The 57,513-nt window shown below is 69.1% G+C and carries 51 protein-coding genes and 1 tRNA gene (2 of these 52 only partly in view); 39 read left to right on the forward strand and 13 right to left on the reverse strand.

Annotated features, from left to right (window positions below):
- The 3 genes from ybaK to D457_RS0106415 all read right to left on the reverse strand — a co-directional run.
- Positions 1-348 carry the 5' portion of a Cys-tRNA(Pro) deacylase gene (gene ybaK / locus D457_RS0106405; RefSeq protein ID WP_193374450.1) on the reverse strand. It extends 135 nt beyond the left edge of the window, so only the first 348 of its 483 coding nucleotides appear in the window; its start codon is at positions 346-348; the stop codon falls past the left edge of the window.
- Positions 349-494: 146 nt separating this feature from the next.
- Positions 495-1,277 (reverse strand): LON peptidase substrate-binding domain-containing protein, encoded by a 783-nt coding sequence (locus D457_RS0106410; RefSeq protein WP_017579820.1) that lies wholly within the window; start codon positions 1,275-1,277, stop codon positions 495-497.
- 137 nt (positions 1,278-1,414) lie between these two features.
- Positions 1,415-1,975, reverse strand: a complete 561-nt coding sequence (locus D457_RS0106415) for a ferritin (protein WP_017579821.1) — start codon at positions 1,973-1,975, stop codon at positions 1,415-1,417.
- A 261-nt stretch (positions 1,976-2,236) separates the two neighbouring features.
- On the opposite strand from D457_RS0106415, the gene hisD reads away from it, so the two are divergent.
- The 9 genes from hisD to D457_RS0106460 all read left to right on the forward strand — a co-directional run bounded on the left by hisD (position 2,237) and on the right by D457_RS0106460 (position 12,206).
- The gene (hisD, locus tag D457_RS0106420) at positions 2,237-3,544 is read left to right on the forward strand and encodes a histidinol dehydrogenase (RefSeq protein WP_152514151.1); all 1,308 of its coding nucleotides are present in this window, start codon (positions 2,237-2,239) and stop codon (positions 3,542-3,544) included.
- A gap of 124 nt (positions 3,545-3,668) precedes the next feature.
- The gene (locus D457_RS0106425; protein ID WP_017579823.1) at positions 3,669-4,751 is read left to right on the forward strand and encodes a histidinol-phosphate transaminase; all 1,083 of its coding nucleotides are present in this window, start codon (positions 3,669-3,671) and stop codon (positions 4,749-4,751) included.
- An 85-nt stretch (positions 4,752-4,836) separates the two neighbouring features.
- Positions 4,837-5,430, forward strand: coding sequence for an imidazoleglycerol-phosphate dehydratase HisB (hisB, locus tag D457_RS0106430; RefSeq protein ID WP_017579824.1), 594 nt, complete (start codon positions 4,837-4,839; stop codon positions 5,428-5,430).
- Positions 5,431-5,592: a hypothetical protein gene (locus D457_RS36375; protein ID WP_017579825.1), complete on the forward strand. Its 162-nt coding sequence runs from the start codon at positions 5,431-5,433 to the stop codon at positions 5,590-5,592. It begins immediately after the preceding gene.
- Positions 5,593-5,668: 76 nt separating this feature from the next.
- Entirely contained in the window at positions 5,669-6,319 is a 651-nt protein-coding gene (hisH, locus tag D457_RS0106440; protein WP_017579826.1) for an imidazole glycerol phosphate synthase subunit HisH, read from the forward strand.
- 72 nt (positions 6,320-6,391) lie between these two features.
- Positions 6,392-7,150 (forward strand): bifunctional 1-(5-phosphoribosyl)-5-((5-phosphoribosylamino)methylideneamino)imidazole-4-carboxamide isomerase/phosphoribosylanthranilate isomerase PriA, encoded by a 759-nt coding sequence (gene priA, locus D457_RS0106445; protein ID WP_017579827.1) that lies wholly within the window; start codon positions 6,392-6,394, stop codon positions 7,148-7,150.
- Positions 7,147-7,920, forward strand: a complete 774-nt coding sequence (hisF, locus tag D457_RS0106450; RefSeq protein ID WP_017579828.1) for an imidazole glycerol phosphate synthase subunit HisF — start codon at positions 7,147-7,149, stop codon at positions 7,918-7,920. Before priA ends, hisF begins: the two co-directional genes overlap by 4 nt.
- 402 nt (positions 7,921-8,322) lie before the next feature.
- Entirely contained in the window at positions 8,323-10,359 is a 2,037-nt protein-coding gene (locus D457_RS0106455) for an ABC transporter ATP-binding protein (protein ID WP_017579829.1), read from the forward strand.
- Complete coding sequence (locus tag D457_RS0106460) at positions 10,356-12,206, forward strand: ABC transporter ATP-binding protein (RefSeq protein ID WP_017579830.1); 1,851 nt, start codon at positions 10,356-10,358, stop codon at positions 12,204-12,206. The genes D457_RS0106455 and D457_RS0106460 overlap by 4 nt, the downstream gene beginning before the upstream one ends.
- Before the next feature lie 138 nt (positions 12,207-12,344).
- Here the strand turns inward: D457_RS0106460 and D457_RS0106465 are convergent, their stop codons facing one another.
- Positions 12,345-13,343, reverse strand: coding sequence for a hypothetical protein (locus tag D457_RS0106465; RefSeq protein WP_017579831.1), 999 nt, complete (start codon positions 13,341-13,343; stop codon positions 12,345-12,347).
- A gap of 118 nt (positions 13,344-13,461) precedes the next feature.
- On the opposite strand from D457_RS0106465, the gene hisI reads away from it, so the two are divergent.
- The 15 genes from hisI to D457_RS0106540 all read left to right on the forward strand — a co-directional run bounded on the left by hisI (position 13,462) and on the right by D457_RS0106540 (position 26,504).
- Complete coding sequence (gene hisI / locus D457_RS0106470) at positions 13,462-13,806, forward strand: phosphoribosyl-AMP cyclohydrolase (RefSeq protein WP_017579832.1); 345 nt, start codon at positions 13,462-13,464, stop codon at positions 13,804-13,806.
- Positions 13,807-13,928: 122 nt separating this feature from the next.
- Positions 13,929-14,597: a Trp biosynthesis-associated membrane protein gene (locus tag D457_RS0106475; protein ID WP_051072878.1), complete on the forward strand. Its 669-nt coding sequence runs from the start codon at positions 13,929-13,931 to the stop codon at positions 14,595-14,597.
- The gene (locus D457_RS0106480; RefSeq protein ID WP_017579834.1) at positions 14,597-14,884 is read left to right on the forward strand and encodes an HGxxPAAW family protein; all 288 of its coding nucleotides are present in this window, start codon (positions 14,597-14,599) and stop codon (positions 14,882-14,884) included. The genes D457_RS0106475 and D457_RS0106480 overlap by 1 nt, the downstream gene beginning before the upstream one ends.
- A 266-nt stretch (positions 14,885-15,150) precedes the next feature.
- Positions 15,151-15,549, forward strand: a complete 399-nt coding sequence (locus D457_RS0106485) for a CD225/dispanin family protein (protein ID WP_017579835.1) — start codon at positions 15,151-15,153, stop codon at positions 15,547-15,549.
- 149 nt (positions 15,550-15,698) lie between these two features.
- On the forward strand, positions 15,699-16,172 hold the full coding sequence (locus tag D457_RS0106490; RefSeq protein ID WP_152514159.1) for a DUF2752 domain-containing protein: 474 nt from the start codon (positions 15,699-15,701) through the stop codon (positions 16,170-16,172).
- 151 nt (positions 16,173-16,323) lie between these two features.
- Positions 16,324-16,848, forward strand: coding sequence for a CD225/dispanin family protein (locus tag D457_RS0106495; protein WP_017579837.1), 525 nt, complete (start codon positions 16,324-16,326; stop codon positions 16,846-16,848).
- A gap of 80 nt (positions 16,849-16,928) precedes the next feature.
- Positions 16,929-17,510 carry a DUF2752 domain-containing protein gene (locus D457_RS0106500; protein ID WP_017579838.1) on the forward strand — a complete coding sequence of 194 codons (582 nt, stop codon included), beginning with the start codon at positions 16,929-16,931 and terminating at the stop codon, positions 17,508-17,510.
- A gap of 199 nt (positions 17,511-17,709) precedes the next feature.
- Positions 17,710-18,516 carry an indole-3-glycerol phosphate synthase TrpC gene (gene trpC, locus D457_RS0106505; protein WP_017579839.1) on the forward strand — a complete coding sequence of 269 codons (807 nt, stop codon included), beginning with the start codon at positions 17,710-17,712 and terminating at the stop codon, positions 18,514-18,516.
- 262 nt (positions 18,517-18,778) lie between these two features.
- Positions 18,779-19,996 (forward strand): tryptophan synthase subunit beta, encoded by a 1,218-nt coding sequence (gene trpB, locus D457_RS0106510; RefSeq protein ID WP_017579840.1) that lies wholly within the window; start codon positions 18,779-18,781, stop codon positions 19,994-19,996.
- Positions 19,996-20,808 carry a tryptophan synthase subunit alpha gene (gene trpA / locus D457_RS0106515; protein WP_017579841.1) on the forward strand — a complete coding sequence of 271 codons (813 nt, stop codon included), beginning with the start codon at positions 19,996-19,998 and terminating at the stop codon, positions 20,806-20,808. Before trpB ends, trpA begins: the two co-directional genes overlap by 1 nt.
- 371 nt (positions 20,809-21,179) lie before the next feature.
- On the forward strand, positions 21,180-21,689 hold the full coding sequence (locus D457_RS0106520) for a MauE/DoxX family redox-associated membrane protein (RefSeq protein ID WP_017579842.1): 510 nt from the start codon (positions 21,180-21,182) through the stop codon (positions 21,687-21,689).
- Between the two features lie 77 nt (positions 21,690-21,766).
- Positions 21,767-22,750: a DsbA family protein gene (locus D457_RS0106525; RefSeq protein WP_017579843.1), complete on the forward strand. Its 984-nt coding sequence runs from the start codon at positions 21,767-21,769 to the stop codon at positions 22,748-22,750.
- Positions 22,751-22,805: 55 nt separating this feature from the next.
- On the forward strand, positions 22,806-23,924 hold the full coding sequence (gene lgt, locus D457_RS0106530; protein ID WP_017579844.1) for a prolipoprotein diacylglyceryl transferase: 1,119 nt from the start codon (positions 22,806-22,808) through the stop codon (positions 23,922-23,924).
- Between the two features lie 105 nt (positions 23,925-24,029).
- Entirely contained in the window at positions 24,030-25,214 is a 1,185-nt protein-coding gene (locus tag D457_RS0106535) for a hypothetical protein (RefSeq protein ID WP_020480259.1), read from the forward strand.
- Between the two features lie 447 nt (positions 25,215-25,661).
- Positions 25,662-26,504, forward strand: coding sequence for a hypothetical protein (locus tag D457_RS0106540; RefSeq protein WP_017579845.1), 843 nt, complete (start codon positions 25,662-25,664; stop codon positions 26,502-26,504).
- Positions 26,505-26,652: 148 nt separating this feature from the next.
- Here D457_RS0106540 and D457_RS0106545 read toward each other — a convergent pair whose 3' ends face one another.
- Complete coding sequence (locus D457_RS0106545) at positions 26,653-28,521, reverse strand: bis-aminopropyl spermidine synthase family protein (protein ID WP_017579846.1); 1,869 nt, start codon at positions 28,519-28,521, stop codon at positions 26,653-26,655.
- Positions 28,522-29,110: 589 nt separating this feature from the next.
- Between D457_RS0106545 and gltB the strand changes: the two genes are divergently transcribed.
- The 4 genes from gltB (at position 29,111) to D457_RS0106565 (ending at position 36,596) form a co-directional block, all read left to right on the forward strand.
- Complete coding sequence (gltB, locus tag D457_RS0106550; protein WP_039831005.1) at positions 29,111-33,667, forward strand: glutamate synthase large subunit; 4,557 nt, start codon at positions 29,111-29,113, stop codon at positions 33,665-33,667.
- 27 nt (positions 33,668-33,694) lie between these two features.
- Complete coding sequence (locus D457_RS0106555) at positions 33,695-35,149, forward strand: glutamate synthase subunit beta (protein WP_017579848.1); 1,455 nt, start codon at positions 33,695-33,697, stop codon at positions 35,147-35,149.
- A gap of 103 nt (positions 35,150-35,252) precedes the next feature.
- Entirely contained in the window at positions 35,253-35,630 is a 378-nt protein-coding gene (locus D457_RS0106560; RefSeq protein WP_017579849.1) for a DUF2784 domain-containing protein, read from the forward strand.
- Positions 35,631-35,702: 72 nt separating this feature from the next.
- Positions 35,703-36,596 (forward strand): hypothetical protein, encoded by an 894-nt coding sequence (locus D457_RS0106565; RefSeq protein WP_017579850.1) that lies wholly within the window; start codon positions 35,703-35,705, stop codon positions 36,594-36,596.
- 113 nt (positions 36,597-36,709) lie between these two features.
- Here D457_RS0106565 and D457_RS0106570 read toward each other — a convergent pair whose 3' ends face one another.
- A complete protein-coding gene (locus tag D457_RS0106570; RefSeq protein ID WP_017579851.1) occupies positions 36,710-37,465 on the reverse strand; it encodes a maleylpyruvate isomerase family mycothiol-dependent enzyme in 756 nt (251 codons plus the stop codon).
- Positions 37,466-37,576: 111 nt separating this feature from the next.
- On the opposite strand from D457_RS0106570, the gene pyk reads away from it, so the two are divergent.
- Positions 37,577-39,010, forward strand: coding sequence for a pyruvate kinase (pyk, locus tag D457_RS0106575; RefSeq protein ID WP_026116399.1), 1,434 nt, complete (start codon positions 37,577-37,579; stop codon positions 39,008-39,010).
- Positions 39,011-39,281: 271 nt separating this feature from the next.
- Here pyk and D457_RS0106580 read toward each other — a convergent pair whose 3' ends face one another.
- Positions 39,282-40,253, reverse strand: coding sequence for a DUF1266 domain-containing protein (locus tag D457_RS0106580; RefSeq protein WP_026116400.1), 972 nt, complete (start codon positions 40,251-40,253; stop codon positions 39,282-39,284).
- 257 nt (positions 40,254-40,510) lie between these two features.
- Positions 40,511-41,419, reverse strand: a complete 909-nt coding sequence (gene bla / locus D457_RS0106585; RefSeq protein ID WP_026116401.1) for a class A beta-lactamase — start codon at positions 41,417-41,419, stop codon at positions 40,511-40,513.
- 126 nt (positions 41,420-41,545) lie between these two features.
- On the opposite strand from bla, the gene D457_RS0106590 reads away from it, so the two are divergent.
- Both D457_RS0106590 and D457_RS0106595 read left to right on the forward strand, forming a co-directional pair.
- Complete coding sequence (locus D457_RS0106590) at positions 41,546-42,412, forward strand: LysR family transcriptional regulator (protein WP_017579855.1); 867 nt, start codon at positions 41,546-41,548, stop codon at positions 42,410-42,412.
- Positions 42,409-43,296: a serine hydrolase gene (locus tag D457_RS0106595; protein ID WP_017579856.1), complete on the forward strand. Its 888-nt coding sequence runs from the start codon at positions 42,409-42,411 to the stop codon at positions 43,294-43,296. The genes D457_RS0106590 and D457_RS0106595 overlap by 4 nt, the downstream gene beginning before the upstream one ends.
- 1 nt (position 43,297) lies before the next feature.
- Here the strand turns inward: D457_RS0106595 and D457_RS0106600 are convergent, their stop codons facing one another.
- Together D457_RS0106600 and D457_RS0106605 are read right to left on the reverse strand one after the other, a co-directional pair.
- Positions 43,298-44,098, reverse strand: coding sequence for an LAGLIDADG family homing endonuclease (locus tag D457_RS0106600; RefSeq protein WP_017579857.1), 801 nt, complete (start codon positions 44,096-44,098; stop codon positions 43,298-43,300).
- 83 nt (positions 44,099-44,181) lie between these two features.
- Positions 44,182-44,257, reverse strand: a tRNA-Leu gene (locus D457_RS0106605).
- A 153-nt stretch (positions 44,258-44,410) separates the two neighbouring features.
- On the opposite strand from D457_RS0106605, the gene D457_RS0106610 reads away from it, so the two are divergent.
- The 5 genes from D457_RS0106610 to D457_RS0106630 all read left to right on the forward strand — a co-directional run bounded on the left by D457_RS0106610 (position 44,411) and on the right by D457_RS0106630 (position 49,593).
- Positions 44,411-44,980: an ANTAR domain-containing response regulator gene (locus D457_RS0106610; protein WP_017579858.1), complete on the forward strand. Its 570-nt coding sequence runs from the start codon at positions 44,411-44,413 to the stop codon at positions 44,978-44,980.
- Between the two features lie 327 nt (positions 44,981-45,307).
- Positions 45,308-46,864 (forward strand): branched-chain amino acid ABC transporter permease, encoded by a 1,557-nt coding sequence (locus tag D457_RS0106615; protein WP_017579859.1) that lies wholly within the window; start codon positions 45,308-45,310, stop codon positions 46,862-46,864.
- Between the two features lie 12 nt (positions 46,865-46,876).
- Positions 46,877-47,869 (forward strand): branched-chain amino acid ABC transporter permease, encoded by a 993-nt coding sequence (locus D457_RS0106620; protein ID WP_017579860.1) that lies wholly within the window; start codon positions 46,877-46,879, stop codon positions 47,867-47,869.
- Positions 47,859-48,740 (forward strand): ABC transporter ATP-binding protein, encoded by an 882-nt coding sequence (locus D457_RS0106625; protein WP_017579861.1) that lies wholly within the window; start codon positions 47,859-47,861, stop codon positions 48,738-48,740. Before D457_RS0106620 ends, D457_RS0106625 begins: the two co-directional genes overlap by 11 nt.
- On the forward strand, positions 48,733-49,593 hold the full coding sequence (locus tag D457_RS0106630) for an ABC transporter ATP-binding protein (protein ID WP_026116402.1): 861 nt from the start codon (positions 48,733-48,735) through the stop codon (positions 49,591-49,593). The genes D457_RS0106625 and D457_RS0106630 overlap by 8 nt, the downstream gene beginning before the upstream one ends.
- Positions 49,594-49,689: 96 nt before the next feature.
- Here the strand turns inward: D457_RS0106630 and D457_RS0106635 are convergent, their stop codons facing one another.
- The 3 genes from D457_RS0106635 to D457_RS0106645 all read right to left on the reverse strand — a co-directional run bounded on the left by D457_RS0106635 (position 49,690) and on the right by D457_RS0106645 (position 53,340).
- On the reverse strand, positions 49,690-50,922 hold the full coding sequence (locus D457_RS0106635) for an ABC transporter substrate-binding protein (RefSeq protein ID WP_017579863.1): 1,233 nt from the start codon (positions 50,920-50,922) through the stop codon (positions 49,690-49,692).
- Positions 50,923-51,209: 287 nt separating this feature from the next.
- A complete protein-coding gene (locus tag D457_RS0106640) occupies positions 51,210-52,463 on the reverse strand; it encodes an ABC transporter substrate-binding protein (RefSeq protein ID WP_039831035.1) in 1,254 nt (417 codons plus the stop codon).
- Positions 52,464-52,914: 451 nt separating this feature from the next.
- Positions 52,915-53,340, reverse strand: coding sequence for a PaaI family thioesterase (locus D457_RS0106645; protein WP_017579865.1), 426 nt, complete (start codon positions 53,338-53,340; stop codon positions 52,915-52,917).
- A 118-nt stretch (positions 53,341-53,458) separates the two neighbouring features.
- On the opposite strand from D457_RS0106645, the gene polA reads away from it, so the two are divergent.
- The 3 genes from polA to rpsA all read left to right on the forward strand — a co-directional run.
- A complete protein-coding gene (gene polA / locus D457_RS0106650; RefSeq protein WP_026116403.1) occupies positions 53,459-56,221 on the forward strand; it encodes a DNA polymerase I in 2,763 nt (920 codons plus the stop codon).
- A 48-nt stretch (positions 56,222-56,269) separates the two neighbouring features.
- Positions 56,270-56,713 (forward strand): alternative ribosome rescue aminoacyl-tRNA hydrolase ArfB, encoded by a 444-nt coding sequence (gene arfB / locus D457_RS0106655; protein ID WP_026116404.1) that lies wholly within the window; start codon positions 56,270-56,272, stop codon positions 56,711-56,713.
- Positions 56,714-57,301: 588 nt separating this feature from the next.
- Positions 57,302-57,513, forward strand: the 5' portion of a protein-coding gene (gene rpsA / locus D457_RS0106660) for a 30S ribosomal protein S1 (protein ID WP_017579868.1). Its footprint extends 1,291 nt past the window's final position; 212 of the gene's 1,503 nt are visible here — the first part of the coding sequence; the start codon lies at positions 57,302-57,304; the stop codon falls past the right edge of the window.

Below are 57,513 nucleotides of genomic sequence, written 5' to 3' on the forward strand. Positions count from 1 at the left end.
TGTCCGCAGTCGCTTGCGCTGCCCCAGCGGACTGATGCCGCCGCGCACGTAACCGGTGATCTTCTCGGCCCGCGCCGGGTCGGCCATGACCGCGCGCTTGCCGCCGACCGCCGCCGCCAGCGCCTTGAGGTCGAGTGAGGTGCTGACCGGGACCACCCCGACGGTGAACACGCCGTCCACCTCGGCCACCAGGGTCTTGAACACCTGCTCGTGGGCGACCCCGATGGCGTCGGCGGCGTCGGTCCCGTAGGAGTGGCCGTCACCGCTGTCCAGCTCGTAGGGGTGCAGGGTGTAGGTGGTCTTGGTCCGGCCGGCGGCCACGGTCGCCGGCGTGGCTTTTCCACTCATGGATTCCTGGGCTTTCCGCTTCGGGGTCTGTCGATCCTCCGGGCAGGCTACTCCTCCTGCCGGGGCGGAGGCCCCCAGGTGAGGCGACACGCCCTGCTCCTGAACCCTCGCCCGCGGAGCCGTGCCCCGCCGTCCGCACGAGCGCCCTAGTTGAAGGACACCCCGTTGTTGAGGAAGGGCCCTGCCGGCAGGTTGGGCAGGTCAGGGGCGGCCACGATGCGGTTCTCCCGGCGCAGGAAGCGCGCGGCCACCGCAAGCCGGGTCGCGGCGTTCTCGGCCTCCAGCAGCCGTTGCTTCTCCGCCGAGTCCAGTACGACCGAGACCGACACCGAGTACGACAGGGCGATCGGGTCGCGGGGCAGGTCGGCCGAGACCTCGGATGCCATCCCGATCGAGGCCAGCCGCTGCTGGTACACCTCGTAAAGATCGCGCACCCGCTCGGCGTGTTCCTTGGCGTCGGGGCCCATTGGCTCCGGCAACAGGGCCACCGAGGCGGTGGAGTAGTCGTCGGGGGAGGAGCGGTCGACATCGTCCAGGTCGGTGATGGTGAACCGGGTCCCGCCCTCGATCACCAGGTCGTAGCGGCCGTCCTCGTAGGTGCGCACGTCACGCACGACAGCTGTGCAGCCGACGGCGCTGACCAGGGGCAGTGAGGGGTGGGAGCTCGAACCCGCGGTGTTGGGCACCCCGGTGTCCGCACCGCCCGCGCCCTGCCCGGACTCACTGGCCACCTCGTGGCCCAGTTCGATCCACACGACGCCGAACCGGGCGGGGCCGCGTTCCCGGCTGCCCGCCTCGCCTCCGGCCAGGGTCGGCCCGAGCAGTTCCGAGACCAGCCGACGGTACCTCTGCTCGAAGACGTGGAGAGGGATCGTCATGCCGGGGAACAACACGGTGTTGAGCGGGAAGATCGGCAGTGCCTCTGGCATGGTTCCAGTATGCCCGCCGCGCCCGGGAGCTCGCTCGTCGGAGCTCCCGGGCGCGGCGGATGAAGCGTTCGGACGGTCGGCTGGGAGACCGTCGGGGTGTCAGGACGCGTTAGGCGGCGTCAGGACTACCGAAGGCGTCAGGACACCGGGGGGCCAGCGGTGCCGGGCGCGCCCTGGCTGCCGTTGTCCTCGCTGGGCATGTCGCGGGCCACGAAGGTCTCCACGTCGAACAGGTTGCCGTTGGAGCGGTCCACGACGTTGAGCAGGGTCGACATCTTGGCGACCTCCTCCACCTGCTCCTGGATGAACCACTGGAGGAACTGCTCACCGGTGTAGTCGTCCTCGTCACGGGCGACCTTGGCCAGACGCAGGAACTGATCGCTTACCTGTCGCTCCTGGCGCAGGGCCAGGGCGACCAGGTCGCGGGCGACGGCGAAATCGGTCTCGATCTCGTCCACGCCCGGAAGAGCGAACGTCACGTCCATGTCGAGCAGGTAGCGCACGATCATCATCGCGTGGTCGCGCTCCTCGAGCGACTGCTCGTAGAAGACTCGGGCCAGCTGCGGCAGGTCCTGGTCGTCGAACCAGGCCGCGATCGCCACGTACTGGTGCGAGGCCGTGAACTCGTGCCGCACCTGGTCAACCAGGAGGCGGTGGAACTTGGAAAGGCTGCTATCGCTGGTCTTGTTCGAAGTCATGTCACTACAATAACGTATTCAAAAGCGTTATGCGAATCCCGAGAAAAGGCATCTGAATTTGTTAGGCAAGCCTTTCTTTGGCTGGATTAGGTTAGGTGTCCCAAACTTAGGTGAAGCTAATTTCGCGCATTTGCGGGGGAGTGTTCGCGCATGTCCACCGAAGCGGGGTTCGCGCCGGTCGCGCGGGTCCCGAGCGGGTGTGGTGTCCATCATCCGGACACCGCCACCCATGGATTGGGCCACGCCCCCTAGACTGGGGCCGTGATCAGTCGAATCGACCTCCGAGGCTCCTCAGGCGACCCGCGCGACGCCCTTCCGCGCGCCGAAATCGATGTGGCGGACGCCACTGAACGCGTCCGACCCATCTGCGATGACGTGCGCCATCGCGGAACCGAGGCTTTGGTCGAACTCACTGAGCGCTTCGACGGCGTGCGGCTCACCGACATCCGCGTTCCGAAGAACGCCATCGACTCCGCGCTCGCCGAACTCGACCCTGCCGTGCGCGCCGCGCTGGAGGAGTCCATCCGCCGCGCCCGCAAGGTCCACCACGAGCAGCGCCGCCAGACCCACACCACCCAGGTCGTACCCGGCGGAACCGTCACCGAGAAGTGGATCCCGGTCAACCGCGTCGGCCTCTACGTGCCGGGCGGCCGCGCCGTCTACCCCTCCAGCGTGATCATGAACGTCGTCCCCGCCCAGGAAGCGGGTGTGTCCTCCCTCGCGGTCACCTCACCGCCTCAGAAGGACTTCGGCGGCCTGCCCCACCCGACCATCCTCGCCGCCTGCGCCCTGCTCGGCGTCGACGAGGTGTACGCGGTTGGCGGAGCCCAGGCCGTGGCGATGTTCGCCTACGGCACGGCCGACTGCGAGCGCGCGGACATGGTCACCGGCCCCGGCAACATCTGGGTGGCCGCCGCCAAACGCCTGCTTAAGGGCGTCATCGGCATCGACGCCGAGGCCGGACCCACCGAGATCGCGGTCCTGGCCGACGCCACCGCCAACCCCGACTACGTCGCCGCCGACCTCATCAGCCAGGCCGAGCACGACGTTGTCGCCGCCTCCGTCCTGGTCACCCCGGACGAGGCGCTGGCCGAGGCGGTCACCGAACGCCTCGCCGCGCGCGTGGCCGCCACCAAGCACAGCGAACGCGTCCGCGAGGCGCTGTCCGGCCCGCAGTCCGGCATCGTCCTGGTCGACGACCTCGAACAGGGCCTGGCCGTCGTCGACGCCTACGCGGCCGAACACCTGGAGATCATGACGGCGGACGCCCCGGCCTGGGCCGCGCGCGTGCGCAACGCCGGAGCGATCTTCGTCGGCGACCACTCCCCGGTCTCCCTTGGCGACTACGCCGCCGGGTCCAACCACGTGCTGCCCACCGGCGGCTGCGCCTGCCACACCGGTGGCCTGAGCGTGCAGACCTTCCTGCGCGGGGTGCACATCGTCGAGTACGACCGTGACGCGCTGGCCGACGTCGCCCATCACGTCATCACCCTGGCCGAGGCCGAGGACCTGCCCGCGCACGGCGAGGCCGTCGCCGCCCGCACGGGCCATCGCTCCGACCGGGACTAGAAACCAGTCCAGGACCGAACGCGACCACGACGACGGGAGCGGGCGGGCCCGGGGACGGTGTGACCACCGCCGGTCACACCGGACCCACCCGCCCCTCCCACGACTGACCACGAGTGTGAAACCAGTGAGCTTCACCCTGAACGACCTGCCGCTCCGCGACGACCTGCGCGGACGCTCGCCCTACGGCGCTCCGCAGCTGGACGTGCCGGTGGTCCTCAACACCAACGAGAACCCGCACGCTCCCTCCCCGCGCCTGGCCAAGGCGCTGGCCGAGGCGGTCGCCGACACCGCCCTGGGGCTGAACCGCTACCCCGACCGGGACGCGGTACACCTGCGCGAGGGTCTGGCCGCCTACCTCGGCCACGGCCTGACCGCCGCCAACGTCTGGGCAGCCAACGGCTCCAACGAGATCCTCCAGCAGCTACTCCAGGCCTTCGGTGGCCCGGGCCGCACCGCGATGGGCTTCGAGCCGTCCTACTCCATGCACCCGATCATCTCCCGGGGCACCGGGACGGGCTGGGTGGCCGTGCCGCGCGACGCCGACTTCCGCATCGACGTGGACGCCGCCCTGGCCGCCATCGCCGAGCACCGGCCCAGCGTCATCTTCCTGACCTCGCCTAACAACCCCACCGGCACCGCCCTGGAGATCGCCGACATCGAGCGCATCGCCCAGGCCGCCCCCGGCGTGGTGGTCGTGGACGAGGCCTACGCCGAGTTCCGCCGCGCAGGCAAACCCAGCGCTCTGTCACTGCTTCCGGACCACCCGCGGCTGATCGTTTCGCGCACCATGTCCAAGGCCTTTGCCCTGGCCGGGGCCCGCGTGGGCTACCTCGCCGCGCACCCGGCCGTGGTCGAGGCCCTCCAGTTGGTCCGTCTGCCCTACCACCTGTCCGCCGTCACCCAGGTGGTCGCCGTCACCGCCCTGGACCACGCCGACGAACTCCTCGGGGCCGTCGACGACCTGCGCACCGAACGCGACACTCTCGTCGAGTGGCTGCGCGCCCAGGGCTTCTCCGTCGCCGACTCCGACGCCAACTTCGTCCTGTTCGGTGAGTTCGAGGACCGCACCCGCGTCTGGCAGGACCTGCTCGACCAGCAGGTCCTTATCCGCGAGACCGGCCCGCCCGGCTGGCTGCGCGTCACCGTCGGCACCGCCGAGGAGATGGCCGCCTTCCGTACGGCCTTGCTGAAGGCAACCGGCCGCTGACCCACCCTGGTCGGTAGCCCACCGGTAGCCCGCAGGCAACCCACCACAGAACCTCACCACCGCACCACCGAGAAGGACTGGCACCATGAGCCGCACCGGGCGCATCGAACGCGCAACCAAGGAAACCAAGGTCCTGGTCGAGGTCGACCTGGACGGCACCGGCGTCGCCGACGTCTCCACCGGTGTCGGCTTCTTCGACCACATGCTCGACCAGCTCGCCAAGCACGGCCTGTTCGACCTCACCGTGCGCACCGAGGGCGACCTGCACATCGACTCGCACCACACCATGGAGGACACCGCCCTGGCCCTGGGCGCCGCCTTCCGTGAGGCGCTCGGCGACCGGGCGGGTATCCGCCGCTTCGCCGACGCCAAGGTGCCCCTGGACGAGGCTCTGGCCGAGGTGACCGTCGATGTCTCTGGCCGCCCCTACCTGGTGCACAGCGAGCCCGAGGGCATGGCCCCGATCATCGGCCGCGACTACGACACCACCATGACCCGGCACATCTTCGAGTCCTTCGTGGCCCAGGCGCGCGTGGCCCTGCACATCCACGTGCCCTACGGCCGCAACGCCCACCACATCGTGGAGGCCCAGTTCAAGGCGTTCGCCCGTGCCCTGCGCTTCGCCACCGAGAGCGACCCGCGCGTCACCTGGGTGCCCTCCACCAAGGGCGTCCTGTAGATGGACACCGACCTCTGGGGTCTGTTTTTCCTGGTCCTGGCCGGTTTTCTCGCGGGCGGCGTCTACGCGATGTGGGACAAGAGCCGGGTGCTCGCGATCGCCCTGGGCGGCTGCGTCGCCCTCGCCGCGGTCTCCGGCGTGCTGCGGCTCGGCTACTTCTAGGCCGGTGGCCCTCACACCGTCACAGCCCCGCTCCGCAAAGCCCGCTTTCCTCACCAACCGAAGGGCACGCACTCGAATGTCACGTGTGGTCGTCTTTGACTACGGGTCGGGCAACCTCCGCTCGGCCCAGCGCGCCATGGAGCGCACCGGCGCCGATGTCACCGTCACCTCGGACCCGCACGCCGCGCTCGACGCCGACGGGCTCGTGGTCCCCGGCGTGGGCGCCTTCAGCGCCTGCATGTCCAGCCTCAAGGCCGCGGGCGGCGACCGGATCATCGGCCGCCGTATCGCCGGAGGCCGTCCGGTCCTGGGGATCTGCGTGGGGATGCAGGTCCTCTTCGACCACGGTGTCGAGCAGGCCGACGTCCGGGCCGAGGACCGAGTCACCGAAGGCTGCGGCGAGTGGCCGGGCGCCGTCGAACACCTCCAGGCGCCCGTCGTCCCCCACATGGGCTGGAACACCGTCACCCCGCCCGAGGGCTCACGCCTGTTCGAGGGCATCGGCCCGCAGGACCGCTTCTACTTCGTGCACTCCTACGCGGTCCGCCGCTGGGAGTTCGTCAGCCACAGCGACCGCGTCCGCCCGCCCCAGGTGACCTGGGCCGAGCACGGTGAGCCGTTCGTGGCCGCGGTGGAGAACGGTCCGCTCAGCGCCACCCAGTTCCACCCGGAGAAGTCCGGGGACACCGGGGCCCGCGTCCTGGCCAACTGGGTCGACACCCTCTAGAGCCCCTCGCGGGACGTGCGTCCCCGCGTTCCCACACCAGAACCCGTACCAACCGAGCACGAGAAGGCATCCATGACCGGCGAGCACACCCCGTCGACCCCCGCACTCGAACTGCTTCCCGCCGTGGACGTGGCGGGCGGGCAGGCCGTCCAGCTCGTCCAGGGCAAGGCGGGCTCTGGCGGGCAGTACGGCGACCCCTTCGAAGCCGCCACCGCCTGGCAGAACGCCGGGGCCGAGTGGATCCACCTGGTGGACCTGGACGCCGCCTTCGGCCGTGGCCACAACCGTGACCTGCTGAGCGGCATCGTCGGCCGCCTCGACGTCAAGGTCGAGATGTCCGGCGGCATCCGCGACGACGAGTCGCTGGCCGCCGCCCTGGCCACCGGCTGCACCCGCGTCAACATCGGCACCGCTGCCCTGGAGAACCCGGAGTGGTGCGCCAAGATCATCGCCGAGCACGGCGACAAGATCGCCATCGGCCTGGACGTGCGCGGCACCACCCTGGCCGCCCGCGGCTGGACCCGGGACGGCGGTGACCTGTTCCAGACCCTGGAGCGCCTGGAGGCCGAGGGCTGCGCCCGCTACGTCGTCACCGACGTCAACAAGGACGGCACCCTCAAGGGCCCCAACCTGGACCTGCTGCGCACCGTGTGCGAGCGCACCGACAAGCCGGTGGTCGCCAGCGGCGGCGTGTCCAGCCTCGCCGACCTGGAGGCCATCGCCACCCTGGTCCCGCTGGGTGTGGAGGGCGCCATCATGGGCACCGCCCTGTACGAAGGCGCCTTCACCCTGGAGGACGCCCTGGCCACGGTGCGGGGTGCGGACCGGTGAGCCTGGCCATCCGAGTCATCCCCTGCCTGGACGTGGACGCCGGGCGGGTCGTCAAGGGCGTCAACTTCGAGAACCTGCGAGACGCCGGTGACCCCGTCGAGCTCGCGGGCACCTACGACGGCGGCGGCGCCGACGAACTCACCTTCCTGGACGTGACCGCCTCCAGCGGTGACCGGGAGACCACCTACGACGTGGTGCGCCGCACTGCGGACCAGGTGTTCATCCCGCTGACCGTCGGGGGAGGGGTCCGCGCCCCCGAGGACGTGGACCGGCTGCTGCGCGCGGGCGCCGACAAGGTCGGGGTGAACACCGCCGCGATTGCCCGCCCCGAGCTGATCGCGGAGATCGCCGAACGCTTCGGCCGCCAGGTCCTGGTGCTCTCCGCGGACGTGCGCCGGGTGCGTGAGGGCGGTGAGCCCACCCCGAGTGGTTTCGAGGTCACCACCCACGGCGGACGCCGGAGCACCGGTATCGATGCCCTGGAGTGGTGCGAGCGCGCCGCCGAGCTGGGCGCCGGTGAGATCCTGCTCAACTCCATGGACGCCGACGGCACCAAGGCCGGGTTCGACCTGGAGCTGATCCGGGCGGTGCGTGCCCGGGTGGACGTCCCGCTGATCGCCTCGGGCGGCGCGGGCGCGGTGGAGCACTTCGTCCCGGCGGTGGAGGCGGGGGCGGACGCGGTACTGGCCGCGACCGTCTTCCACTTCGGTGAGTTCACCATCGCCGACGTCAAGAAGAGCCTGAGCGAGGCCGGATACCCGGTTCGGTAACGGCTGGTGGCAAGAACGGGCGGCATCGAAAGGCCGCCCTCCAGTACTTCCCGAACCACCTCGGATGCATCGAGAACCCGGGCCGTGAGTTCGCCGGGGAGCTGGACGGACAGCGCCGCTCCTCACCCCGCCCGCCCCACCGTCCCCCCACACATTGCGGGCCCGGCACACCGACCACGGTGTTCCGGGCCCGACGTGTGCACACCCAGCCAACCCGGGGAAGTTCCAGTTGGACGGAATAGGACGGATGCGTCCCGTGCTGAAACAATCCGGTGGAAGCTGTCGGTGCCGCTGGATAGGTTGGCCCGACACGCGCCCCGTGGCCTTCGGCATGCCCGAGGCCGGTCGGGGCGTTGCTTGCTGAGGCCGGAGCGAGCCGGTCGAGAACGGAAGCGGGGGCGTATGGCGCAGGGCACCACGACGGCGAACGGGGAGAGCCGGGAGGAGGCCTCACCCGGCGGCCCGGCGGACGAAGGAACCTCCAGACCGATCGCGGACCCCCAGCACAAGGGGGTCTTCACCCGCGGGATGCGCGTCCTGGGTGTCGCCGCCCGCACCGAACCGTGGATCTTCCTCGCAGCCGTCACCGGAGCCATGCTGCACGCCGCCGTCAACGTCGGCTCCGCGTTCGTCCTCGGCTACCTCACCGACAACACCATCCTCCCGGCCTTCACCGCCGGGGAGACCACCGCGGCCGCCCTGATCACCGCGGCCGCGCTGCTCATGGCCGTCGGCATCGGCAAGGCCGTCGGCCTGGCCATCCGGCGCCTGCTCGCCGGACTCATGCAGTTCCGCATGCAGGCCCGCTACCGCCGCGCCGTCGCCCGCAAGTACCTCGAACTCCCCCTGTCCTGGCACCACCGCCACCCCACCGGCCAGCTCCTGTCCAACGCCAACGCCGACGTCGAGGCCGCCTGGCAGCCCCTGGCCCCGCTGCCCATGGTTGTGGGCAGCGTGTTCATGCTGCTCATCGCCGCTGTCGCCATGGTCGTCACCGACCCGGTCCTGGCCCTGGTCGCCTTCGTCGTCTTCCCGGTCCTGGCCGCCGCCAACGTCATCTTCCAGCGCCGCGTCTCCCCGATGGCCTCCCGCGCCCAGGCCCTGCGCGCCGAGGTCAGCGGGGTCGCCCACGAGTCCTTCGACGGCGCCCTGGTCGTCAAGACCCTCGGCCGCGAGGACACCGAGACCGAGCGCTTCACCGAGTCCGCCCACCGCCTGCGCGACGCCCTCATCCAGGTCGGCCGCATGCGCTCCATGTTCGACCCCTTCACCGAGGCCCTGCCCAACTTCGGTGTCCTGGCCGTCCTCCTCCTGGGCATGTGGCGCCTGTCCACCGGGGCCATCGAACCCGGCGAACTCGTCCAGATCGCCTTCCTCTTCACCCTCCTGGCCCTGCCCCTCCGCTCCTTCGGCTGGCTCCTGGGCGACCTGCCCCGCAGCGTCGTCGGCTGGGACCGCGTCCAGTCCGTACTGCGCGCGGACGGCACCATGGAGTACGGCAAGCGGACCCTGGACGGCTCCGCCCGCGGCATCGCCCTGAGCGCCCGCGGCGTCACCTTCACCTACGCCGACGCCTACGACGCCGAGGGCGGCGGCCGTGACCTCATGGACACCGGCGCCGACCAGGCCCGCACCACCGTGCTCAACGGCGTCGACCTCGATATCGAACCGGGCCGCACCGTCGCACTCGTCGGCCCCACCGGATCGGGCAAGTCCACCCTCACCACCGTCCTGATGCGTCTGGTCGACCCCGACACCGGCACCGTCTCCTACGACGGCGCGGACCTGCGCGACCTCGCCCGCGACCAGGTGCCCAACCACGCGGCGCTCGTACCCCAGGGCACCTTCGTCTTCGAGGACTCCGTCCGCGACAACATCACCCTGGGCACCGCCGGAATCGACGACGACCAGGTCTGGGCCGCCCTGCGCCTGGCCCGCGCCGACGGGTTCATCGCCGAACTCGACGGCGGACTCGACGCCCGGCTCGGCGAGAAGGGCACCACCCTGTCCGGCGGCCAACGCCAGCGCCTGGCCCTGGCCCGCGCCATCGTCCGCCGCCCCCGGCTGCTGATCATGGACGACGCCACCTCGGCCGTGGACCCGCAGATCGAGGCGCAGATCCTGGCCGGGCTGCGCGAACGCGACGACGCCGCGACCGTGGTCGTGGTTGCCTACCGCCGCGCCACCATCGAACTCGCCGACGAGGTCCTCTACATGGAGGGCGGGCGCGTCCTGGCCCGCGGCACTCACACCGAGCTCCTGGAAACCTCCATCGGCTACAACAAGCTCGTCACCGCCTACGAACGCGCCTCGGCCGAGAACGAGGCCGAGCGTGAACCCGTCCCGGAGGAGCCCGGACCCACGGAACCACACCGCCGCACCACCGGAGGACCCAGAACCGGACACGGAACCGACGGCACCGAGGAGAGCAGCCGATGAGCGCACCAACCCAGGCCCGCCCCGACGACAGATCGGAAAAAGCGGCCGACGGTCGGCGCACCGAACGCGACCCCATCCTCTCCCTGCACCGCAACGAGGACTCCGCACTCGGCACCATCAAGCGCGGCCTCCAACTCTCCCCGGAGTTCGCCAAGGGTCTCTGGATCACCCTGCTCTTCGCCGTGGTCGCCACCGGGGGCAAGGTCATCGTCCCGGTCGCCGTCCAGCAGATCATCGACAACGGACTCTCCGGGACCAGCGGCCCCGACCTGGTCTTCGTCACCCGCATGGTGTCGGTCTGCGCCGGGCTGCTCGTGGTCACCATGGTGTGCTCGTACCTGATGAACCTGCGCCTGTACCGGGCCACCGAGTCCGGTCTGGCGACCCTGCGCCGCAAGGCCTTCCGGCACGTGCACGACCTGTCCGTGCTCACCCAGAACAGCGAACGCAAGGGCGCCCTGGTCTCACGCGTCACCGGCGACGTCGACCAGATCAGCACCTTCATGCAGTGGGGCGGCCTGCTCCTGCTGGTCAGCACCGGCCAGCTCCTGGTCGCCACTACCCTCATGGCGGTCTACTCCTGGCAGCTCACCATCGTGGTGTGGGTCTGCATCCTGCCGCTGCTCTTCGGCGTGCGCTGGCTCCAGAAGCTTCTGTCCAAGGCCTACCTCAAGGTCCGCGAGCGCACCGGCGACATGCTCGGCGCCATCGGCGAGACTGTCATGGGCGCCGCCGTCATCCGCGCCCACGGCACCGAGGAGCGCACCGCCGGACGGATCGACACCACCGTCCTGGCCACCCGTAAGGCCCAGGTGCACGCCCAACGCCTGTCCATGGCTGTCTCGCCCTTCGCCGAGATCGTCGCGGCCGTCGGCAACGTCGCCGTGGTCCTGGTCGGCGTGTGGCTGGGCATCGGCGGCGACCTCACCGCGGGCCAGCTCATCGCCTTCCTGTTCCTGATGACCCTGTTCATCCAGCCGATGATGATGGCCACCGAGATCTTCAACGAGGCCCAGAACGCCATCGCGGGCTGGCGGCGCGTGCTCGGGGTCCTGGACACCGTCCCCGACATCGCCGACCCCGGCGAGGCCGGGCGCGTCCTGCCGCGCGGGCCGGTCCGGGTCGGCTTCGACAGGGTCACCTACTCCTACCCGGAGGGCCCGGTCGTCCTGGACGACGTGGACGTGGAGATCACCCCGGGCACCCGGGTCGCGGTCGTCGGTGAGACCGGGTCGGGCAAGACCACCTTCGTCAAGCTCCTCACTCGGCTGATGGACCCCGCCGCCGGAACCGTCCGCCTGGACGGGGTGGACCTGCGCGAGGTCGCCTTCTCCTCCCTGCGCAGCCGGGTCGTCATGGTCCCCCAGGAGGGGTTCCTCTTCGACAGCTCCCTGGGTGACAACATCCGCTTCGCCCGCCCGGAAAGCACCGACGCCGAACTCGAGGCCGCCATCACCGAGCTGGGCCTGTCCGACTGGCTGGGCAGTCTCGCCCACGGCCTGGACACCCCGGTCGGCCAGCGTGGCGAGTCCCTGTCCGCGGGGGAGCGCCAGCTCGTGGCGCTCGTGCGCGCCTACATCGCCGACCCTGACCTACTGGTCCTGGACGAGGCCACCTCGGCCGTGGACCCGCACACCGAGGTCCGCATCCAGCGGGCCCTGGACCGGCTGACCCGCGGCCGCACGTCGGTGGCGATCGCCCACCGCCTCTCCACCGCCGAGGCCGCCGACCGCATCCTGGTCTTCGACGACGGCCGGATCACCCAGAGCGGCACCCACAGCGAACTCGTGGACCAGCCGGGTGTCTACGCCGACCTGTACGCCTCCTGGGTACGCTCCTCGGCCTGACCGCTCAACGGCTGGTTCGGGCGCCGAAAGTTCCTGCCTTGCTTGTGGCGCCCGAACACGCGCCAAAGTCAGGAGCTGGACTGCGCCGTAGGCGTCCGTTGAGGGTGGTGGCGGGCGACGGGTGGGCGGAGGCGCAAATCAAACACAGTCCTTCCACCAGTGGGCGGCTAGCAGCTCCGCCACCAGCGGTTCGGTCAGCAGGCTGACGTCCGGGTCGCTGTCACCCGGGTAGCGCACGCTCAGCGCCACCCCCGGCACGCGTTCGCGTCCGGGGGTGGGTCCCACCGCCACGAACGCCCCGCGCAGCTGCCCCAGGTGCTCGGCGAAGCGCTGATCGTAGGTGGAACCGGCGAACAGCAGCGCACGGTAGTCCGTCACCGCGGCGAGGTGGCGGTCCGTGTGCGACCACTCGCCGGTCTCGGCGGAATGCGCGACCCGGATCGGCCCCCGGCGCAACACCTGAACCCCCTGCTGGGCCGAGGCCAGCCGTTCGGCCGGGGCCACCAGGTGCACGCCGTCGGGGGAGTCCAGCACCTTCGCCGCCTCGGGCACCCACCCCGGGGCGCTCTCCAGCAGGACCCGCGAGGCGTTGGCCACACGCTGCACCAGACCGGGGAAGTTGGCGCTGCCCCCTGAGGAGGGTGCGCCCAGCCTGTGGCCGAGCAGCAACAGCAGCGCCAGGGCGTGCTGGTAGGCGCGACAGCCCAGGCCAGAGCCCTCCTCGCCGGCCCGCAGCGGTACCAGCAGGTCCGCGTACCGGCCCACCACCGTGTCCTGGTCGGGCGCTAGCACGATCACCGGGGAACGTCCCACGTACCGGTCCAGGACCGCGTGCAGCTCACGCTGGCCCCCGCCCAGACTCACTGCCACCACGAGCGTCTCCGGACCGGCGGGCGGCTCCTCGGTCGAGGTGGAGAAATCGGTGTGGGCCGCGATGCCTCCGCGCCGCAGCCGCGCCGCCGCCACCTCGCAGGCGTACCGGGCCGCCCCCAGACCGAGGAAGCGCACCGACGCGGGTTCGTCCTCCAGCAGCGCGGGCAGCGCGGCGTAGGGGTCCCAGCGCGGGAAGCGCTGGGCGAGCTCGGTCAACGCGGCGGGTTTCCCCGCCAGGTCGGCGGCCAGGTACTCGGCGGTCACGAAAGCTCCCAAGCTGGCAGAACCGTTGAAACGGCGACGTCACGGACGCACGAACTCTAACCTTCCGCAAGCCGAACCCGGTGAGCATCGCCCGTGCATCGGCCATAACCTGGAGAGCATGAGCGTCACCAACCTCGACCCGGCCATCGCCGCACGTCTGAAGCGCACCGCGGACGGCCTCGTCCCCGCTGTCGTACAACAGCACGACACCGGGGAGGTGCTCATGCTGGCCTGGATGGACGACGAGGCCCTGCACCGCACCCTCACCACCCGCGATGCCACCTACTGGTCGCGCAGCCGCGGCGAGTACTGGGTCAAGGGCGCCACCTCCGGACACACCCAGAGTGTGGTTTCCGTCGCACTCGACTGTGACGGCGACACCCTGCTGGTCCGAGTCGACCAGACCGGCGCCGCCTGCCACACCGGCGACCGCACGTGCTTCGACGCCGGACGGCTGCTGTGACCCCGCAAAAGCCAGAGACCGCCGCGGCCGCCTCCGAGTCTGCCGCCGAGACCGTCGAGACCGTCGAGAAGGCCGCCGAGAAGGCCGCCGTCTCGCGGGTCCGCCGCGAGTACGGGGTGAGCATGCTCGCCCTGGCCGCGGGCGCCGCGCTCATGTTGGCCGCTTCCGGCCGAGTCTGGGCCACCGGCGAGCTCAGCTCGCCCGGGCCGGTGGCCGCCGTGCCCGTGGACATCACCGGAACCGACCTGACCGGTGCCCTCAGCGGCCTCGGCTGGGCCGGACTCGCCGGGATCGCGGGCCTGTACGCCGCCCGCTCCTGGCTGCGCCGCGTCGTCGGCCTACTGATCGCGGTGTGCGGTGTGTTCGCGCTCACGTCGCTGTGGTCGGCCACCCGCCCCGGGGTCCTCACCGACGCCGTCCTGGCACTGGCCACCGACACCGCCGGCGCCGCCCAGAGCGCGGGCGCACCCGAACTCCACGCCCTGGGCCCCGCCATGGGAGCAGCCGGTGCTGTCCTGCTGATCCTGACCGGCCTGATCGCGGTAGTGCGTGCCCCTGCCTGGCCCGGCATGGGAAACCGGTACGATCGGGACGCCGCACCGCGTCCGCGCCAGGCGCAGACACCTGCCGACCTGTGGAAATCGCTGGACGCCGGTGAGGACCCCACACTTGGCGCCCCGGACGACGGCACGCCCGCCGCCACCGCACCGGCGGCCCGTACCGAAACCGGTGACGACACCGAACCCGCACCGCTGGCCGAGGGGCCAGCCCAACCCAAGGAGAGCCACTGATGGCCGACGAGCACCACGAAGAACACGACGACCACGGCAACACCGTTTCCGCCTGGTTCCTGACCCTCTCCTGGATTGTCGCCTGGACCGTGGCCGCCGTCGCCATCATCTTCGGTGGTGACCTGGTGGTCTGGACCGTCATCGCCCTGGTCGCCAGCGTCGCCCTCGCGGCCGTCGCCGGTGTGATGAAGAAGGTCGGCCTGGGCCGCAAGGAGCCCCGCCCGATCCCGCCGACCCGCGAGGAGTGGGAAGCGGACCGTAAGTCCGCCACCGCGGGCGGTAAGTAGCCGAAACCCGGGCCCAGGCACGGAACTCGCAGCTCACAACGGGTGAGTAACGGGAAATGGACGAAGGTCCCATAAGGCGGGTACATTCTCCACACCGGTCCAGTTGCCGCTTTGAGCCTGTTCGGCGCTGTCTCGTCGTTCCGGAGTCATTCTCATCCGGCCGCCGTTAGGCCCGGTTCGATCTCACCCTGCCCCCGCCGGGCATGCGTGCCCTTCGGTCGTGCCGGGCCAAACCCCTTGTCCTCTTCTGGAAAGACTCTCCACTCATGAGCTATGGTCCCCCGCCTCCCGGCAACCCTGGCCAGCCCCCCGGCGGCACCGGCGGCTACGGCCCTCCCCCCGGCGGTCCCGGCGGTTACGGTCCGCCCACCGGCGGCCAGCCCGGTTACGGCGGGCAGCCCGGCGGAACCCCGCCCGACAACGGCCTCACCTGGGCCATCGTCGCCGTCTTCTGCTGCTGGCCGTTCGCGATCCCCGCGATCGTCAACGCCGCCAAGGTGAACGACCTGTGGAACCGCGGTGACCAGGGCGGCGCCCTCGAGGCCCAGACCCAGGCCAAGAAGTGGACGAAGATCGCGTTCATCCTCGGCTCCATCGGGTGGGTGCTGGCCATCGTCTTCTACGGGTTTCTCGCCGTGGTAGCGGTCAGTACCAGCACGTACTAACCACCGCTGGAGCGGTCAGCCGACGCTCTGTCCCCCGCGCATCGTGAAGGTGCGCGGGGGCATCTCCGTTTCCGGCGCCTATGCTGGTCCCTGTGCACTCCAACGACGGTTCGGCCGCTCAGTCGCGTCCGACGACGACCGACCCCCACATGACGGCCACGCCCCCGCAGAAGGGCACCGAGCGCCTGGACCGGCTGCTGCGGTCGCTGCATCCCGCCGTGTGGCCGGTGGGTCTCGGCGTCCTGGGGCTGGCGGGCGCCACGCTCCTGCACTTCGTTGACCCCAACGAGCCGGGCAACTACCCCACCTGTCCCTGGCTGCTGCTCACCGGAACCTTCTGCCCCGGCTGCGGCAGCATGCGCGCCATCGCGCTCACCACCCACGGTGACGTCCTCGGCGCGATCAGCATGAACCCCCTCCTGGTGCTGCTGGTCCCCTACATCGCGGTGACCTACGCCCTCTGGCTCGCCCGTTCGGTCAAGCCGCCCAAACGCAGGCCCAAACTCACCCCCGGGTGGTTCCTCTGGGCCATGACCATCGTCATCACCGCGTACTGGCTCGTGCGCAACCTGCCCTGGTTCTCCTTCCTGGCCCCGGGCACCCCGCTCTTCCCCGGCTGGTGACCAGACCGCCACAAGGCGACCCGATGGACGCGGGTCCCCCGCCAGGGGTACGTTCACCTCAAAGCCTCGGTCACCGTCGGCGAGCGGGCAGGCACCGCCGCCGACCGACCAGCATCGACCCCTTCGCTCCCTCCCGGAAAGACAGACGCTCATGAGTTACGGCCCTCCGCCCTCCGGCGACCACGGAGGCCCGCCGCCCGGCGAGGGCTACGGCCAGCCCAGCGGCGGCTACGGTCAGCCCACCGGAGGTTACGGCCCGCCCGCCCCGGAACACGGCTACCCCACCGGTGGCTACGGTCCTACCGCCCCGGGCTACGGCCCTCCGCCCCCGGAGCTCCACGCCCAGATGCCCGGCCCCTACGGCCAGCCGCCGGCCCCCGCGCCCTACGGCCCGCCCGGTGTCTACGGTGTGCAGCCGCCCGTGGGCGAGCCGCCCAAGAACTACATGGTGATCAACATCCTGGGCATCCTGGGCTGCCTCAGCGTGCTCGGGATCATCGGCCTGATCTTCTCCCTCCAGGTCAACACCAAGTGGCAGTTCGGCGACTACGCGGGCGCCGAGTCCGCCGCCAGCACTGCCAAGGTCCTCGGCATCATCAGCATGGTCGGCTTCGTGCTCGTCGCCCTCTACGTGCTCATGTTCATCTTCGGGGGCATGTTCGCGATCTTCGCGTAGGAGCCGGGCACCGGACCAGTGACCGGCCGTCGGCCCCGCCCCCCGGACGCGGGGGCGGGGCCCGGAAGTAGGCTGACAGCGTGCAGCAGGATGATCACCCCTCGAACCCCCAGCCGGGTCCGGCTCGGGGATCACAGCCCGAGCCGCCCTCAGGCCCACAGCGGCGGCCGCGCACGATCCAGGACGGGCCCGCCCCGCTCCCCAGGAGCCGGCTCGAAGCCCGGATCGACCGCATCGCCGAGCGCGCCCACCCCGCCACCTGGCCGCTCAGCCTGGCCGCCGTTGCCCTGGCCGGGGCCGTCCTCCTGCACGTCGTGGACCCCAATGAGCCCGGAAACTACCCCACCTGCCCCTGGTTGCTGCTCACCGGGACCTTCTGCCCCGGCTGCGGAACCATGCGTGCCGTCGCGCTCCTGACCCACCTGGACGTCCTCGGCGCGCTCGGTATGAACCCGCTGCTCGTCCTCCTGCTGCCCTTCCTCGCCTACACCTACCTCCGCTGGCTGATCCGCGCCCTGCGCCCGCGCGCACGGCCGCCCGAACCCGGCTCCACCTGGATCGTCTGGGCGATCCTGGTGTCCTTCGTCGTCTTCTGGATCGCCCGCAACCTGCCCTGGTTCTCCTTCCTGGCACCCGGAACCCCGCTTCTGCCCACCTGGTGACCCACATCCGCCCGGCGTGGTGACATGGGGGCGGCGACCCCCCAGCCCCCAAGGGTGGATACGATGACCAGCACACGGTGTGACAGCTGAGCGCCCGAGTCCGCCCAGCCCGCCGCGTCCGCACCCGGACCACCGCGTCCGGGGCCGGACCCGGACCGACCACCGTGAACCGAACCCATGGACGAGGGAGCTAGAACTGGTGAGCGTGCTCGACGAGATCCTCGACGGAGTACGCGCTGACCTGGCGCAGCGACAGGCGGAACTCCCCCTGGACCGCCTCAAGGCGCAAGCCGAGTCGGTGCCCGTCCCCAAGGACGCCGAAGCCGCCCTGCGCCGCCCCGGCGTCCACGTCATCGCCGAGGTCAAGCGGGCCAGCCCCTCCAAGGGCCCGCTGGCCTCCATCAGCGACCCCGCGGCCCTGGCTCGCGACTACGAGGCCGGCGGCGCCACCCTGATCAGCGTGCTCACCGAGCAGCGCCGGTTCAACGGCAGCCTGGACGACCTGCGCGCCGTCCACGCCGCGGTGGAGACCCCGCTGCTGCGCAAGGACTTCGTCGTGAGCTCCTACCAGCTGTGGGAAGCCCGCGTCTTCGGCGCCTCCGCGATCCTGCTCATCGTCGCCGCCCTCACCCAGGAGGCCCTGGTCTCCCTGGTCGAGCGCGCCCGTTCGCTGGACCTGACCCCGCTGGTCGAGGTCCACGACGAGGAGGAGGTCGCCCGCGCCCTGGACGCCGGAGCGACCGTCATCGGCGTCAACGCGCGCAACCTCAAGACCCTGGAGGTCGACCGGGACACCTTCGCCCGGCTCGCCCCCCTCATCCCGGCCGACCGCGTCAGGATCGCCGAATCCGGCATCCGTGGCCCGCACGACCTGCTGGCCTACGCCGGAGCCGGAGCCGGAGCCGTCCTGGTGGGCGAGAGCCTCGTCCGCGGACGCAACCCGCGCGAGGCCGTCGCCGACCTGGTGACCGCCGGTGCCCACCCCGCACTGCGCGACCGGAACTGACGGGGAAAACACGATGGGAACGACGAAGACGCACACGGAGCGGGCGCGGACAGCCACCGCGCACCCGCTTTGGCGTCGATGGCGATGGCTCTAGGGAGCCCGTAGGCACAGCCCGCGGGTTCCCGTCGCCGCGTTGACCCGAACCAACTCGCGCCGCCGGAGCCAGGCGGCGCACAGCCTTGGTCGGCGCGCGGCCCCCCGCGGCGCGACGCCTCGGGGGGACCTTCCGCGGTCGGCCTCCTCTTTCCCAGGAGAACTTCCCATGAGCCACGCCCAACCGGTGCCCGACGACCGCGGGCACTACGGCCGCTTCGGTGGCCGGTTCGCCCCCGAAGCCCTCATCGCCGCCCTCGACGAGGTCGAGGCCGAATGGGCCAAGGCCAAGGACGACCCGGCCTTCCACACCGAGTTCGACGAGCTCCTCAAGAGCTACGCGGGACGCCCGAGCCTGCTCACCGAGGCCCGCAACTTCTCGAAGCACGCCGGTGGCGCCCGCATCCTGCTCAAGCGCGAGGACCTCAACCACACCGGCTCGCACAAGATCAACAATGTGCTGGGCCAGGCGTTGCTCGCCAAGCGCATGGGCAAGACCCGCGTCATCGCCGAGACCGGTGCCGGCCAGCACGGCGTGGCCACCGCCACCGCCTGCGCCCTGATGAGCCTGGACTGCCGCATCTACATGGGCGAAGAGGACACCCGACGCCAGGCGCTCAACGTCGCCCGCATGCGCATGCTCGGCGCCGAGGTCGTCCCGGTCACCATCGGCAGCCGCACCCTCAAGGACGCGATCAACGAGACCTTCCGCGACTGGGTGGCCAACGTCGACCACACCCACTACCTCTTCGGGACCGCGGCCGGACCGCACCCCTTCCCCAAGCTCGTGCGCGACCTGCACTTCACCGTGGGCGCCGAGGCCCGCGAACAGGTCCTCGAACTCACCGGGAAGCTGCCCGACGCGGTCGCCGCCTGTGTCGGCGGCGGCTCCAACGCCATCGCGATCTTCGCCGCCTTCATCCCCGACGAGAGCGTGGCCCTGTACGGCTTCGAGGCCGGGGGAGCGGGAGCCGACACCGAGCAGACCGCCGCCTCCATCACCGCGGGCAGCCCCGGCGTCTTCCACGGGGCCCGCACCTTCGTCCTCCAGGACGAATACGGTCAGACCCTGCCCAGCCACTCCATCTCCGCCGGACTCGACTACCCGGCGGTGGGCCCCGAACACGCCCACCTCGCCGACACCGGCCGGGCGACCTACGAGCCCATCACGGACAGCGAGGCCATGGAGGCCTTCCAGCTGCTCTGCCGCACCGAGGGCATCATCCCCGCGATCGAGAGCGCCCACGCGCTGGCCGGAGCGCTCAAGCTCGGCCGGCGCCTGGGACCCGACGCCGTCATCCTGGTGAACCTCTCCGGGCGCGGCGACAAGGACGTCAACACAGCGGCCGCCTACTTCGGCCTCGTCGACTCGGAGGGACAGGCGTAATGGCCGCGACCACACTCCAGACCAAGCTCGCCCAGGCCCGCGAGGCCGACCGCGCCGCACTCGTCGGCTACCTGCCCGCCGGGTTCCCCGACGTCGACTCCTCGATCCGGGTCATCCAGGCCATGGTCGAGGGCGGCTGCGACGTCATCGAGGTCGGCCTGCCCTACTCCGACCCCATGATGGACGGCCCCACCATCCAGCGCGCCGCCGACCAGGCGCTGGCCTCGGGTACCACCACCGACGACGTCTTCCGGGTGGTGGAGGCCACCGCCGCCACCGGGGCCGCCGCCCTAGTCATGTCCTACTGGAACCCGATCGAGCGCTACGGGGTGGACCGCTTCGCCACCGAACTGGCCAAGGCGGGCGGGGCCGGGGTCATCACCCCCGACCTCATCCCCGAGGAGGCCGACGAGTGGTTCGCCGCCTCCGACGCCGCCGGGCTGGACCGCATCTTCCTGGTCGCGCCCTCCTCCACGGACCGGCGCCTGGAGCTCACCACCCGCGCCTCCAGCGGGTTCGTGTACGCGGCCTCGCTGATGGGCGTCACCGGCACCCGCACCCAGGTCGCCGACACCGCCGAAACCTTGGTGCGCCGCACCCGCGAGGTCACCAAGGACTCCGGTCTGCCGATCTGCGTGGGCCTGGGCATCTCCACGGCCGCCCAGGCCGCCGAGGTCGCCGCCTACGCCGACGGCGTCATCGTGGGCGCCGGGTTCTGCCAGCGCATCCTGGACGCCCCGGACCTGGAGACCGGACTCATCGCTGTCCGCTCCTTCGCCGAGGACCTCGCCGGGGGCGTCCGGTCCCGGTAGACGAGCCCTCCGGTCCCGCTTCGGAGACCTTTGACACCGGCGGTGGGCCGCCCCTTTCTGGGGCGACCCACCGCCCTTTCTGTTTCCCGGACAAGTGCAGTCGCGCCTGGTCAAGCACAAGGTTAAAAGCGTGAGAATCGGGTGAGAGCGACCCCCGAAACCGTCCGAAACAGCCACCCGGCAAGCGATTCGGTGGTGTGATGGCGGTGTCCCCGCCGCCCCGGGACCTCTGGCCCCGCACCGGAGCCCACCGCCCCGTGTCGCAGGGTCACTACACACAGTAGGCTTGGCTTCGATACTCAGAGCGACAAAAAGCACACCCAAAGCCATGGTTCGCGTGCGACCGACCCCCTCTCCCGAAGGCCTGAAAGATGACGGACACCAACGACGACGCCCTCACCACCCAGCAGCCCACCCGCTGGGAGACCGTCCAGCCCTGGCTCACCCTCGCCTGCCGGATCGGCCTCGCCGCCGTCCTCATCACCGCCGCCGTCACCAAGTTCCCGCCCGCCCTGTCCGCGCAGGCGGTCGAGGCCTACGACCTCTTCCCCACCGAGGTCGCCCAGCTCATCGGCTACACCCTCCCCCTCTTCGAACTCGCCCTCGCCCTGTTGCTCCTGATCGGCCTGGCCACCCGCTACGTCGGCGCCGTCAGCGCCCTGCTCATGGTCGTCTTCATCGCCGGAATCCTCTCCGCGATGGCCCGCGGCCTGAACATCGACTGCGGCTGCTTCGGCGGCGGCGGGCAGGTCGAACCGGGCGAGACCACCTACGGGATCTCCATCGCACGCGACATCGCCTTCTTCGCCATGGGCACGGTCATCGCGATCTGGCCCCGTTCCCCCTTCGCCCTCGACCGCGTCCTCGGGCTCTTCCGGTGACCCCGGAACACGTGCCCACCGGATCATCCGAAACGACGGTCGACCACTCCAAGTAGAACCAGAAACAGAGGAAGACCATGGGGAGTGAAGCGCGCAAGCGCTCCCGCGAGAAACTCAGGGAACAGCGGGAGAAGGAGAAGCGGGCCGCCAAACGCAACCGGACCCTGATCGTCGTCGGCGCCGCCGTGGCAGTCGTCGTGCTCATCGTCGGTATCGGCTTCGCCATCCTCAACTCCGACCGCTCCAATGGCTACGACGGACCGCTGGCCGCCCAGACCCTCCAGGACGACGGCAGCGTCGTGATGGGTGAGGAAGGCGCCTCCGCCCCCGTGGTCGAGGTCTACGCCGACTACCAGTGCCCGGCCTGCCGCCAGTTCGAACTCCTCAACGGCGACGTCCTCAAGCAACAGGCCGCCGAAGGCAACGCCATCGTGCACTACCGCACGGTCAGCATCTTCGCCCAGCAGCCCGTTCCCACCAGCTCCAACTCACTCCGCGCCGCCGCCGCGGGCCGGGCCGCCGCCGACCACGGCGTCTTCGTCGAGTACAACGACCTCCTCTTCGAGAACCAGCCCAACGCCGAGAACGAGGGCTACACGGTCAGCAACCTCAAGGAGTGGTTCCGCGAGACCGACGCCACCGAGGAGCAGGCCGCGGAGTTCGACGAACGCCTCGACGCCGAAGCCGCCGTCGTCACCGAGTTCACCGAGGATTTCCTGCCCGATCTCACCGTCGACGCCACCGAACAGATCGGCGAGGAGAACATCGGCCCCATGGTCCTGACCGACCTCATCAGCTGGGGAGCGGACAACGGCCACGACCCCTCCTTCCTGGAGGGCACCTACACGGGCGAGATCATCGACGCCACCGGGACGGCCTACACTCGCTACAGCGGAGAGAACGAGTTCCGCGGCACCCCCTCCGTCTACATCAACGGCGAGTTGCTCGACAACAACACCGCCATGACCGCCCGGGGCCTGAAAGAGGCGATCGCCTCCGCCGGAGACGGCGAAGTCGACACCCGGCCCATGGGCGAGGACGACGGGGGCGACACGGAGTAGAACCCCTGAACAGACCCCCCGCACGCGGGGCGAACCCGAGAGCAGAGCAGTGACATTGTCGTCGACAGCTTCCGAGGGCGCGGCCGAGTTCGGCCGCGCCCTCGCGGCCATTCCCAGCCCGGAGATCAACTCGATCCCCATCGGTCCGTTCCAGATCCACTTCTACGCCCTGTGCATCCTCGCCGGGGTCATCGTCGCGGTCTTCTGGAGCGAACGCCGTTGGAAGGCGATGGGGGGCGAGCCCGGAACCATCATGGACATGGCCGTGTGGGCCGTGATCCTCGGTCTGATCGGCGGCCGCCTCTACCACGTCATCAGTGACGCGCACCTGTACTTCGGTCCGGACCGCGAAGCCATCCGCGCCCTCTACGTTTGGGAGGGCGGCCTCGGCATCTGGGGCGCCGTCCCCCTCGGAGCCGTCGGCGTCTGGCTGGTCGCCCGCAAGCGCGGACTGTCGATGTCCAAGCTCGCCTTCGCGATCGCTCCCACGATCCCCCTCGCCCAGGCCATCGGCCGCTGGGGCAACTACTTCAACCAGGAACTCTTCGGCCGCCCCACCGACCTGCCCTGGGCCCTGGAGATCTACCCCACCCCCGAAGGCCACATGCGCGCCGGCATGGAGGTCGGCGTCACCACCTACCACCCCACCTTCCTCTACGAATCCCTGTGGTGCCTGGTCCTGGCCGTCCTCCTGGCCTACCTCGGACGCCGCTTCGAGGGCTCCCTCCAGGGCGGACGCCTCTTCGCCGTCTACGTCATGGGCTACTGCGTCGGTCGGTTCTGGATCGAGTACCTGCGCGTGGACCCGGCCAACGACTTCTTCGGCATGCGCCTGAACAACTGGACCTCCATCGTCGTCTTCCTCGGCGCCCTCGCCTACTTCGTCTGGGCCGGCCGCCGCCTCGACTCCTTCTCCACCGCCGTCGTCCCGCACGGCCACGACGCCGGGACCCAGGTGTTCGGGGACACAACCGACAGTGAGAAGGCTGACGAAGGCACCGTCTACAGCGCCGTGGACACCGATGATTCGGTGTTCGACCAGGACACGGGCTCTTCCGAGGGAGCCGGAACGGAATACCACCCGAGCCCTGAGCGATCTAGTAGCGAGGGCTCCACGGAGGACGACGCCAGCGCGGACGGCGACGAGAAAAACTCCGGGTCGAAGCCCGAATAGAGCGGGAGAACACCGAAGCCCGGCGCACAGGCCCGTGGCCGACCGCGCCGTACGGCGTTTCCCGCACCAGTCGAGCAGACCACGGGTTGACGATTGAGAAAGACCGTGAGCAGAGCCGAGTCCGGTCCCGGACGCAGACGTCGGCGCGGCGGATCACGCCGCGCCGACAGCGCCCGCACCGAGGAGTACGTCGAGGACTACGGCACCGAGGACGGATACGAGGAGCAGTACGACCCGGAGGAGGACTTCTCCGCCGAGTACGGCCACACCTCGTCCAGGTCCGGTGCCGAGCACGACGGCTATGACGACGATCCCGACGCCGGATACGAGGACGACTACGAAGAGGAGGACCGGGCCGAGCAGTCCGGTCGTTCCGGAGGCCGCCAGAGCCGGCGCAAGGACAGGGGCAAGGACAAGAAGGGCGTGGGACGCGTCTCCGCCTTCTCGGCGTCCGCGATCAAGAAGGTGTCGGTCCTGGGGGAGCGACCCAACCAGATCGTCTACACCCTGGCCGAACAGAGCAAGCGCAAGCGCGGTACCGCCGTGCTCGGCGTGCTGCTCGGCGCCTTCAGCATCGCGCTGGTCGCCCTCCTCGGTGTGCTGAGCTTCCAGCTCCTCACCGGGGCCGGCGGCAACACCGACCGCGGTGAGGACAGCATCGTCGCCCCGCCCGACGGGCACAGCACCATCACACCGGATTCGTACCTGTTCGAACCGGACAACCCCGAGGTCTTCGGCCCCATCGAGCACCGGGCCGAAGACGCCGAGCCCATGACCCAGGAGTCGGTCTTCGGCTCGGTCGATGAGCTCGACATGGCCGGGATGGACCTTCAGCTGCGCGACTCCGAGGTCACCGACTCCTGCACATCCCTGGTCTGGGGGGAGCAGCTCGGCCAGAGCCTGTTGGACGCCAACTGCCTCAACGCGGCCTCCGGTGTCTACACCGACGGCGACGGGGACTACATCGCCCAGGTGACCCTGTTCGACCTCTCCGACAGCGAAGGCGCCACCGACGTGGCCGCCGCACTGGACCCGACCAACGCCGAGACCGGTACGGGGTTCCTGCTGACCCGCGAGGCCGAGGGCGTCGAGGGGCTCCGGGACGGCTACAGCCAGGCCAGCACCCAGGTCATGGGCCACTACCTGGCCGTGTACTGGGTCGCGGCCACCGACGGCTCTCCGCCCGGGGACGACCCCGGTATCGCCACCGCGAGCGTGGTCTCCCAGAGCGCCTTCGGCTTCGTCTACGACGAGGTCGTGGCGAACCGGCCCGCGGAAGAGGAGGAGTAGGCGCGAGCAGTGACAGGGGAGCCCCGCGCAGCGGTGGCGACAGAACTGTTCGGCCCTGTCGGACGCCCCGATAGGATCTCGGACAGATCGACCCACTCCCGCTAGGACGTGTTCCGCGGACGCCGGTTCCGCGGATGCCGAGGAACACGGCCGAGGGTCGTGACGAGGGGGAGTGATCCCCCTCCACATCCCGAGCGCAACCGGGCCGGTCACTTCGCGTGACCGGCCCGCATCCACGGAAAGGTCCTTTGGGTGTCCCCTTCTGAACCGCCGACGCCTGGCAGGCCGGGCCGCCGGAGGAAAAACAGCGAGCCCGCCGAGCTTCCGGCCGCGGCAGACCAGTCCGCCCAGTCCACCCAGGGCCGGGCGGAGAACAGTGCGGACCGTGCGGGCGGTCGCCGCAAGGGCGGCGGCCGACGCAAGAAGGAACCCCGCCGCTTCGGCCGCATGCTGACCCTGCTGGTCGGCGCGCTGGTCGTGGCGCTCGTCGCGTTGGGCACGGTGCTCTTCTTCGACCTGACCGGCGGCGACGACGAACAGCAGGCCGCCCAGGAGACCCGCCCGGCCCTGTACCGGATCCAGGACTCACGGGACAGCAACATGAACGTGGTGCTGTCCTCGCGCGAGGACGACACCCGCCCGCTCAACGAGGGCGAGCTGTTCGAACGGCACAACTCCGAGATCTCGGGCCAGAGCCTGGACTTCACCCTGCGCGACTCGGACCTGACCGAGGACTGCTCGGCCGCGGTCTGGGGCGACGGGCTCCAGCAGGCCCTGACCGATGCGGACTGCACCCAGGCGGGCCGCGCCACCTACGTCTCCGATGACGACATCTTCGGTGTGGTCACGGTGTTCAACCTGGCTGACATCGAGGACAGCCGCGCCGTGGCCCAGGCCATGGAACTGCCCGAAACCGAGGAGGACGAGGAACCGGTCGACCCCGGGTTCGTCCTGCCGCCCTCGGGCAACGACCCCTTCGACCGCCTCGGCGCCGGCTACAGTGCTGCCGACGCGATCATCACCGGTCACTACCTCGTGGTGGTCTGGGTCCAGCCCGCCGACTCCGAATCGGTGGAGGAGCGCGTCAGCCTGGTGGCGCCGCTGGTGACCCTGGCCAACTTCCGCAACCCCTTCTTCCGGCGCATCGGCGAGGTCGGCGGCGGTGAGGGGACCGGTACCGAGGAAGGCGCCGGGGACGGCACCGAGGAGGAACTGGTCGAGGACCCGCCCCTGGAGGAGGAGCTCCCGATCGAGGAGCAGGTCGAGCAGCCGGTCGACCCCGGCGAGTAGCCGCGGGCGGCGACCGACGCACAACCGAAGCACACACGGGGGCGGGGCCCGGCGGAAGTCACCTTCCACCGGGCCCCGCCCCCGTCATGTCACCGCTGACCGCGTGCTGGCGCTGACCGCATGCCCGGGGCTGACCGCGTGTTCCCGCTCAGCCCTTGGCCTGCTGGAGCTCCTCCACCCGGGCCACCAGCTCCGAGGCCAGCACCCGCAGTTCCGAGAACCGGTGCTCGGGCAGGTCCAGCAGGCTGTGCCCGCTCAGCCAGCCCGGAGCCGAGGCCACCGCGTGCCGGGCCGTGCGCTTGTTGATCGGCCGCCCCCGCCAGGCCGCCACCTCCACCAGCCCGGTCCGCATCGTGGTGGTCAGCGTCCCGTGTGCGCGCCCCTGCACGTGGGCCAGCAGCCGCCCGGTGCTCCCGCCCGGCTCGGGGTTGCGCCTCAACCGGATCGCCGTCAGGTCCGGGGCGCCCAGCCCCCGCAGGAACCGCACCCGCGATCCGGGCTCGACCAGGGCGCGGAACTCGCGCTGGCCCGCCTCGTCGCGCACCCACCGCGAGGAGGAGGGCACCAGTACGAAGGTCTCGTCCGTGGTCGCGGCCAGCGCCACCCGGGGAGCCAACCGCTCCCACCCGCCGGTCAGGTTGACCACCGAGCACGCCCCGACGGCGGTGGGGGAGTCCATCCAGGTGGACAGGCGCACCCGGACGTCCTTGGTGACCTCGCGGGGCCAGTCACCGACCAGGGCGGGCGCGGCCGCGCCCGCGGCGGTGTCGGCCTGGTCAGCCTTCTCGTCCTTCTCGGCGCCGTCCGCGTTCGCCGGGTCCTCCGTGCTCTCCACGGCCTCGGCGCTCTCACCCTTGAGCAGCCCGGACACCCGTTCCAGCACCGCGGCGGCCCGTTCCAGGGTCAGCCCGCCCTTGGCCTCCTTGGCGTTGGATCCCTGGCTGTACACCCGGGAGGCGTCCCCGCCCGCGAAGAGCAGGGTGCGCGAGAGCGGCCGCAGCACGTACAGGTCGCTGGCGGCACCGATCGACTCCGCGCCCAGGTACCGGTTGAAATCCGGCCACACCGCCTCCATGAGCAGCCCCGAACGCACCATGCGCGCCTGGGTGGCGGCGGCCAGCTTCGGGGTGGTCTCACTGGCCCCGTAGGCCACCAGCACCCTGCCCCGCTTGGGGTCGGACAGCCCCTCCACCCCGCGCCGCACGAACAGCTCCACCCCGTCGGGGGTGTAGGGCGGGTCGGTGAAGACCAGGTCGGCGCTCTCCCGCAGCGTCGCGGGCAACCCCAGCCGCAGGTCCGCGCTGTAGGTACGCACCGGCAGCCCCAGCCGCTCGGCCACCGCGTCGATGTGCGCCAGCACTCGCTCGTCCAGGTCCACCACCGACACCCGCACCCCCGGCTGCACCAGGGCCAGCGCCAGGGAGGTCAGGTCGTGGTCGCCCACGCACAGCAGCGTGCGCTGGCTCAGGTCGAACCGGGTGGCTAGGAACAGCGCCCGTCGCAGGGCGGTCTCGGCGGTCGCCGACACATGGTCCAGGTCGAGGTCGGAGGAGGGTCCCTCATGGACTGCGCGCACCAGTTCGGCGGCGGCCCGCGGGTGCTCCGAGAGCAGGTGGGCCACCGGGTCGGCCAGGATCGGGGCGTTCGCGCCGTTGTAGTGGGCGGGTCGCCGCAGCCGGCACCGGTCACGCTCGGGCTCGCGCACCAGCTCCCCGGCCTCCTCCAAGGACTTGAGCAGGGAGGAGACCACGGCGTAGGCGACACCGCTGGCGCGCACGAGGTCGTTGGCGCTCCACCAACGGCCGTCGGAGAGCAGCGCCAGGATCATCCTGGGCCGAGGGGCGTCGGTGCCGTGCTCGCGCAGGAAGTTCTGTGCGGCCTCGGGGAGGGGCGGATGCTGGTTGGGCCGGGGGGCTGCGGGTGTTGCCAGAACCGGGATCCCTGGTACGCGGGTGGTCTTGTCAGCGGTGGTGGCGCCGGTCTCGTCCGGGCCGGGGGAAATCGGGTGTCCTGCCATCTGCCGATCCTCCCATGTCACGCGGGCTCCACCGGTGGCTCAGCGGTGACTCGGCCCGGGGTGGTTCATGCCGGATGAGGGAGATATCACTTCCCTGGTCACTTCCTCCCCCCTTGGGCCCGGCGTTAACGCCGAGGTAATGTGGGCTTGCGGCGCGCTGTGTTCGTGTGCCTCGGGTGAAGAATCGGCCCCCGGTCGGCGTTTTACCCACTTTGGGAGGTTTAGCGGGGTTCCCTGGTGGAAAAACCGGCTAGGCCAGCCTTCACCGGATGCGAATCCGGGAGGGACACGTGTCACCTTCCACGGATCGGGCACGCACTGACCGACGGCGCACCGCGGCGCCACCTGGTCTAGACCTACGATTCGCATCGTGGCTGGACCAGCATGTATAAGAGAACCTGCCCGCAGCGGGCAGCCCGACCAGCACCGGCGACACGAGGACGTGTACGCGAGACGGTGAACCGGCCGGGCACCCGCACAGCCGGGCCCCGCCCCACCGGGCGGACACAACAGCATCACGTACGCAGCAGGGCCAATGTCGTCCCGGATGCGCTTTTCACGAAGCCGATCTAAGACGACAGGAGGGTAGATGCCTGCTGGAAACGTGCGGCGTTCGTCCGTCCGAACGAACGCAACCGCCACACCCCAGGGCCTGTACGACCCCACCTTCGAGCACGACGCCTGCGGTGTGGGCTTCGTGGCCGACCTCACTGGACGTCGCAGTCACGACATCGTGCAGAAGGCGCTCACCGTACTGCGCAACCTGGACCACCGCGGCGCCTCCGGCGCCGACCCCGACGACGGCGACGGCGCGGGCATCCTCACCCAGGTTCCGCACGAGCTCTACACCGAGGTCTGCGACTTCCCGCTCCCCGAAGCCGGCACCTACGCCACCGGCATCGGCTTCCTCCCCTCCGACGCCGCCGAGCGCGCCGCCGCCGTGGAGAAGATCAACACCATCGTCACCGACGAGGGCCTGACCCTCCTCGGCTGGCGCGAGGTACCCTTCGAGCCCCAGTACAGCGGCCCCGCCGCCCGCGAGGTCATGCCCTACTTCGGGCAGATCTTCATCACCGGTACCGAGGGCACCCCCACCGAGGGCCTCGCCGGAATCGACCTCGAGCGCCACGCCTACTGCGTCCGCAAGCGCGCCGAGCACGAGACCGACGTCTACTTCCCGAGCCTGTCCCCGCGCACCATCGCCTACAAGGGCATGCTCACCACCCCGCAGCTGGAGCCGTTCTTCCCGGACCTGTCCGACCGCCGCTACGCCTCCGGTCTGGCCCTGGTCCACTCCCGGTTCTCCACCAACACCTTCCCGTCCTGGCCGCTCGCCCACCCGTTCCGCTTCGTGGCGCACAACGGCGAGATCAACACGGTCAAGGGCAACCGGAACATGATGCGCTCGCGCGAGGCCAAGCTCGCCAGCGACCTCATCCCCGGCGACCTGAACCGCATCTTCCCCATCGTCGACCCCGACGACTCCGACACCGCGTCCTTCGACGACGCCCTGGAACTCCTCCACCTCGGCGGCCGCTCCCTGCCGCACGCGGTCCTGATGATGATCCCGGAGCCCTGGGAGAACCACACCGAGATGGACCCGGCCGTCCGGGCCTTCTACGAGTACCACTCCACGCTCATGGAGCCCTGGGACGGCCCCGCCTCGGTGTCCTTCACCGACGGCACCCTCGTCGGCTCCGTCCTGGACCGCAACGGCCTGCGCCCCGGCCGCTACTGGGTCACCGACGACGGCCTCGTCGTCCTGGCCTCCGAAGCCGGCGTCCTGGACATCGACCCCGCCACCGTCGTGCGCAAGGGCCGCCTGCAGCCCGGCCGTATCTTCGTCGTCGACACCGCCCAGGGGCGGATCATCGAGGACGAGGAGATCAAGGCCGAACTCGCCGCCGAACACCCCTACCAGGAGTGGATCGACTCCGGCGTCCTGCGCCTGAACGACCTCCCCGAGGCCGAGCCCACCCCGGTCACCGAACTCAACCTCGCCCAGCAGGTCTTCGGCTACACCGAGGAAGAGCTCCGCATCCTCCTCACCCCGATGGCCCGCACCGGCGCCGAGCCGATCGGCTCCATGGGCACCGACACCCCGGTGGCCGCCCTGTCCGACCGCTCGCGCCAGCTCTTCGACTACTTCTCGCAGAACTTCGCGCAGGTCACCAACCCGCCGCTGGACGCCATCCGCGAGGAAATGGTCACCAGCCTCTCCACGCTCCTGGGCGCCGAGCACAACATCCTGGACGCAGCTCCCGGCGACACCCAGCGGCTCGTGCTGCCCACCCCGGTCGTCGACCAGGCCCAGCTCGCCGCCATCGTCGCCGCCGGACAGACCAACCCCGCCCTGAAGACCTTCACCGTCGACGGCACCTACCCCGTCGACGGCGGCGGCGACGCCCTGTCCGACCGCCTGGACGAGATCAACACCGAGGTCTCCGCGGCCATCGCCGACGGCGCCCACATCCTCGTCCTCAGCGACCGCGCCGCCGACTCCGGCCGCGCCCCCGTCCCGTCACTGCTGCTCACCGGATCGGTCCACCACCACCTGGTCCGCGAGAAGGCCCGCACCGAAGTCGGCCTGCTCGTCGAGGCCGGCGACGTGCGCGAAGCCCACCACGTCGCCCTCCTTGTCGGCTACGGCGCCTCCGCGGTCAACCCGTACCTGGCCCTGGAGACCGTCCGCGACCTCGTCGAGCGCGGTGTCATCGGCGGCATCGAAGCCGACCAGGCCGTCGCCAACGTCGTCAAGGCGTTCGGCAAGAGCGTCCTGAAGATCATGTCCAAGATCGGCGTGTCCACGGTCAGCTCCTACACCGGCGCCCAGATCTTCGAGGCCCTTGGCCTGGGCCAGGACGTCATCGACCGCTGCTTCACCGGCACCACCTCCCGCCTGGGCGGCGTCGGCTTCGACGTCCTCGCCGAAGAGGTCGCCATCCGCCACCGCCGCGCCCACACCGCCACCCCCAACGCCCACCGGCGCCTCGAGGTCGGCGGCGAGTACCAGTGGCGCCGCGAGGGCGAACCGCACCTGTTCAACCCCGAGACGGTCTTCAAGCTCCAGCACTCCACCCGGAGCCGCAAGTACGAGATCTTCAAGGAGTACACGAGCAAGGTCGACGACCAGGCCGAGAAGCTCATGACCCTGCGCGGACTCTTCCGCCTCAAGGAGGGCGTGCGCGAGCCCGTCCCCATCGACGAGGTCGAACCCGTCTCGGAGATCGTCAAGCGCTTCTCCACCGGCGCCATGTCCTACGGCTCCATCTCCGCCGAGGCCCACGAGACCCTCGCCATCGCGATGAACCGCCTCGGCGGTAAGTCCAACACCGGCGAGGGCGGCGAGGACCCCGCACGCTTCACCCCCGACGCCAACGGCGACCTGCGCCGCAGCGCCATCAAGCAGGTGGCCTCCGGCCGCTTCGGCGTCACCTCGCACTACCTCAGCAACGCCGACGACATCCAGATCAAGATGGCCCAGGGCGCCAAGCCCGGCGAGGGCGGCCAGCTGCCCGGCCACAAGGTCTACCCGTGGGTGGCGCAGACCCGCCACTCCACCCCCGGCGTCGGCCTCATCTCGCCGCCGCCCCACCACGACATCTACTCCATCGAGGACCTCGCCCAGCTCATCCACGACCTCAAGAACGCGAACCCCGCCGCACGGGTCCACGTCAAGCTGGTCTCCGAAGCGGGCGTGGGCACCGTCGCCACCGGTGTGTCCAAGGCGCACGCCGACGTCGTCCTCATCTCCGGCCACGACGGGGGCACCGGCGCCTCGCCGCTCAACTCGCTCAAGCACGCGGGCACCCCCTGGGAGCTCGGCCTCGCCGAAACCCAGCAGACCCTCCTGCTCAACGGCCTGCGCGACCGCATCGTCGTCCAGGCCGACGGCCAGATGAAGACCGGCCGCGACGTCCTCGTCGCCGCGCTGCTCGGCGCCGAAGAGTTCGGTTTCGCCACCGCACCCCTCGTCGTCTCCGGCTGCGTCATGATGCGCGTCTGCCACCTCGACACCTGCCCCGTGGGTGTGGCCACCCAGAACCCCGCCCTCCGGGAGCGGTTCTCCGGCAAGGCCGAGTACGTCGTCAACTTCTTCGAGTTCATCGCTCAGGAAGTCCGCGAGTACCTCGCCCAGCTCGGCTTCCGCAGCCTCGACGAGGCCATCGGCTCCGTCGACCTGCTCGACACCGCCGACGCCGTCGACCACTGGAAGGCCCAAGGCCTAGACCTGTCGCCCATCCTGCACGAGGTCGAACCCATCGCCGGCGACCACCGCGCCCACCGCCGCGGCCAGGAACACGGCCTCGAAAAGGCCCTGGACAACACCCTCATCCAGCTCAGCGAGGGCGCACTCGACTTCGGCCAGCCGGTCAAGCTCGAACTCCCGGTCCGCAACGTCAACCGCACCGTCGGCACCATGCTCGGCCACGAGGTCACCAAGCGCTACGGCGCCACCGGCCTGCCCGACGACACCATCGACGTATCCTTCACCGGATCCGCGGGACAGTCCTTCGGCGCCTTCGTACCCAAGGGCATCACCCTGCGCCTGTCCGGCGACGCCAACGACTACGTCGGCAAGGGCCTCTCCGGCGGCCGCGTCATCGTCCGCCCCGCCGAAAGCTCCACCCTGGTCGCCGAGGACCACATCATCGCCGGAAACGTCATCGGCTACGGCGCCACCTCCGGAGAGATCTTCCTCCGCGGCATCGTCGGCGAACGCTTCTGCGTCCGCAACTCCGGCGCCCTCGCCGTCGTCGAAGGCATCGGCGACCACGGCTGCGAGTACATGACCGGCGGCCGCGCCGTCATCCTCGGCCGCACCGGACGCAACTTCGCCGCCGGCATGTCCGGAGGCATCGCCTACGTCCTGGACCTGGACACCGAACGCGTCAACGGCGAAATGGTCAACATCGAGGAGCTCACCGATGAGGACCGCGAATTCCTCACCGACGCACTCAGCCGCCACCACGCCCTGACCGGCTCCACCGTCGCCGAACGCCTCCTGGCCCAGGGCGACAAGGGCCTCGACCGCATCGCCAAGGTCATGCCGCGCGACTTCAAGCGCGTCCTGCTCGCCCAGGCCGAAGCCGAACGCGAAGGACGCGACGTCAACGAGGCCGTCATGGCCTCCGCACAGTCCTGAAGTCAGCACACGAAAGGAGGAAGAACCATGGCTGACCCCAAGGGTTTCCTGAAGATCACCGAGCGCGAGCTCCCCAAGCACCGCCCCGTCGACGTCCGCATCCAGGACTGGCGCGAGGTCCACGAGGACTTCGACCGAGGAACCGTCACCAAGCAGGCCTCACGCTGCATGGACTGCGGCATTCCCTTCTGCCACAACGGATGCCCCCTCGGCAACCTCATCCCCGAGTGGAACAACCTCGTCTACACCCACGACTGGGCCGAGGCGATCGAACGGCTGCACGCCACCAACAACTTCCCCGAATTCACCGGCCGCCTCTGCCCGGCGCCCTGCGAATCGGCCTGCGTGCTCGGCATCAACCAGCCCGCCGTCACCATCAAGAACGTCGAGGTCTCCATCATCGACCGCGCGTGGGAGGAAGGCTGGGTCAAGCCCCTGCCGCCCACCCACCGCACCGGCAAGAAGGTCGCCGTCGTCGGCTCCGGCCCCGCCGGCCTGGCCGCCGCACAGCAGCTCACCCGCGCCGGACACGACGTCACCGTCTACGAGCGCGCCGAACGCATCGGCGGCCTGCTCCGCTACGGCATCCCCGAGTTCAAGATGGAGAAGCGGCACATCGACCGCCGCCTCGCCCAGATGAGCGCCGAAGGCACCACCTTCCGCACCGGCGTCAACATCGGCGTCGACCTCACCGTCGACCAGCTCAAGGCCGACAACGACGCCGTCGTCCTCACCGGCGGCGCCACCAAGTGGCGCGACCTGCCCGCAACCGGCCGCGAACTCAAGGGCATCTACCAGGCCATGGAGTACCTGCCCCTGGCCAACCAGGTGCAGGAGGGCGACCTGGACCGCGCCCCCATCCACGCCGAAGGCAAGCACGTCGTCGTCATCGGCGGCGGCGACACCGGCGCCGACTGCGTCGGCACCGCCCACCGCCAGGGCGCCGCCTCGGTCACCCAGCTCGAGATCATGCCCAAGCCCCCCGCCAAGCGCCCCGACCACCAACCCTGGCCCACCATGCCGATGCTGTACAAGGTCACCAGCGCCCACGAGGAGGGCGGCAAGCGGATCTACTCCGTCAACACCCTGGAGTTCCTGGGCGACGAGGACGGCAACGTCCGCGCCCTCCAGCTCGTCGAGGTCAAGCGCGGCCCGAACGGCTTCGAACCGGTCGAGGGCACCGAACGCGAGATCCCCGCCGACCTGGTCACCCTCGCCATGGGCTTCGTCGGCCCCGAGAAGGAGGGCATGCTCGACCAGCTCGGCGTCGAACTCGACGGCCGCGGCAACGTGGTCCGCGACAACGACTACAAGACCACCGTCGACGGCGTCTTCTGCGCCGGCGACATGGGCCGAGGCCAGTCGCTCATCGTCTGGGCCATCGCCGAGGGCCGCTCCGCCGCCGCCGGCGTGGACCGCTACCTCACCCAGGACACCACCCTGCCCGTGGCCATCCCGCCCACCGAGCGCCCGCTCGTCTAACGGGCACCTCCGGGCAACCGGCGACCACAGGCACAACCGAACAACGAAAACACAGCGGGTGCGGGGGCTACCCCGCACCCGCTGTGCGTCCTACGATCAACGCATGGTCTACCGCATCATCGGCGAAGGGGCCATGGTCCTCCACCTGGCCTTCCTCCTCTACGTCGCACTCGGTGGTTACCTCTCCTGGCGCTGGCCCCCCATGATCTGGCCCCACCTCGCCTGCGCCCTCTACGGCCTCGGCATCACCGTCATCGGCTGGGACTGCCCCCTCACCCACGTCGAGAACTGGGGCCGCGAACAGGCCGGACAAGCCGGACTCCCACCCGAAGGCTTCATCGAGCACTACCTCACCGGCGTCATCTACCCCACCGAACACCTGCTCACAGCCCAGCTCCTCGTCGCCCTCAGCGTGGTCGCCTCCTGGGCCGGAGCCCTCTACCTACAACGAAAACGCAAGACGGCAGGGAACCGCGCGTAAAAATCGCGGATGGATCCCGGCCACGCTATTCACGCCCAGCCCACCGACACCTACCGTCGAAACATGACCGTAGTGACCTGGGACTCTTACCTCGCGGCCGACCACTTCGTCATGCGCAGCGCCCGGCTGGTGGACCGGCACCGCTTCGCCTACCACTTCCAAGCCGGACCGGACCAACCCGTACGCGCAGCCCTGGCCGCCCACCGCAACCTCGACGGCGGCTACGGCAACGCCCTCGACCCCGACCTGCGCGGCCACGCCAGCCAACCCGCCGCCACCGAGATCGCCCTGCAGTACCTGGACGAACTCGGACCCATCCCCGAGGACATCGGCCTAGGCGTCTGCCGCTACCTCACCTCGATCAGCAACGACGACGGCGGCCTGCCACCCGTCCTGCCCAACGTCCGCTACACCGAAGCCGCCCCCTGGTACCAGAAGACCGACGACTTCGACAGCCGCCTCGACATCACCGCGATGATCACCGGCCTGCTCCACAAGAGCAACATCACCCACCCCTGGCGCGACCGCGCCACCGCCTACTGCTGGAAGCACATCGACAGTCTCAACTGGACCGACCCGCACGAAGCCATCGGCATCTGCGCCTTCTTGCAGTACGTCCCCGACCGCGCCCGCGCCGTCAGCACGATGAACCACATCGCCCACATGATCCGCGCCGTCTTCGACGTCCACCCGCGAACCACCGGACACGTCCACACGCCGCTCGACCTCGCCTGCCACCCCGACCACATCGCCCGCCCGCTCTTCAGCGACGCCGAGATCGAACGCAACCTCGAGGCCTTCGAGAACCAGCAACGCGCAGACGGCGGCTGGGAAGCCTGCTGGGACCACTGGGACACCACCGCCACCCTTGAACGCGAGGGTATGCGGACCATCCAGCGCCTGCGCATCCTGCGCACCTACAGCCGCGTCCAGCCGGACCTGCCGAGCCCGCGCCGCGCCGACTGAGCCGCCATCCGCGGTGATCTTGCTACCAGAAACGAGTTCGGCCCCTTGGGTTGAGGTGGTACAGCGCTCCTGGTGGCAAGATCACAGGAAAACCGTGGTCCTGTGTGCGGGGATCAGCCCAGGGCCAGGGCGCGCACGCCCGCGCCCTCCAGCACTTCGCGCTCCAGCCGCTCCGGCGCCCGGCCCGTCACCACCCGCACCGCGCTCAGCGCACCGGCTCCGAAGACCCCCGGCAGCACCTTCTCCACCGCCTCCCGGTCCGCCGCGCCGAACAACACCTCGTGAACCACATCCAGGGCGGCATCCGTCGTCCACGGCTGCCTGCCCAGTGCGTCCGCCAGATCCAGACCGTGCAGCGACAACTCCACCACTCGGGTCACCAGGTAGTCCGTCAGCAACATCGGGTCACCGTGCCGCGTCACTATCGTCCGCTCCGCCGGCTGTTCGGCCAACCGCTCGGTCAGCGTGCGCCAGGTCTCCCCCAGCACTCGCCCCGGCTCCGCCGCATCCGAACGCCGCGCCGCCCGCTCCATCGCACTGTCCACGCGAGCCGTGTTCACCTCGGGGGAGAAGCGCACCTCCGGCACGTAGTACTTCGCCGCGGACACCAGCCCGTCCGAAATTTCGGGCGAACTTCCGTCCAAAGCCACCAACACCTGGTTCAGCGAACCCACCGTGTGTACCGACAGCGCCGCCACGTCCCACGGCGCGCACCGCGTCGGCAACACCACCTCGGAATCCGACAAACCCAGCAAAAACCCCTGCAAAGCCGCGATTTCCGACTCCAGAGAGGACACCACCACAGAACGATCGAACACAGGAACCCCTTCAACGAACACGAAACGCCAGCCACCGACCACGCCCCACATCCAACACCCCTCACCCAGGGTCACCACGTTCGCCCCGACTCCACCTCACATACGTGCATTCGCAACCTGGTTTAGACCACTCCATCCCCCAGACGCTCTAAAGTGATACTCGTGACACGTCGAGCAAAAATCGTTGCGACCCTTGGCCCCGCCACCTCGAGCCTGGAAACACTCCGGCAACTCGTGGACGCCGGCCTGGACGTCGCACGACTCAATCTCAGCCACGGAACCCACGACGACCACAGCGCCAGCCTGGCCAACCTCAGGCAGGCCGCTGAGGGCGCCAACCGAGCAGTGGGGGTCCTCGCCGACCTCCAAGGACCCAAAATCCGCGTGGGAACCTTCCCCGACGGACCCGTCGAACTCGAAGCCGGCGACGAGTTCACCATCACCATCGAAGACGTGCCCGGCACCAAAACACGCGTCTCCACCACCTACAAGGGGCTCACCAACGACGTCCGCCCCGGCGACCGCGTCCTCATCGACGACGGCCGCGTCGTGCTGGAATGCACCAAAACCACCAGCACCGACGTCCACACCCGCGCCATCTTCGGCGGCACCGTCTCCAACCACAAGGGACTCAACCTCCCCGGAGTCGCCGTCAGCGTCCCCGCCCTCACCCAAAAGGACGAGGACGACCTGCGCTGGGCCCTGCACCAAGGCGTCGACATGGTCGCCCTCTCCTTCGTCCGCAGCCCCGCAGACGCCGAAGAGTGCCACCGCATCATGGACGAGGAGGGCATCACCGTCCCCCTCATCGCCAAAATCGAAAAGCCCCAGGCGGTCGAGCGCCTCCAGGACATCATCGAGGTCTTCGACGGCGTCATGGTCGCCCGCGGCGACCTCGGCGTCGAACTGCCCCTGGAAAACGTCCCGATGGTCCAAAAGCGCGCCGTCGAACGCTGCCGCGACAAGGCCAAACCGGTCATCGTCGCCACGCAGATGCTCGAATCCATGATCAGCGCACCCCGGCCCACCCGCGCCGAGGCCTCCGACGTCGCCAACGCCGTCCTCGACGGTGCCGACGCCGTCATGCTCTCCGGCGAAACCAGCGTCGGCAAGTACCCCATCGAGACCGTCGAGACCATGGCACGCATCGTCAGCGCCGCCGAGCAGGAATCCCTGCGCGCCTCGCACATCCTCAACCGGGTACCCGAAACCACCGGCGGAGCCATCGCCCGCGCCGCGGCCGAGATCGGCGCCACCGTCGGCGCCAAGGCCCTGGTCGCCTTCACCATGTCCGGTGAGACCGCCAGGCGCCTGGCCCGCTACCGCTCACCCATCCCGCTCCTGGCCTTCACCACCGAGGCCAACACCCGGGGCACGCTCTCCCTGACCTGGGGCACCGAGAGCAACCTGGTCCCCTGGGTCGACAACACCGACGACATGGTCCGCCAGGTCGAGAGCGAACTGCTCCAGCTCGGTGACTACCACAAGGGTGACAAGGTCGTCATCGTCGCCGGCAGCCCGCCCGGAACCACTGGTTCCACCAACTCCCTGCGCGTCCACCGACTCGGCGACGCCGTCGCCCTCGGCAACAGCTGAACCAGCTGACGCGTGAACAGGCGCCCTGAGCCGGGGCGCCGATGACGGGCCGCATCAGGTCCGGCCCGGAGGAAGGCGTACTGAGCCGCGCCGACCTCTCCGGGCCGACCGGTGCGGCCAATGTCGTTCCCAGGGAGCGCAAAGGGTGAGAGCGCAAGGGGCGAGAAAGCAGGGGAGGGGCCGGGGGAGGGTCCCTACGAGCGCCAGACGCCCCCTACGGCCTCCGAAGGGACCTCCGCACACTTCCCCCGCCGGGGAGCAGAAGCGGTCTCTACTCCTGGTTGGAGGAGACCCCGCCCTCGAACGTCACCCGCTCCAACGGCATGTCCCACGGAAGCAGGTTCCACGGGCTCTTCGGGTCCTCGTCCAACAGACCCAGCGCCACCCACACCCGGTCCGCGTCCGGACGGTCATCCGCCACCTCGTCGCCGTCCACACCCTTGTCCGGCCACAACAGGTAACCGGCGTGGAAAGCCGTGGACAGCTGACCCCACGACGAATAACGGCGCTGCAGATCCGACGCCACCCGGCGCAATAGCGTCTGCGTCTCCACCGGACTCAGCCAGTCCAACGTCGCCCCACCGCAGACCAACCGGATGACGTGCACCGACTTCCACCACTGGTAGGCGCCGATGATCACCGTCTCGTCGCCCTCGGACACACCCGTGACGGCACGCAGCCGGGCCACCTGCTCCGCGGACAGCCGCACCGTCTCACCGGTGACCTCACCGCCCTGGTCCGAAGGCAGCCGCGAACGCGCCGTCCCCGCCCGCAGGTCCACCGCCAGGTCCAGGCTCGGCCCCGCGTGCAGATCGGTCAGTAGCGCGTTCACCGCCGCCAGCAGCGACTCCCGGTCCACCACCGACCACTGGCGCTCCAGCATCCGCTGGTAACGCCGCCGCAGGCTCGGGCGGGCCACCACGTCCCACGGTTCGGCCAACGCCACCCGGAACGGGGCCGCCACCGCGGCGGCCCACCGCTCCGTGCTCAATGGGGCCTCGGGGTCCTTGGTCCGGATCGCGGGCGACTCACGCGCACCCACCACCAATTCGGCGAAGGAACCGGCCGCCAACGCCACCAACGGCAGGAACGACCAGCCAGGAAGATCCACGGCGACCAGCAGGACCGCCGTCAGCGCCACCGGGGTCAACAGCCACGGCTGCCGCCGCCGGGACCCCCAGGCCACCACGACCCAGGCCCCGATCACCAGCGCGCCGATCACCCCGGCCACCGCGGTCAACAACCGTCGCCCCTCTCTCGCACCGAGCCCCTCCTGACAGGGCTTTGTGCCATCAAGGATCAGGTACGCGGCACCTCACAGGCGACCGAACCGACGGGTTGTACTCAGGTTGTGGCCGTGATGTGACCGGTTCAGCCCGCTTGCGCCTACATAAAGTGACAAAAGACCTATTTGGGGTCGAAAGGGTCGGGTAGTTACAGAGGTTCTGGCCAGTCTGTCCCGCACTGACCAGAACCCCCGCCACACCCGCCGAAAACCCGCTAACCCAGCGCCTCCACCACCACCTCGGTGGCCTCCGCGACCAGCGCGTTGTCGAACTCAGCCCCCTCCTCGTTACGGCTCGTCAACACAGCCACGACGATCGGGTCACCACCCTCCGGCCACACCACGCCGATGTCGTTGCGCATCCCGCCAGCGCCGCCCGTCTTGTCACCCACGACCCACCCCTGCGGCACACCCGCACGGATCAGCTCATCCCCCGTCGTGTTCCGCACCAACAGGTCCACCAACACCTCACGACGGTCCTCCTGCAACACGTCCCCCAACGTGAACGCCTCCAGACTCCCCGCCAGAGCCTCCGGAGTGCTGGTGTCCCTCTCCTCACCCGGACCCACATCGTTCAACTCGGTCTCCCACCGCACCGGGTTGGTCACCTCGTCACCGGCCAACTCCACCAGGGCCTCCCCGAACCCCTCCGGACCACCGACCTCCGCCAGCAACAGGTTCGCCGCCGCGTTGTCGCTGTAGCGCACCGTCGCGTCACTCAACTCCAACAGCGACATCCCCGAACCCACGTTCTCCTCCGTCACCGGAGAGTGATCCACCAGATCCTCCTCCCCGTACTCCACCACCCGCTCCATCTCCTCCAACGAGTTCTCCGACAACACCACCCCCGCCAACAGGGCCTTGAACGTCGACAGGAAAGCGAACCGCTCATTCGCCCGGAACGCGACCTCCTCACCCGAACCCGTGTCCAACGCGTACACCCCCAACCGGGCGTCGAACTCCTCCTCAAGAGCCCCGAACTCCGCCACATAATCCACCCCGGCCGGAGCCTCCGACGGCGTACCACCCGAAGAAGCACCCCCGCCGGCCTCCGCCGCACCACACCCCACCAACGGCACCAAAGCAACCGACGCCACAAACCCACGCCACACCGAACTACGCACAACAACCCCCGTGAAGAAGAGACCACGAGCCACAACCAGCCCGCCCCCGCAGTCTCACCACCCACCAACCATGCTGTCCAAGACACAAACAGCCACACCCATGCACATTCGACATAACCTCAGCACATGGACCTCGTCGGAGCCTGCACCGCCTTCATCCACGTCAGCGACCGCGGCAGCTTCACCCACGGCGCCGCAGCCGCCCGCATCCCCCAACCCGTCGCCAGCCGCCGCATCGCCGCCCTCGAAAAACACCTCGGCGCACCCCTCTTCGACCGCACCACACGAAACCCCACCCTCACCCAGTTCGGCCACGCCGTCCTCCCCACCGCACGACGCCTCGTCCACCTCGCCCACACCCTCGAACACGACGCCGCCCAAGCCCGCCACACCCCCCTACGCATCGCCGTCCCCACCACCTGCACCACCCACGACCTCGCCCACCTCACCGCCCAAGCCCGCCGACACGACCTCCACCTCGACCCCCACCCCGCCCCACCCGCCCAACGCGACGAACTCCTCCACACCAGACAAGTCCGCACCGCCATCACCGCCGTCCCACCCGACCAGGCCCACTGGACCGTCCCCCTCGGCCTGGCCACCCACCACCCACCCCACGCCAACACCCACTACCTCGAAACACTCAGACCCCACCGAAACGACACCACCCCGCCCCGCCGCGTCTGGATCCAACCCGAAGACGACACACCCCACATCCGCGACCCCCTCACCCACACCGGCGACAGCATCGGCCTCCACCCCACCCAGATCACCCACGCCACCACCCTCACCACCGCCACCGCCGAAATCCTCACCACCCACGACCTCCTCCTCTGCTCACCCCGCCAAGCCGAAGACCTCAACCTCCACTGGCGCCCCCTCGGAGAAACCCAACCCACCCGCACCTACACCGCCACCGGAGAACAAGCCGAAACCCTCCGCACCCACCTCCACACCCACGTCGCCCACTGCCTCGGAGCACCCACCCCGTGATCACCCAACGACTCCACACCGAACTCGACCAAGCCGGACTCCACGCCTCCCTCCTCATCCGCGACCTCAACACCGGCCACGAAATCGGCATCAACCCCGACACCCCCTACGCCACCGCCTCCCTCGTCAAAATCCCCCTCGCCCTGGCCACCCTCCAACGCATCCGACAAGGCGAACTCGACGGCGCCACCCCCCTCCACATCAAGCCCGACGGCCCCACCCTCGGCCCCACCGGCCTCGGCCGATTCCGACACCCCACGACCATCGCCATCGACGACCTCCTCCACCTCGCCATGTCCCTCAGCGACAACGTCGCCGCCGACGCCCTCTTCGACCTCACCCCGCCCGCCCACGTCACCCAGACCCTCCACCAACACCACATCCACGGCATCACCGTCCGCCACCGCATCCGCGACCTCAACGAGACCCCCGCCGAACGCCTCGCGCCCGACGAAACCCACCTCGCCCACACCCTCGCCATCCAGGCCCAGACCGCCGGACACGGCCACCGCATCCCCCAACTCGACGTCACCCTGGCCAACTCCGGCACCGCCCGGGCCCACGTCGACCTCCTCCAAGCCCTCTGGAAACCCACCACCATCCACCCCGACACCGCCGCCCGCCTACGGGCCCTCATGGCCGACAACCTCATCCGCCACCGCCTCGCCCCCGAGTTCGACACCGACGCCAGCACCTGGTCCTCCAAGACCGGCACCGTCCTCAACCACCGCCACGAAGTCGGCGTCGTCGAACACAAGAGCGGCGAGGCCTACGCCATCGCCGCCCTCACCGCGTCCCAGGTCCCCGCCCGCCAACAGCCCGCTGCCGAAGCCCTCATCGGCCGCGCCGCCCGCACCCTCAGAGACCACCTCCGCGCCAACTGACTCAGTACTTGGGCCCGACGATGCGTTCCATCTTGGCCACTGCATCCTTGCGGGAGATGGACACGATTTGGGCGTTCCGAAGGGGGAGCTCCCGCTTGTTGACGTGGATCTTCCAAGCGATGCCCAGCCGATCCAGGGCACGAGTGAAGATTTCGATGATGTCCGTCGACGTGTTGGTGAAGTGGTAGCGCGGGTACTCGTAGTGGGTCGCTCCACCGTCCGGTCGCCGCTTGGGTATTCGGTTGATGGCTCGGCATCCATCAGAGTGAATGAACCCGCGTATGAGGGCTTCGGACTGCTCATCAGCGATCTCCTGCTGCCAGGGCTCCAAAACGATCGACCGCGAGTGCTTGTGTCCAGGGCCGTGCTGGGGGAAGATGCACGGCCAGTGCTTGGAGGCACCCTTGATCGCTACGCTGCCTGGCCGCTTGGCTTTGAAGGACTTGATCGGGAAGACGGCCTCCATCGCGGCCGTGCAGTAGCTGATCAGCTGCGGGTACTTGTTGTCGTAGTGGATCCACAGCACGTAGACATCGCGCCTGCCGAGGGTGATGTGCCCATCTCCGAGGTAAGCGCCGAGAAGGTAGGCGTATGCCTCGTGATTCAGCTTTCCGTCCGAGCACTTCGGGCAGTACATGGTGCGGTCCGCGCGGCGGGCCTCGGTCTCGGGGTTCCGGCGGCGGCCGTAGCGCCAGTGCCTAACTGCGTATATGGAGACACCGCAGCGGGCAGCGATCTCCCTATCAGTCAGACCTTGGGCTTTGAGCTGGAAGGTCTCGTCAACGATCGTGCGTGAGTACATAGGGTGCATGGTTGCTCACGCTTCGGACATTTTCGGGGGAGAGGTCCTCTGAGCAGCAAAAAAGCCACCCGTGAGGGTGGCTCTGGTACCCCGAGTGGGATTCGAACCCACACTGTGCGCCTTTTGAGGGCGCCTTCTCTGCCGTTGGAATATCGGGGCAAGGTGTGCCAAGTCGGACATCTTGGCAGGTGTTCGGTTTTGGTGGCGGTCCGTCAACGGTGAAGTCACGATTGACCAGCATTGCCGGGGCCGACGCACAGCATACTAGCGGATCTCGGTAACCTCGTGTACGTGACGAGGATGCAGAGCCGTGTGGTGATCGCGGAAGACGAGGCCCTGATCCGCCTGGATCTCAAGGAGATGCTCGAGGAGGACGGTTACGCCGTCGTCGGGGAGGCAGGCGATGGTGAGGCCGCTATTCGGCTTGCCCAGGAGCTGAGGCCCGACCTGGTGATCACCGACATCAAGATGCCGGTGCTGGACGGCCTTTCCGCCGCTGAGCGGATCGCGGGGGAGCGCATCGCCCCGGTCGTGATCCTGACGGCCTTCTCGCAGCGCGAGCTGGTCGAGCGGGCGCGGGAGGCCGGGGCCATGGCCTATCTGGTCAAGCCCTTCAGCAAGTCGGACCTGGTGCCGGCGATCGAGATGGCGACCTCCCGTTACGCCGAACTGGCGGCGTTGGAGGCGGAGGTCAGCAGCCTCACGGATCGGCTCGAGACGCGCAAGCTCGTCGAGCAGGCCAAGGGACTGTTGCAGAGCCGCCACGGGATGAGCGAGCCCGAGGCGTTCAGGTGGATCCAGAAGAACTCCATGGACCGGCGCCTGACCATGCGCAAGGTCGCCGAGACCGTCGTCGAGACGCTCGGCGGACAGCAGGGCTAACCGGCCGAACCGAGAAGTACTGAAGCAGGGGCCGTACCCGACCGGGTACGGCCCCTGCTTGTGTTCTCGGGGGCGCCACGCGGAGAAAACCTACAGATCGGCAGGTTGCGGCGTTGGAAGCTAGACGGTTGTTCAGGTTCAACGCGGATCCTGTACCGGTTTGGTCTCGTTTGCGCACAATGGGGTGACGGTTGGGTCACGTGGCTTAAGCGATGCTGAATGACCAGCCTAAACCGGGCTAAACTCACCGCACCGAACAGCTAAAGGACAGCGGCGGCCGAATGCGAGCATTCGGTGCTGCCGACCTCAGATGCGCAAGGAGCGCGCGTGCGCACACGCCTCGTGACCGTGTTGCTCGCCCTGATCACCGCATTCCTGGTGATTCCCGGGGCAGTGGCGACGGCAGACGAACAGGGCGGTGAGTCGCTGCACGGTCAGATCGGTCAGCCGGACGACCGGGACCAGGGTGTCGAAGGCATCCTGATCACGGTCTTCCAGGGTGAGGACGAGATCGATGCGGTGGAAACCGACTCTGATGGAATTTGGGAAGTGGAGTTGCCCGAACCGGGTGACTACCGCGTAGTACTGGACCAGGAGTCCGTCCCCAGCGAGTTCGCCGTACGCGAGACGAGTCTCGTCGTCGATGGTGTGGCCGAGGTGGAGGTCGACCCCAACGAACAGCGGCGCGTCCTCATCGTGTTGGAGAGCCCCGGTGCATCAGCTGGGCAGGACGAGAGTTCTCCCTCGCCCGACGACGAGGCGACGGAGGATGACGAGGCGTCCGAGGAGGACGTCGTCGCGGTCGAGGGCGTCAGCGGCGGTTTCGGTGAGCGCTTCGTGCAGCTCGCCGCGGCCGGTGTGCTGTTCGGCCTGGTCATCGCGATCTCCGCGATCGGCCTCTCACTGATCTTCGGTACGACGCAGGTCATCAACTTCTCGCACGGTGACATGGTCACCTTCGGTGCGATGATGGCGCTGCTGTTCAGTACCGGTGCCGCGGGGCTGGGCAACTCCCTGCTGGCGATCTTCGCCGGTCTGGGGGTCGCGATCCTGCTGGGCGCCTTCATGGAGGGCAAGCTCAACCGGACGACGCTGATCGTCATCCAGTGGTCGGCGGTCTTCGGCGGTATCGCCCTGGCGACGCTGTTTGGCGTGCTGGGTGATGACCTCGGCTGGCGGGTGCCGCTGTGGGTGGCCGCGGGTATCGCGGTGATCATGGGCGGTGTCCTGGGCGGCACGATGGAGCGCTACCTGTGGCGGCCGCTGCGTAAGCGCAACGTGGCCCTGATCCAGATGTTCATTGTCTCGATCGGTCTGGCGCTGATCCTGCGGCACGTGATCCTGGTGCTCTTCGGGGCCAACCGGACGCGTTACTCCGGTTACCAGGTGCAGGAGATGGTGCACTTCGGGCCGATCTCGATGCCCCCGCGTGACCTGGTGATCATGGCGGTCGCGGTCGCGGTCCTGGTGTTGGTGGCCTGCCTGCTGCAGTTCACCCGTATCGGCAAGGCGATGCGCGCGGTCTCGGACAACCGGGACCTGGCGGAGTCGTCGGGTATCGACGTGGACCGGGTCACGCTGTACGTGTGGTTCCTCGGCGGCGGTTTGGCGTCCCTGGGCGGTGTGCTCTTCGGCCTGAACCAGGTCGTGGACTACGAGATGGGCTTCCGTCTGCTGCTGCTGATGTTCGCCGCGGTGATCCTGGGTGGTCTGGGCACGGCCTACGGTGCGATGGTCGGCGGTCTCGCGGTCGGCCTGGTGGCGATGCTGTCCACCTTGTGGTTCCCCACACAGCTCATGCAAGCGTGGGCTCTGGCCCTGATGATCCTCATGCTGCTGATCAGGCCCCAGGGTCTGCTCGGTCGGCGCGAGCGGGTCGGCTAGGAGAGGTAGACGATGGATATTTTCTTGATCCTCGCCGAGTCCGCCCGATCCGCGGTGGGACCGGTGGCCGCGATCTACGCGCTGGCCGCGATCGGACTGAACCTGCACTTCGGTTACACGGGGTTGCTGAACTTCGGTCAGGTCGGGTTCATGCTGGTGGGCGCCTATGGCGTGGGTATCAGCGTGGCGGTGTTCGAGCTGCCGTTGCTGGTCGGGTTCGCGCTGGGTGTGGCCTGTGCGGTGGTGTTGGCGCTGTTGTTGGGTATTCCGACGCTGAGGTTGCGTGCGGACTATCTGGCGATCACGACGATCGCCGCGGCCGAGGTGCTGCGGCTGGTGTACCGGGCCGGGTTCGCGGAGCCGCTGACCAACGGTGTGTACGGGTTGCAGAACCTGTCGGGTGAGTTCCGTACGTGGAACCTGATCTTCGATCCGGGTGAGCGGTACGGGATCGGCGCGTTCTCGTTCAGCGGTAACCACATGTGGTTGATGGCGGTGGCGTGGGGTCTGGTGGCGTTGACGGCGTTGCTGACTTGGCTGCTGATGCACAGCCCGTGGGGCCGTGTGGTGAAGGGCATCCGTGAGGACGAGGAGGCGGTGCGCAGCCTCGGTAAGAACGTGTTCGCCTACAAGATGCAGGTGCTGGTCCTGGGCGGCGTGATCGGTGCGCTGGCGGGCTGTCTGATGGCGGTGCACCAGGGTGCGATCCAGCCGGACCAGTTCAAGCCGCAGGTGACGTTCTTCCTGTGGGTGATCCTGCTGCTGGGTGGTGCGGGCCGTGTGTTCGGTCCGATCGTCGGTTCGATGGCGTTCTGGTTCCTGATGACCTTCACGGACAGGTTCCTGCGGGGTCTGGGTGCCGAGGGTTATCTGCCGTTCCTGTCGGGTCCGGACTTCGGTGCCATCCAGCTGGCGTTCGTCGGTGTGATGCTGGTGCTGTTGATCGTCTTCCGGCCGCAGGGTCTGATCGGTGACCGCAAGGAGATGTTGATCAATGTCAAGTGACGAGGTGAACGCCTCCGGGGCGGGTGTCGAGGTCGACCGGATGGTCGGGGCGGTTCCGGAGCCGGGTTCGGTGAAGTCGGATCCGATTCTGATCGCTGACGGGGTGAAGCGTTCGTTCGGTGGTCTGACCGCCGTGGACGTGAAGCACCTGGAGGTGCAGCGGGGGACGATCACGGCGTTGATCGGTCCGAACGGTGCCGGTAAGTCGACGCTGTTCAACCTGTTGACCGGTTTCGACCGGGTCGATGGCGGCCGCTGGTCGTTCGAGGGCAAGCAGATCAACGGCAAGAGCGGTCACCAGGTGGCGCGGGCCGGGATGGTGCGGACGTTCCAGCTGACCAAGGCGCTGACGCGGATGACGGTGCTCGACAACATGTTGTTGGGTGCTCCGGGTCAGACGGGTGAGCGGATGGCCGGTGCGTTCCTTCGCCCGGTGTGGGGTCGTCAGGAGAAGGCCAACACCGTCAAGGCGATGGAGCTGCTGGAGCGGTTCAAGCTGATCGACAAGCGCCAGGACATGGCGGGTTCGTTGTCGGGTGGTCAGCGCAAGCTGTTGGAGATGGCTCGTGCGCTGATGACCGATCCGAGCATGATCATGCTGGACGAGCCGATGGCGGGTGTGAACCCGGCGTTGGTGCAGTCGCTGCTGCACCACATCACGTCGTTGCGTGATGAGGGCAAGACGGTGCTGTTCGTCGAGCACGACATGGACGTGATCATGGGGATCAGTGACTGGATCGTGGTGTTGGCTCAGGGGCGGGTGATCGCGGAGGGTCGGCCTTCGGACATCCGGTCCAACCAGCAGGTGATCGACGCCTACCTGGGTGCCCAGGACGTCGAGGGCGAGGCCCAGGGGAGTGGCGATGACTGAGGAGAACGGGAGCCTGCGCCCGGAGCCGGAGGAGATTCCGGTGGAGGCGGAGGAGGCCGTGGTCGTTCAGGAGCACCGTGAGGAGCTCTTGGAGCATGCGATGGCGGAGTCCTTGGAGGTGGGTGGTCCGGAGGACTACCTGCTGTTGGCCAAGGACGTGGTGGCCGGTTACGTGCCGGGGGTGAACATCCTGAACGGGTGCACCCTGACTCTCACCGAGGGTGAGGTCGTGGCGATCATTGGTCCGAACGGTGCCGGCAAGTCGACGCTGATCAAGACGATCTTCGGGTTGCTTCCGGTTCGTGGGGGTTCTCTGACGCTGCGGGGTTCGAGTATCGCGGGGTTGGCGGCGCACTCGTTGGTGGAGCGGGGTGTGGGTTATGTCCCGCAGACGCGCAACGTGTTCCCGTCGTTGACGATTGAGGAGAACCTCCAGATGGGGGCTTTCCTGCGGCCGCGGACGTTCAATGAGCGGTTCGGTGTGGTGGCGGGTCTGTTCCCGCTGCTGGCGGACCGGCGTCGGGCGAAGGCGGGGTCGCTGTCGGGTGGTGAGCGTCAGATGGTGGCCATGGGCCGGGCGCTGATGATGGACCCGTCGGTGCTGCTGTTGGACGAGCCGACCGCGGGGTTGTCGCCGATCTACCAGGAGGAGGTCTTCCAGCGGGTCAAGGAGGTCAACTCCACGGGTGTTTCGGTGATCATGGTGGAGCAGAACGCGCGGCGTTGTCTGCAGATCTGTGACCGCGGTTATGTGTTGGACCAGGGCCGGAACGCGTACACGGGTTCGGGTCGGGACCTGTTGAACGATCCGAACGTGATCGAGTTGTACCTGGGGACGCTTGCGAAGGGCTGATCCGGGCGTGTGAAGGGGGCGGGACCCGTTGCGGGTCCCGCCCCCTTCGGTTGTTCTGGGGCCGGTGTGGGGCGCCGGCGTCGGGCTTGGGGTGGGTCAGCCGTTGGTGTACTCGATGTAGTCGAGGATTTCGTAGCCGTCGGGGCCGAAGTGGAAGACTTCGAAGGTGGCGGCGGTGGGGTCGCCGTTGTCGTCGAAGTCGATGTTGCCGCTGGTGCCCTGGTAGTCGATGGCCTGGCCGTCGTTGATGAGGTCGCGGCAGGCGGCGAAGGTGGTGCATTCGGTGCCGTTGGGGCGGCTGACCTCGGCGATGTGCTCGACGTAGACGGTGGGTTCGGTGGATCCGGCTGATTCGGCTGCCAGGGCGATCGTGGTGACGCAGTCGAAGATGTGCGGCGCGAACTGGAAGACCTCCAGGCTGGGGTCGAACTCGCGCAGGCCTTCGTTGAACTCGGGGTTGTCGGCGCTGGGGGCGATGCCGGTGGTGCCGGTGATGGCGTCGGGTGAGGCGACCCCGATGGTTTGGCCGAGGTCGGGGTCGTTGAGACCGTCGGTGAGGTAGAACTGGCTTTCGATGCCGCTTTCGATCAGTGCGGCCATGAGCTGTGTGCCCTCTTGGAAGGAGATGAGGGCGACGGCGTCGGCTTCTGCGGTGACTGCGGCGGTGATGACGGCGCCGAAGTTGGTGGCGTCGGGGTCGTAGGTCTCGGTGAGGACGACGTTGGCGCCCAGGGCGTCGAGCTCGGCTTGGACGGCGTTGAGGTAGCCGTTGCCGTAGTCGTCGGCGCGGGCGATGAGTGCGACGTCGGCGTGGTTGTCGTCGAGGATCTTCTGGGCGAGGACGGGTCCGGCGAGCAGGTCGCTGGGTGCGGTGCGGAAGTAGTAGCCGCCGTCGTCGATGTCGCTGAGGTCGGGTGAGGTGTTGGAGCCCGAGCACTGGACGATTTGTGCGCCGGTGATGGTGTCGTAGCTGGCCTGGGTCATGGCGGAGGCGGCGGCGCCGATGACGGCGTTGACGTTGTCGGAGACGAGGTTGTTGGCTGCCTGGTTGGCCTGGGCGGCGTCGCCGGCCTCGTCGGCTTGGATGGGTGGGGGGACCTCGTTGCCGAGGATGCCGCCGGCTTTGTTGATTTCGTCGATGGCGTAGTCGACGGCGGCTATCTGGGGTGGGGCGAGGAAGGCGAGGGCACCGGTTTGGGGGTAGAGGAGGCCGTAGGTGAACGCGGTGTCGTCGTCGTTGCCCAGGTCGAGGCCTTCGCCGCAGGCGGTGAGGGTGAGGGCGAGGCTGAGGGCTGCTGCGGACAGGGTCAGGGTTTTGTGGGTCGGCATGGCGGTGGTCCGTTCGGGTGGCGGGGGTGCGGCCGGTGTCTGGGGTCGTGGGGCGCTGGCGCTGTGCGGGGGTGTGGTGGCCGTCACCGTTGGAGCGGAGGGTATATACGGCTAGGCACGGCGCGCGGGTGTGCGGCCGTGCCGGTGTGGGGGCGTTCGGGGTACTGATGAGTCCGGGGGTGCGGGGTGTTGTCCCCGCACCCCCGGACGGTGCGCGTCGCTGGCGTTGGCTCCTACCGGGGAACGTGTGTTCTCAGGTGGGGTGCGGCGCTAGGTGTGGTCGGCGGTTACTCGTTCGCCGAGTACTCCTCGAAGCCGAGGGTCTCGTAGCCGTCGTCGCCGAAGTGGAAGACCTCGAAGGTGGCGGCGGTGGGGTCGCCGTTGTCGTCGAAGTCGATGTTGCCGCTGGTGCCCTGGTAGTCGATGTCCTCGCCGTCGTTGATGAGGTCACGGCATTCGGCGAAGCTGAAGCACTCGGTGCCCTCGGGGCGGCTGATCTCCGGCAGGTGCTCGACGTAGTCGGAGCCGTTCACGGACCCGGCGGCCTCCGCGGCCAGCGCGATCGCGGTGACGCAGTCGAAGACCTGCGGGGCGAACTGGAAGACGTCGAGCTCTGGGGCGAAGTCACGCAGGCCGTCGTTGAACTCGGGGTTGTCCGCGCCGGGCGCGACGCCGGTGACGCCGTCGATGACGCTGGGGTCGTCCTCGTTGACGGTCTCACCGAGCTCCGGGTCGTTGAGGCCGTCGGTGATGTAGAGCTGGTCGCCCCCGATGCCGGCCTCGATGAGCTCGGCCATGACCTGGGCGCCCTCCTGGAAGGAGATCAGCGCGATCGCGTCGGGGTCCTCTCCGGTGACCGAGTTGATCACGGAGGCGAAGTTGGTGGCGTCGGGGTCGTAGCTCTCCGTGGTGACCACGTTGGCGCCCTGGGCTTCGAGCTCCTCCTCGACAGCACGGAGGTAGCCGTCGCCGTAGTCGTCGGCGCGGGCGACGATGGCGATGTCGACGTGGTTGTCGTCGATCATCTGGCGGGCCAGGACCGGTCCGGAGAGCAGGTCGCTGGGCGCGGTGCGGAAGTAGTAGCCGCCGTCGTCGATGTCGGTGAGGTCGGGTGCGGTGTTGGAGCCCGAGCACTGGACGATCTCGGCTGCGGTGATGGTGTCGTAGCTGGCCTGGGTCATGCTGGAGGCCGCGGCGCCGATGACGGCGTTGACGTCGGCCGAGACGAGGTCGTTGGCCGCCTGGTTGGCCTGGGCGGCGTCGCCGGCCTCGTCGCCTTCGACGATGGCCGGGACGTCGTTGCCGAGGATGCCGCCGGCGTCGTTGATCTCGGAGATCGCGTACTTGGCGGCTTCGATCTGGGGCGGGCCGAGGAAGGCGAGGGCGCCGGTCTGGGGGTAGAGGATGCCGAAGGTGAATTCTTCGCCGGCCTCCCCGCCGCCGTTGCTGCCGTTGTCGCCGTCACCGTTGCCACATGCGGTCAGCCCGAGCACGAGGGCCGCGGTTGCGGCAGTGAGTCCTAGGACCTTCTTGCTTGCCATGATCGTGGTCACTCCGTTCAACCGGCTGTTCTGCACAGCCGTGGCGATGGTGCTGGTACGTCCTGATGCCCGTGTTGTGTGGCATGCCTTAATCAGGTGCGTTAGCGGAGCTTAATCAGGTATCGGGTGTCAGTGGAAGCCTTGTGGGGGTGTTGCGTCTCAGTCGCCTTCTGCTTGTTATGAGTCTGTAGCCGTGGTGTGGCTGCTCGTTGGACGTGTTCTGACCGTGTCGGTGTGCTTGGTGGCTGGTTGTCATGGTGTGGCGTCGTGGCGTGCTGGTTTGTCCAGTGTCGGTGTCTGGGGCTGTGGCATTAGGCGGGCTTCACTTCTGGTGGTGGTCGTGCTTACGACGACGGGCCCCGCCTCCGGTCGCGCTGGTGCGCGGGGTCCGGGGTGCGGGGCCCGTGGGGTTGGTGTGTCTGCTGGGGCGCTGCCGTCAGGGTGCGTCGCGTTACTGGGGTGCGTCGCGCAGCATGCAGGTCAGTCGGGAGGTGCACACTTTCTTGCCGTTGTCGTCGGTGATGGTGATGTCCCAGGTGGCGAGGGTGCGGCCCAGGTGGACGGGGGTGGCTACCCCGGTGACGTGGCCTTCGGTGGCGGAGCGGTGGTGGGTCGCGTTGATCTCGATGCCCACGGCGATGCGGCCGAACTGCTGGGCGTGGATGGTGGAGCCGATGGATCCGAGGGACTCGGCGAGGACGCAGGAGGCGCCGCCGTGCAGGAGCCCGAAGGGCTGGCGGTTGCCTTCGACCGGCATGCGGCCCACGACGCGTTCGGTGGAGGCCTCGGTGATCTCGATGCCCATGGTCTGGCCCAGTCCGCCGATGAGTGCGCCGGAGTCGATGAGTTCGCGCAGTGTGTCGGCGTCTGTGGTCATGGTGGTGCCTTCCGATCCGGTCAGGTGATCCCGTATCCGGTCGAACCGACCGGGGCGGGGGCGGTGTTCCCGCGGCGATGTCCTCGGGATGTCTGCTGCGCATCCTAGGATTTGTTCTGTGGTGACCAAGCGAGAGACCCCCGAACAGACATCCCCGGCCGACGGCGGGCGCCCCCGCCTGCTTCTTCTGGACGGCCACTCGATGGCCTTCCGCGCGTTCTTCGCGCTTCCGGTGGAGAAGTTCGGTACGAGTACCGGACAATCCACCAATGCCGTCTACGGCTTCGCGTCCATGCTGGTGAAGCTGTTGCGCGATGAGGAGCCGACGCACGTCGCGGTGGCGTGGGACCTGTCGGGTCCCACGTTCCGGGACGAGGAGTACGAGGACTACAAGGGGGGCCGTTCGGAGACCCCGCCGGAGTTCCCCTCCCAGGTGCCGCTGACGCAGGACCTGATGCGGTTGATCGGGGTGACCAACCTGTCGGCGCCGGGGTTCGAGGCCGACGACGTGATCGCCACGCTCGCGCACCAGGGCGGTGCGGCCGGGATGGAGGTGCTGATCGCTTCCGGTGACCGGGACGCCTTCCAGCTGGTGACCGAGGACTGCACGGTGCTCTACCCGGGTAAGAGCCTGTCGGACCTGCGCCGGATGGATCCGGAGGCGGTGGAGGACAAGTACGGGGTGAGCCCGGAGCGGTACCGGGACCTGGCGGCGCTGGTGGGGGAGAAGGCCGACAACCTGCCGGGTGTGCCGGGGGTGGGTCCCAAGACCGCCGCGAAGTGGATCCAGAAGTTCGGTTCGCTGGAGGAGCTGGTCACCCGGGCCGACGAGGTGCCGGGCAAGGCGGGGCAGAACTTCCGTGACCATCTGGACGACGTGCTGCGCAACCAGCGGCTGAACAAGCTGGTCACCGACGTGGCGTTGGACGCGGGTGTGGCGGAGTTGGCGCTGGGCGAGGCCGACCGGGCCGGGGTCGACGCTCTCTTCGACAACCTGGAGTTCGCCTCCAACCTGCGTGAGCGCCTGTACGCGGTGATCCGCTCGGGTCAGGACGAGGCGGAGGGCGCCGGGGACGGCGAGCCCGTCGAGGGCTTCGAGGTGGATGTGACGGTCGCCGGGACCGGCGAGGTGGCGGTCTGGCTGGCCGAGCACGCCGCGGCCGGGGCTCTCAGCGAGCAGGCTCCGGCGGGGCTGGCCGTGGAGGGCGTCTGGGGGCAGGGGACCGGCCGTGTGGATGCCCTGGCCGTCACCGTGCCGAGCGGGGCTTCGCTGTTCGTGGACCCCACCCAGTTGGACGCGGCCGACACCGAGGCGCTGGCGGCGTTTCTGGCGGACGCGGACCGGCCCAAGGTGGTGCACGAGTACAAGGGCGCGCTGCTGGCCCTGGGCGCGCACGGGTGGTCGTTGGGCGGGGTGGTCAGTGACTCCGCGTTGGCGGCGTACCTGGCGCAGCCGGGGCAGCGCCGGTTCGACCTGGCGGATCTGTGCCGCAAGTACCTGGGCCGGGAGCTGGAGGAGGACACCGACGGTGCCCAGATGACCCTGGACCTGGGTGAGGAGGGTGGTAGCGGGCGCGGTCACGCCCTGGCGGTGCGGGCGGCTGCTACCCGGGACCTGGCGGGTGTGCTCGCTGCGGAGCTGGACAAGCGGGGTGGTACCCACTTGTTGCACGAGGTGGAGCTGCCGCTGGTGGACGTGCTGGCGCGGTTGGAGCGTGCGGGTATCGCCGCGGACCGTGAGTACCTGGAGGGGTTGCAGGCGGAGTTCGCCGCGGCTGCCCGGGGCGCGGTGGAGCGTGCGCACGAGATCGTGGGCCGCGAGTTCAACCTGGGTTCGCCCAAGCAGTTGCAGCAGGTGCTGTTCGAGGACCTGGAGCTGCCCAAGACCAAGAAGATCAAGTCGGGGTACACCACGGACGCGGACGCGTTGGCGTGGCTGGCGACACAGACCGACAGTGAGCTGCCGGGGGTGCTGCTGCACCACCGGGATCAGACGAAGCTGCGGACTACCGTCGAGGGTCTGCTGAAGACGGTCGGGGACGACGGGCGGATCCACACCACGTTCAACCAGACGGTGGCGGCGACGGGGCGGCTCAGTTCGACCGACCCGAACCTGCAGAACATTCCGGTGCGCACGGATGTGGGGCGGCGGATCCGGCGGGCGTTCGTGGTCGGTGCGGGCTTCGAGGAGTTGCTCACGGCGGACTACAGCCAGATCGAGCTGCGCATCATGGCGCACCTGTCGGGTGAGAAGGCGCTGATCGACGCGTTCAACAGCGGGTACGACTTCCACGCGCAGATGGCCTCGCAGGTCTTCGGTATCGCAGTGGAGGAGGTCGACGGTGAGGCGCGCTCCAAGATCAAGGCGATGAGCTACGGGTTGGCGTACGGGCTGAGCGCGTACGGGCTGTCGCAGCAGCTGGGGATCGAGCCGGCTGAGGCGAAGAAGCTGATGGAGGACTACTTCGCGAGCTTCGGCGGGGTGCGCGACTACCTGAACGAGGTCGTGGACGAGGCCCGCAAGGTGGGGTACACCGAGACGATCCTGGGCCGGCGCCGGTACCTGCCGGACCTGACGAGTGACAACCGCCAGCGCCGGGAGATGGCCGAGCGGATGGCGTTGAACGCGCCGATCCAGGGTTCGGCGGCCGACATCATCAAGGTGGCGATGCTGCAGGTGGACGCGGCGCTGACCGAGGGCGGGTTCGCTTCCCGGGTGTTGTTGCAGGTGCACGACGAACTCGTGGTGGAGGTCGCGCCGGGTGAGCGCGAGGCGGTCGAAAACCTCGTGACGCACGAGATGGGCTCGGCCTATGATCTGCGTGTTCCGCTGGGCGTTTCGGTCGGCAGCGGGCAGAACTGGCATGACGCCGCGCACTAGTCCGCGTATGGGTTGGGCTGGGCGGCGCTGAATTCGGAGGTGGGGACGGTGGCGGGGCAGGAAGAGACCACGGGAGGTCTGGCCGTGGGACCCGTGACCGTTCCCGCCGACGCGTTGACGTGGCGGTTCTCTCGGTCCTCGGGGCCGGGCGGGCAGCATGTGAACACGTCGGACACCCGGGTGTCGCTGTCGTTGGACGTGGCCTCGTGCCGGGCGCTGGGCGCCACGCGGCGTGCGCGCGCCCTGGAGCGGCTGGAGGGGCGGCTGGTAGACGGGGTATTGACGGTGTCGGCGCAGACGCACCGGTCCCAGGTCCGTAACCGGGTCGAGGCGCGGGAGCGGTTGGCGGCGATCTTGGCGGAGGCGATCGCGCCCCCGCCGCCGGAGCGCCGCAAGACGCGGCCGAGCCGGTCGGCGAAGCGTCGTCGGCTGGAGGCCAAGCGCCGCCGCGGTGACGTGAAGAAGGCGCGTTCGCGTCCGCCGATGGACTGACGGCCGGCGTCCCGGGGCTACCCCGGATGAGTTTCGGTGGGTTGCGGGTGTGCTCTGGGTTCGCTCCGAGTGAGCTTCGGGTGTGTCCTGGTAGCGGCTGGGCCGCTTTCCGATGGCGGTCGGGTGGCTCCCGGATGGCTGTGGGACCGCCCTCCGGTGACGTTCGGGGCGCGTCTTGGTGATTTTTTCCGGACGTGTCCGACCGGTCCCCGGGGGCGGGGTGCGGGGCGCTGCTTGCCCTGTCGGACATGGGCGGGCGCCTAGTTGATCTTCGCCACCGGGCTCCGGTAAATTGCGGCCGATATGGCCTTCGTCGGGTTGGCGGTCCGGGGTTCCGATTGACCAGGACGCCCTTGTCTCATATTCTGGCGTCAGTGTTGTGGGTTCGTGCGGGCGTCCGCTGTCTCAGTAGGGGGCAGGAGGGTTGCACCGCTTCGGTCTCCAAATCTGGACCCGGCGGCTGGCGGTCACGGACGGCTCGTTCCGTAATGTGACCCTCGCTTCTTACTTCTGGACGGCGGATCGACGGGCTCGAACCTGCAACGTGCCCATTTTCTGAACCTGTCCGTATCCGGAGTCCACCCACAAATGACGAGCAGCACCGAGGCCACCTCGACACCCCAGGTAGCGGTCAACGACATCGGGTCCGAGGAAGCCTTCCTCGCGGCGATCGACGAGACCATCAAGTACTTCAACGACGGTGACATTGTCGAGGGCACCATCGTGAAGGTCGATCGAGACGAGGTCTTGCTCGACATCGGCTACAAGACCGAGGGTGTGATCCCCTCCCGGGAACTGTC

The organism is Nocardiopsis valliformis DSM 45023, from assembly GCF_000340985.1.
Lineage (GTDB): Bacteria > Actinomycetota > Actinomycetes > Streptosporangiales > Streptosporangiaceae > Nocardiopsis > Nocardiopsis exhalans.

What these genes read in the sequence shown, in the direction of transcription:
- D457_RS0106485 (WP_017579835.1), top strand. Translation starts at nt 15,151, where the DNA reads ATGAGCTATGGTCCCCCGCCTCCCGGCAACCCTGGCCAGCCCCCCGGC.
- D457_RS36375 (WP_017579825.1), top strand. Translation starts at nt 5,431, where the DNA reads ATGGACACCGACCTCTGGGGTCTGTTTTTCCTGGTCCTGGCCGGTTTT.
- D457_RS0106525 (WP_017579843.1), top strand. Translation starts at nt 21,767, where the DNA reads ATGGGGAGTGAAGCGCGCAAGCGCTCCCGCGAGAAACTCAGGGAACAG.
- D457_RS0106410 (WP_017579820.1), bottom strand. Translation starts at nt 1,277, where the DNA reads ATGCCAGAGGCACTGCCGATCTTCCCGCTCAACACCGTGTTGTTCCCC.
- D457_RS0106555 (WP_017579848.1), top strand. Translation starts at nt 33,695, where the DNA reads ATGGCTGACCCCAAGGGTTTCCTGAAGATCACCGAGCGCGAGCTCCCC.
- trpB (WP_017579840.1), top strand. Translation starts at nt 18,779, where the DNA reads ATGAGCCACGCCCAACCGGTGCCCGACGACCGCGGGCACTACGGCCGC.
- D457_RS0106520 (WP_017579842.1), top strand. Translation starts at nt 21,180, where the DNA reads ATGACGGACACCAACGACGACGCCCTCACCACCCAGCAGCCCACCCGC.
- D457_RS0106415 (WP_017579821.1), bottom strand. Translation starts at nt 1,975, where the DNA reads ATGACTTCGAACAAGACCAGCGATAGCAGCCTTTCCAAGTTCCACCGC.
- D457_RS0106460 (WP_017579830.1), top strand. Translation starts at nt 10,356, where the DNA reads ATGAGCGCACCAACCCAGGCCCGCCCCGACGACAGATCGGAAAAAGCG.
- D457_RS0106475 (WP_051072878.1), top strand. Translation starts at nt 13,929, where the DNA reads ATGCTCGCCCTGGCCGCGGGCGCCGCGCTCATGTTGGCCGCTTCCGGC.
- D457_RS0106455 (WP_017579829.1), top strand. Translation starts at nt 8,323, where the DNA reads ATGGCGCAGGGCACCACGACGGCGAACGGGGAGAGCCGGGAGGAGGCC.
- D457_RS0106620 (WP_017579860.1), top strand. Translation starts at nt 46,877, where the DNA reads ATGGATATTTTCTTGATCCTCGCCGAGTCCGCCCGATCCGCGGTGGGA.
- D457_RS0106635 (WP_017579863.1), bottom strand. Translation starts at nt 50,922, where the DNA reads ATGCCGACCCACAAAACCCTGACCCTGTCCGCAGCAGCCCTCAGCCTC.
- D457_RS0106495 (WP_017579837.1), top strand. Translation starts at nt 16,324, where the DNA reads ATGAGTTACGGCCCTCCGCCCTCCGGCGACCACGGAGGCCCGCCGCCC.
- gltB (WP_039831005.1), top strand. Translation starts at nt 29,111, where the DNA reads ATGCCTGCTGGAAACGTGCGGCGTTCGTCCGTCCGAACGAACGCAACC.
- D457_RS0106600 (WP_017579857.1), bottom strand. Translation starts at nt 44,098, where the DNA reads ATGTACTCACGCACGATCGTTGACGAGACCTTCCAGCTCAAAGCCCAA.
- D457_RS0106570 (WP_017579851.1), bottom strand. Translation starts at nt 37,465, where the DNA reads ATGTGGGGCGTGGTCGGTGGCTGGCGTTTCGTGTTCGTTGAAGGGGTT.
- hisB (WP_017579824.1), top strand. Translation starts at nt 4,837, where the DNA reads ATGAGCCGCACCGGGCGCATCGAACGCGCAACCAAGGAAACCAAGGTC.
- D457_RS0106645 (WP_017579865.1), bottom strand. Translation starts at nt 53,340, where the DNA reads ATGACCACAGACGCCGACACACTGCGCGAACTCATCGACTCCGGCGCA.
- D457_RS0106625 (WP_017579861.1), top strand. Translation starts at nt 47,859, where the DNA reads ATGTCAAGTGACGAGGTGAACGCCTCCGGGGCGGGTGTCGAGGTCGAC.
- D457_RS0106640 (WP_039831035.1), bottom strand. Translation starts at nt 52,463, where the DNA reads ATGGCAAGCAAGAAGGTCCTAGGACTCACTGCCGCAACCGCGGCCCTC.
- hisI (WP_017579832.1), top strand. Translation starts at nt 13,462, where the DNA reads ATGAGCGTCACCAACCTCGACCCGGCCATCGCCGCACGTCTGAAGCGC.
- trpA (WP_017579841.1), top strand. Translation starts at nt 19,996, where the DNA reads ATGGCCGCGACCACACTCCAGACCAAGCTCGCCCAGGCCCGCGAGGCC.
- hisH (WP_017579826.1), top strand. Translation starts at nt 5,669, where the DNA reads ATGTCACGTGTGGTCGTCTTTGACTACGGGTCGGGCAACCTCCGCTCG.
- D457_RS0106540 (WP_017579845.1), top strand. Translation starts at nt 25,662, where the DNA reads ATGCTGACCCTGCTGGTCGGCGCGCTGGTCGTGGCGCTCGTCGCGTTG.
- D457_RS0106560 (WP_017579849.1), top strand. Translation starts at nt 35,253, where the DNA reads ATGGTCTACCGCATCATCGGCGAAGGGGCCATGGTCCTCCACCTGGCC.
- D457_RS0106590 (WP_017579855.1), top strand. Translation starts at nt 41,546, where the DNA reads ATGGACCTCGTCGGAGCCTGCACCGCCTTCATCCACGTCAGCGACCGC.
- D457_RS0106490 (WP_152514159.1), top strand. Translation starts at nt 15,699, where the DNA reads ATGACGGCCACGCCCCCGCAGAAGGGCACCGAGCGCCTGGACCGGCTG.
- D457_RS0106630 (WP_026116402.1), top strand. Translation starts at nt 48,733, where the DNA reads ATGACTGAGGAGAACGGGAGCCTGCGCCCGGAGCCGGAGGAGATTCCG.
- D457_RS0106480 (WP_017579834.1), top strand. Translation starts at nt 14,597, where the DNA reads ATGGCCGACGAGCACCACGAAGAACACGACGACCACGGCAACACCGTT.
- priA (WP_017579827.1), top strand. Translation starts at nt 6,392, where the DNA reads ATGACCGGCGAGCACACCCCGTCGACCCCCGCACTCGAACTGCTTCCC.
- D457_RS0106545 (WP_017579846.1), bottom strand. Translation starts at nt 28,521, where the DNA reads ATGGCAGGACACCCGATTTCCCCCGGCCCGGACGAGACCGGCGCCACC.